This is a genomic window from Allobosea sp. P1_B10 (genome assembly GCF_056406735.1).
In genome coordinates, this window is sequence record NZ_JBFTZP010000002.1 from 386,765 (window position 1) to 443,784 (window position 57,020).

The following is a 57,020-nucleotide window of genomic DNA, read 5'->3' on the forward strand; positions in this document are numbered from 1 at the left end:
ACCTCGACGTCGATACGCTCCGCGCGCTGGAAGAGGCGCTCGAGGATTACGCTGGCTGCGCCGTTATCATCAGCCATGATCGCTGGTTCCTCGACCGTATCGCGACCCACATCCTCGCCTTCGAGGGCGAGAGCCATGTCGAGTGGTTCGAGGGCAATTTCGCCGATTACGAGGAAGACAAGAAGCGTCGCCTGGGCATCGACTCCACGATCCCCAAGCGCATCCAGTACAAGAAGTTCTCGCGCTGAGACGCTAAGAGCGGCTTGCTGAAGCCCCGCGGCACAATCGGTGCCGCGGGGCTTTTTCGTTTGCGGGGCGTTGGCGATGTCAGACCGATGGTCCGCGTTCCGCCCACCAGCCAGCGCGGCTCACGTGAGATCGTCGAGTTAGCAAAATAAATCGCACGCAATCTAATTGTGCGATTGACAGGTGAGGTTCGCCTCCGCATTGATTGTGCGCGATCTAATCGCTTACGATTTAGATCGCGCGGCGGGAAGCGCCGAGCCAATTTGAGAGGGACCAAGCCATGTCGAACGCCCAGCAGATCCCCGGTCAGTCGCAGGACGCCTCGCGTAGCGGCGCCAAGCCCGTCGTCAACGGCAGCTATGTCACCACCCGCGACGGCGTCAGCCTCTACTTCAAGGATTGGGGCCCCAAGGACGGTCCGGTCGTGACGCTCAGCCATGGCTGGCCGCTGTCCTCCGACAGCTGGGAGAGCCAAGCCGCGTTCCTCGCCGACCAGGCTTCCGCGTCGTGAGCCATGATCGTCGCGGCCACGGCCGCTCGAGCCAGCCCTGGGACGGCAACGACATGGATCATTACGCCGACGACCTCGCCGACGTGATCGGGGCGCTGGGCCTGAAGAATGTCTCCATGTTCGGCTTCTCGACCGGGGGCGGCGAGGTGGCGCGCTATGTCGGCCGCCACGGCACAGGCAATGTCGCCAAGCTCGGCTTCATTTCGGCGGTGACACCGGTCATGGTGCGCAAGCCCAGCAATCCGAACGGGGTTCCGATCGAGGTCTTCGACGGCATCCGCGCCGGCCTCGTCGCCGACCGCTCGCAGCTGTTCCGCGACATCGCCTCGGGCCCGTTCTTCGGCTTCAACCGGCCGGGCGCCAAGCCCAGCCAAGGCGCGATCGACTCCTGGTGGGCGCAGGGCATGCAGGGCGGCTACAAGAACACTCTGGACTCGATCAAGGCGTTCTCGGAGACCGATTTCGTCGAGGACCTCAAGAAGGTCGACCGGCCGACGCTGATCGTCCATGGCGATGACGACCAGATCGTCCCGATCGAGACCGCCGGCCGCGCCGTGAAGCGTCTGCTGCCTAACGCCGAGCTCAAGGTCTATGAGGGCGCGCCGCACGGCCTGACGGACACCCACAAGCAGCAGCTGAACCAGGACATGCTCGCCTTCCTGAAGGCGTGATGCTGGCCAGTTGATCGCGGAACTCGGAGGGCGCTTGTGCTCTCCGCGTTTTCGTCTCCGACGCTGCAACGCGGGGCATGGGCACTGGCTGGAGAGGTCTGTGAAGTGTCGGGCGGGCCTGATCGGGAGCGCCGTGGAACCCTAGGCGCGCCGGTACACCGAGCGTCCCTCCTTAAAGGTCTCGATCACCTTCAATCCAGACAGCGCGTCGGGTGCGACGTCGAGCGGGCTCTTCTCGAGAACGACGAAATCGGCGAGCTTGCCGACCTCGATGGACCCCTTGGTGTCTTCCTCGAAATGCTGGTGGGCCGCCCAGAGCGTCATCGCCTTCAGGGCCGTCATCACGTCGACCCGCTCGCTTGGACCCAGGATATCGCCGCTTCGGGTCCGGCGCGTCACCGTAGCCGACAGCACGCGCATCGAGTCCGGATTGGCGACGGGGGCGTCGTGGTGCGAGGTGAAGGTCATGCCGAGCTTGCGCGCCGAGCTGCATGGCGAAATGCGCTCTGCCCGCTCGGGACCGAAGACGGAATCGCGGTGCCAATCGCCCCAGTAATAGGTGTGCATCGGGAAGAAGGACGGCAGGATATTCAGCCGCTTGAGCTTGGGCAATTGGTCCAGCCGGGTGGCCTGGCCATGGATCAGGACCGATCTGCGGTCCTTGCTGCCATGCTTGCGCGCGGCTTTGCCGACCGCGTCTATCAACCAGTCGACGGCCGCATCGCCATTGGCGTGGGTCAGGATCTGCCAGTTGCGGGAATAGGCGAGGTCGAACGCGGCATCGAGCTGCTTCCTGGTGATAGCGGCATAGCCGACATAGCTGGCGTCGCGGCCGGCGGGTGGCACGAAATAGGGCTTCGACAGATATGCAGTCTTGCCCTGAGGCGATCCGTCGATCGTGAGCTTCGCGCCGCCGATGCGATAGCGGTTCCGGTAGATCTTGGAAGGCTTGATCGCCTCGGCTGAGTCGAGGATGTCGGGATAGACCAGAACGTCGACCGGAAGCAGGCCCATATCCGCAGCCTTCGCAACCATCGCGGTCGTCGGGCCCATGGCGCGCGCTTCCTGGACGGTGGTGTAGCCGAAGCTCGCGCAGAAATTCGCGCCGGCCTTGATCATGGCCAGGTAGGCGTCCTCGTCGAACCGGGCGAAGAGCTTGCCGACAACCTGGAAGAAGGCCGCCTCCTCGCAGACGCCGTTGGGCTCGGAGCCGCCTTCCTTGCGTCGGAACGAGCCTCCCTCCGGGTCCTTGGTGGCCGCGTTGACGCCCACGATCTCCAGCGCCTTGCTGTTCAGCGCGCCGAGATGGCTGGACTGGTGGATCAGCATGACGGGGAGTTCGGTCGAGACGGCGTCGAGGTCCTCGCGGGTCGGATGCCGGCGCTCCGCAAGTTGTGAATCGTCGTAGCCGAAGCCGACGATGATCTTGTAGCGGCTGATGACGGCCGCGTTTCGGGCGACCCACTCCTTCAGCAGGCGCTGCAGGGCTGGAATGTCGTTGCCCTCTCCGTCGGGAGCGGGAAGCATGTTGGCCGACAGCGACTGCAGGCCGATCATGACGACGTGGCCGTGGGGATCGAAAAAGCCCGGCAGGAGCGCCTTCCCAGCAAGATCGATCGTCGAGACCGGAGCTTTTGCCTGTTTTTCCACGTCGGCGCGCGGGCCCACCGCAACGATGCGTCCAGCGCGGACAAGCACGGCTTCAGCGCTGGGAGCGGCGTCTACCATCGTCAGGATGGGGCCGCCGACATAGAGAGTGTCTGTAGCCTCAGACTGAGCCATGACTTCGGTGCACGCAAAGCGCGAGACTGTCCCGACCGCCAGAGCAGCGGCTCCACCCCTGATGAATGAGCGGCGAGATGGGCTGGCCATCGTGCCACGGATCGCTTCCATCAGCGGACCACATGCGATGCACATTCAGGATGTCCTCTCGAATAGCCTTGTGGGCATAGCCAGGGTCTTACCTGATCGACGCGGTATTGGTGCGAAGTCGAATTTTGCGGAAATTGCTCGCCGGTTTAACCTGACAATCCAGGAAATTGCAGCCGCCGCGGCGGACACTCAGCCCATCAAACGCGCGATCGTCCCTTCGCGTCCGCCGACCAGGATGCGCTCGTCGACATCTGCGATGTCCCGGAGTCCGCACAGCGCCATGGTGACGTCGAGCTCCTTGCGGATGATGTTGAGCGCCAGGGTCACGCCGGGCTCGCCCATGGCGCCCAGCCCATAGAGGAAGGCGCGGCCGATGAAGGTGCCGTGTGCCCCGAGCGCCAGCGCCTTGATCACGTCCTGGCCCGAGCGGATGCCGCCGTCGAACAGCACTTCCATGCGGTCGCCGACCCGGGCGACGATCTCCGGCAGGGCCGCGATCGAGGACAGCGCGCCGTCGAGCTGGCGGCCGCCATGGTTGGAGACGATGATCGCATCTGCGCCGCTCTGCGCGGCCATCTCGGCGTCCTCGGCGTCGAGGATGCCCTTGAGGATCAGCTTGCCGCCCCATTGCTCCTTGATGCGCTTGACGTCGTCCCAGTTCAGCTGCGGATCGAACTGTGACGCGGTCCAGTCGGACAGCGAGCTCATATCGGCAACGCCGGTGACATGGCCGACGATATTGCCGAAGCTGCGGCGCGGCGTGTCCAGCATCTTCAGGCACCAGCGCGGCTTGAAGGCCAGGTTGATCAGGTTGGCGAGCGTCGGCTTGGGCGGAGCCGAGAGGCCGTTGCGGATGTCCTTGTGGCGCTGGCCGAGGATCTGGAGGTCGAGCGTCAGCACGAGCGCGGTGACGCCCGCGGCCTTCGCGCGCTGGATCAGGCGGGCAATGAAGTCGCGATCCTTCATCACATAGAGCTGGAACCAGAAGGGCTTGCCGACATGCTTGGCGATGTCTTCCAGCGAGCAGATGCTCATGGTCGAGAGCGTGAAGGGCACGCCGGCCTTGTCGGCGGCACGGGCGGCCAGGATCTCGCCGTCGGCGTGCTGCATGCCGGTCATGCCCGTCGGGGCGATCGCGACCGGCATCGCGACGGGCTGGCCGACCATGGTCGATGCCAGCGTGCGGTTGGTCATGTCTACGGCGACGCGCTGCCGCAGCTTGACCTTGGCGAAATCGGTCTCGTTGGCGCGATAGGTGCCTTCGGTCCAGGCTCCGGAATCCGCGTAGTCGTAGAACATGCGCGGCACGCGGCGCTTGGCCATGACCCGAAGGTCTTCGATGGTCAGGGGCTGGGCCATGGTTCTTTTGCCTCCGCAGGAACAGTCGACATCTGCTCGGTCGCACGGAATTTTACGGGAGGCAACCGCCTGCTACGAGACCCCCATATACCGCCCGGGCTTGTGGTTGATCGCCAGGATGAGGTTCAGCACGGCAGCCCCCAGGAGCGAGACCAGGACCTTGTCCCAGGGCAGCAGGAAGAGGGCGCCGAGCAGGATCAGCGCATCGATGCCGAGCTGGAACCAGCCGGCCCGGATGCCGTGCGTCTCCTGCAGGTAGAGCGCCAGGATATTGACGCCGCCGAGCCCGGTGCGATGGCGAAACAGCGCGAGCAGGCCCAGCCCCATCAGGCTCCCGCCCGCCAGCGCGGCGTAGATGGGATCGACCGCTTCGATGCGCAGCCAGCCCGGTGTCGCCCAGGTGAAGATCGAGACGAGGCCGACCGCGACGAAGGTGCGCAGGGCAAAGCGCCAGCCCATGCGCCGGATCGCCAGCCAGTAGAAGGGCAGGTTGAGGGCGAAGAACAGGATGCCGAAATTGATGCCCGTGGTGAATTGCATCAGCAGCGCCAGCCCGGCCGCGCCGCTCGTGAGCAGGGTGGCCTTGGTGTAGAACACGATGCCGATGCTCACCAGCAGGGTGCCCAGCAGCATCGCGAAGACGTCTTCCCACAGGCGGTGGCGTTCGCCCTTGTCCGCGAGATCAGCAATATCCGCCATCGTGATGCCCTGTTTCTGCGTCCCGGTCGAGCCGTGCTGCGGCGATGCAACCGTCGAGCCACGCCGGACGTTGCTGTAGGGCCGCCCGGCCCCGATTGCCAATCACGAGAGACCCGCTGCCATGCTTCTGCGGCTCGTCGCTGCGCTCCTGATCTGTTGCTCTGTCCCCGCGGCGTTCGCCCGGGAGGGCGTCGGCTGGAAGACCGGCCCGGACGCTGCGGCGATCGAGCGTCGCGTCGATGCGCTTTTGTCCCGGATGACGCTGGAGGAAAAAGTAGGGCAGTTGCACCTGTCGGGGCGGGGTGACGGCTTCGACCTCGACCAGGTCCGGAGCGGCCGGATGGGCGGGGTGATGAACTTCGTCGTTCCGCGCGAGATCCGCGAGGTGCAGGAGGCCGCCCGCCAGTCTCGGCTGAAGATACCGCTGATGATCGGGCTCGACGCGGTGCACGGCTTCTCGACCTATTTCCCGCTGCCACTAGGGCAGGCCGCGAGCTGGAATCCGGCTCTGATCGAGGAGGCGGCCTACTGGACCGGGCGTGAGGCGGCCGCGGCGGGCGTCAACTGGACCTTCGCGCCGATGGTCGACATGTCGCGCGATCCGCGTTGGGGGCGCCTTCTGGAGGGCGCTGGCGAGGATCCCCATCTCGCCTCTGTCGTCGCGGCGGCACGCACCCGCGGTTACCAGCGCGGCGGGGTCGCGGCCACGGTGAAGCATCTCGTCGGCTATGGCGCGGTCGAGGCCGGGCGCGACTACAATTCGACGTGGATTCCGACCAGCCTCCTGCATGAGCTGCATTTGCCGCCGTTCAAGGCGGCATTCGAGGCGGGCGCGATGACGGCGATGGCCGCGTTCACCGCCCTGAACGGTGTGCCCGCGACAGCGAGCCGGCCGATGCTGACCGAGCTCCTGCGCGGCACCTGGCGCTTCAAGGGGTTCGTGACCTCGGATTTCGGCTCGATCACGGAACTGCGCCAGCACGGAATCGCGAGGGACGATGCGGAGGCCGCGCGCAAGGCCCTGCTTGCCGGCATCGACATGGACATGATGGGCGATGTCTACCTCAAGCATCTCGGGAATGAGGTGACCGCCGGACGCGTGCCGATGGCCGCGCTTAATGAGGCTGTGCGGCGGGTACTGCGCGTGAAATTCCACCTAGGCCTGTTCGAAAAGCCCGATGTCGATCCAACTGCTGCGCCGGCCCTGATGCAGACGCAGGCCGCGCGTGATGTCGCGCTGCGGGCCGCGCAGGAAGGCGTGATCCTGCTGAAGAACGAGCGGCAGACCCTGCCGATCGCAAGCGACGTCAGGTCGATCGCCGTGGTCGGCGCGATGGCACGGCCGGAGGATGAGCGCGTCTGGACCGATCCGGCCGGGCTCGGCCGCCGGGCGATCCAGGCGCTGCCCGAGGCGCTGCGGGAGCGACTGCCGGCCGAGGTCTCGATCCGCTACGAGCCGGCGTTCAGCAAGGCCTGCGGCACGGCCTTCGCCGACAAGGAGGCGGCGCTGCGGCTGGCTGCAGCCAGTGACCTGATCGTCGCCATGTTGGGGGAGGATTGCGAATTCATGGGAGAGGCGGCCTCGCGCACCGATCTCGGCCTGCCCGGCGTGCAGCAGGAGCTTCTGGAGGCGCTGGTGGCGACGGGAAAGCCGGTCGTGCTCGTACTGGCCACGGCCCGGCCGCTGGTGCTGAGCTGGGCCGACCGGCATGTGGCGGCGATCGTTCAGACCTTCCATGGCGGCACGGAAGGGCGCACGGGCATCGCCGATGTCCTTACGGGAAAGATTAATCCGTCGGGGCGCACGCCGATCAGCTTTCCGCGTTCGGTCGGGCAGATCCCCGTCTATTATGGGCAGTTGCCGACCGGCCGTCCGCAGCGGCCCGGCGAGCGCTACTCGTCCATCTTCATGGACGAGCAGAACGAGGCGCTCTACCCGTTCGGCCATGGACTGTCCTACACGGCGTTCCGCTATGGCCAGCCGCGCCTGCCTTCGACGCGCGTCGCCCTGAACGGAACGGTCGAGCTTGCCGTCGATGTCACCAATACCGGCTCGCGCGACGGGCAGGAGGTCGTGCAACTCTACATCCGCCGCCCGGTCGCCAGCCGGTCACGCCCAGTGCGCGAATTGAAGGCATTCGAGAAGGTCGCGATCAGGGCGGGCGAGACCCGCAGCGTCCGGTTCAGGCTGAATGTCGCGCAGTTCGGCTTCCACGATGACCGAGGGCATTACGTAATGGAGCCGGGAGAGGTCGAGCTCTATCTTGGTGGTTCGTCGCGCGCCGAAGCAAAAGAGGTACTTCGACTGGAGAAACCATGATCGAATTGCGCAAAAACCTGCCTGCCGTTTGGTCTCGACAAGAATGCAAATCCGGTCAATTCTTAGTTGCTGCGGCAAAAGGGCACTGCGCCCGATGCCGACAAGACGCGTGGCTTCGAAGGGTGTGGCGATGGCGACCGGAACCGTAAAATGGTTCAATACTGAAAAGGGCTTTGGTTTCATTCAGCCTGCCGACGGTGGTAAGGATGTGTTCGTGCACATCACTGCCGTTAAGGAAGCGGGATTGATGACGCTCACGGAAGGACAGAAGGTCTCGTTCGAGTTGAAGACCGAACGTGGCAAGACAGCTGCAGGCGGATTGCAGCTCATCTGATTTCTTCGGGCTCGGTGGGAGCAAAGTGGCGGCCTGCGGGTTGCTGCTGCGATGAGCGTGCGCCTCCACGGCCGAGTTGTCGGCACCTATTCAGCCCATGAGGCGTCCCGCGGGGCGCTTGGCTTCGTCACGCGCGCGGTCGATGGCCTCGCTCTGGAACTCACGGGAATTCCGGGCGGCCGCCATGGCGGTCTTACGCGTCGATCGGGTCCGCGCGAGCCGTGGCTCCCGCGCGGGTCGTTGATGCGCAATGACCGGCAGGTCTCGGCGTTGTGCGTGGCCGAGTTGCGGGAGATCGCCGCCCGGCTGGGGATTGGCGCGCTACCGCCCGAATGGATCGGCGGCAACCTCTTGATCGAGGGCATGCCTCGCTTTTCGGCGCTTGCGCCCGGCAGCCATCTCGCCTTTGGGGGCACGTGGGCCGGCAAGGGCCGCTTCGACGGCGGCGCCGTGCTGCGCGTCGAGGGCTATAATTCGCCATGCCGTCTCGCCGGGCGCGGGATTGCCGCCGCCACCGGTGATCCCGGGCACGAGTTCGCCTTCGTCAAGGCCGCGGCCAGCCTGCGTGGGCTCGTGCTGTCGGTTGCGCTGGCGGGGCCGATTTCACCGGGCGATCCGGTTGTGGTCATTGCGCCATCTGTCCCGAAGGGACCCGCCTGAGCGGCTGGCCGCTAGCGGGCGAAGCGCTTGGCGCCGGCGACGCAGCCGATGACGGCGGCCGAGGTCAGCAACATGGTGGCGCTGACGGTTTCGCCCAGCAGGAGAGCCGCCAGCGCCAGCCCGCAGAACGGCTGAAGCAGTTGCAGCTGCCCGACCGAGGCGATGCCGCCCTGCGCGAGCCCGCGATACCAGAACACGAAGCCGATGAGCATGCTGAAGAGCGAGACATAGCCGAGCCCGAGCCAGGCCGGCATGTCGATGCTGACCCATGATCCCGGCCGAAGCCAGAGCGCCAGCGCCAGCATGACGGGCAGGGCCAAGACAAGCGCCCATGAAATGACCTGCCAGCCGCCGAGCCGGCGCGACAAAACAGCTCCTTCGGCATAGCCGAGTCCGCAGACGACGACCGCGGCCAGCATCAAGAGGTCGCCGATGGAGGCGGCGCCGCTGCTCTGCGTCAGCGCGAAGCCTGCGACGAGCGAACTGCCTATCGCGGAAAACAGCCAGAATGCCGGCCGGGGCCGCTCACCGCCGCGCAACACGGCGAAGATGGCCGTCGCGAGCGGCAGCAAGCCGATGAAGACGATCGAATGGGCGGAGGTGACATGCTTCAGAGCCAGCGCCGTCAGCAGCGGAAAGCCGACGACGACACAGAGCCCAACAACGCAGAGCGACACGATATCGCTGCGGGCAGGGCGCTTTTCACGGAACACCAGCAGCAGTGCGAGCGCCAGCAGCCCCGCTATCGCTGCCCGCGCCACCGTCAGGAAGACAGGATCGAAGCCCGCCACGGCCACGCGGGTTGCAGGCAGCGAGCCGCTGAAGATCAGCACGCCTATACCGCCATTGATCCAGCCAGCTGTCGTCTTGTCCATCGCCGAGATCCGCCTTTGCGCCTGAATGAGCCGCAGTCGCGCGATTTCACAGAGACAGTTCGGTACAGTTGCGGCAAACTGTATCGGCACAGGAGCGGTACGGATGAACGATGGCGTCGCCTTTGGCAGTGACGAGTCCGGCACGCGGGTCGAGCGCGTGATGGCTGCGATCAACCGAAAGATCGCCGGCCGCGTGCTGGCACCGGGCGCTAAACTGCCCTCGATCCGTGGCTTTGCCACCGCCATGGGCGTGTCCAAATCCACGGTCGTCGAGGCCTATGACCGGCTGGCCGCCGAGGGACTGGTCCAGGCGCGGCGCGGTTCGGGGTTCTATGTCGCTGGCCACGCGCCGCCGTTCGCGCTTGCCGATCTCGGGCCCAGGCTCGAGCGCGCAGTCGATCCGTTCTGGATCTCGCGCCAGTCGCTGGAGGCGGGCGAGAGCGTGCTCAAGCCCGGCTGCGGCTGGCTGCCGCCCGAATGGATGCCAGAGGAGAGCCTGCGGAGAGCGTTGCGCGCCGCCTCGCGCGCGCCTGCAGAGACGCTGGCGGACTATGGTACGCCGCTGGGTCTCGCGCCATTGCGGCAGGTTCTGGCCCGCCGCCTGGCGCTTCACGGCGTCGAGGTCGGGCCCGACCGGATACTGCTCACGGAATCGGGAACGCAGGCCCTCGATCTGGTCTGCCGCTTCCTCGTCGAGCCCGGCGACACGGTGCTCGTCGACGACCCCTGCTATTTCAACTTCCACGCGCTGCTGCGGGCGCATCGGGTGCGCATCGTCAGCGTGCCGTATACGGCGAACGGACCGGATATCGTCGCGTTCGAGCAGGTGCTCGCGGAGCAGCGGCCGCGCCTCTACATCACGAACTCGGCGCTTCACAATCCAACCGGCGCGACCCTCTCGCCGGTCGTTGCGCATCGCGTGCTCAAGCTTGCCGAGCAGTACGGGCTTACGATCGTCGAGGATGACATCTTCGCCGATTTCGAGCCCGAGCCGGCGCCGCGGCTGGCGGCGTTCGACGGACTCGAGCGTGTCGTGCAGATCGGCAGCTTCTCAAAATCCCTCTCGGCATCGGTGCGCTGCGGTTACATCGCCGCGCGCCGCGACTGGATCGAGGGGTTGATCGACCTCAAGATCGCAGCCTCGTTCGGGACGGGGCGTCTCGCCGCCGAACTCGTCCTGACGATCCTCAGGGATGGCGGCTACCGCAAGCATATGGAGGCTCTGCGAGCGCGGCTGGCGCGGGCGATGGGCGAGACATCGGCACGGTTGCGAGACATCGGCATCGTGCCCTGGATCGAGCCGCGCGGCGGCATGTTCCTGTGGTGCACCTTGCCGGATGGGCTGGATGCGGCCGTGATCGCGCGGCAATTGCTGGCCGAGGACATCGTTCTGGCGCCTGGCAATGTCTATAGCCTGTCGCAGTCGGCCAGCCGCTTCATGCGTTTCAACGTGGCGCAATCGAGCGATCCGCGCCTGTTCAGCGCGCTTCGGCGGGCGATGGGGAATGCCTAGTCGCGGGTGTCAGTGATGCAGCGAGTGATTTCTGTCGGCATGACTCGCGTCGAAACGCGCTGTCATCCCGGGCGACCGTAGGGAGACCCGGGATCCATCCCGGGGCGGAAAGCGCGATGGAATGGATTCCGCATCTCCGCTTCGCTGCGTCGGGGCGGGGCGCGCGTCCACGGCCTGCGCAGTTCGTGCTTGCCTCTCGTGCGCTTTCGACATAAACATATCTTTATATCTTTTTCGCTCGTTTGGAGGTTGAGCGCTTGCGACAGCCGACCATGCTTTCATCCGACGTCCTGCTGGCTGGCCTGCGTGCAGCCGGCGAGGAGACGCGGCTGCGCATTTTGGCCTTGCTGTCGCAGGGCGAATTGTCGGTGTCGGATCTCACTGAAATCCTGGGCCAGTCGCAGCCGCGCATCTCGCGCCATCTCAAGCTTTTGACCGAGGCCGGTCTCCTGCGGCGTTCGCGCGAAGGGGCGTGGGCGTTCTTCCGGCTCGACGAGACCGGGCCCGGCGGCGCCTTTGCGGCGTCGATGGCCGCATGGCTCGATCCGTCCGACCGTGTTCTGGCGGCAGATCGCGAGCGGCTTGCCGGCGTGCGGGCCTCGCGAGCCGAGGTCGCACAAAGCTATTTCGCCAATGTCGCGCCTGACTGGGACCGCCTACGCTCGCTTCATGTGCCTGACGATGCCGTCGAGGCTGCCGTCGAGGCAGCGGTCGGCGAGGGCAAGCGCGGCGCACTGCTGGATCTCGGCACCGGAACGGGCCGCATGCTCGAGAAGATTGCTCCGGGCTTCTCGCGTGCCGTCGGCGTCGATGCCAACCATGCGATGCTTGCCGTCGCGCGCGCCAATCTCGAGAAGGTCGGGCTCTCTCGCGTCGAATTGCGCCAGGGCGACATCTATTCGCTGCCCTTCGAGCGCGGCGCCTTCGACCTCGTGGTGATCCACCAGGTCCTGCATTTCCTCGAGGACCCCGGCCGGGCCATTCGCGAGGCGACCGCCATGCTTGCGCCCGGTGGGCGCATGGTCGTGGTCGATTTCGCACCCCACGAGCTGGAATTCCTGCGGGCCGAGCAGGCGCATCGTCGCCTCGGTTTCAGTCGCGAGCAGATCGCCGGCTGGTTTACCGATGCGGGGCTGGCCTGCGACCTGGCCGAAGAGATCAAGGGCTCGGGCGGTGCGTCCGGCGAGCTCACCGTGATGCTGTGGCGCGGTCGAGACCGGCGCCAGGCTGCCGAACCGGCCCAGCGTCAACCCAGATTGGAGGTTGCCTGATGAACGCGTTTCGCCCCAGCCGGCACGGCTCGCGCCGTCCCCGCGTGTCGTTCGAGTTCTTTCCGCCCAAGACCGAGGAGATGGAGACCGCGCTCTGGGAGTGCGTGCGCCGGCTGGAGCCGCTCGCGCCGAACTTCGTCTCGGTGACCTATGGCGCCGGCGGATCGACACGCGAGCGCACCCACGCCACCGTCAAGCGCATGGTCGAGGAGACCGCGCTGAAGCCAGCTGCGCATCTGACCTGCGTATCCGCCTCGCGGGCCGAGGTCGACGAGGTCATCCGCGCCTATTGGGATGCCGGCGTGCGCCATGTCGTTGCCCTGCGCGGCGATCCCGCTGGCGGACTTGGCACGCCCTACGAGCCCCACCCCGATGGCTATCACCAGACCAGCGACCTGGTCGCGGGCCTCAGGCGGATCGGCGATTTCGAGGTGACGGTCTCGGCCTATCCGGAAAAGCACCCGGAGGCTGCGTCGCTCGATGCCGACATCGATGCGCTCAAGAAGAAGGTCGATGCCGGCGCGACGCGCGCCATCACCCAATTCTTCTTCGATAATGACGTCTATTTCCGCTATCTCGACAAGGTGCGCGCACGCGGCATCGACATCCCGATCCTGCCCGGCATCGTGCCCGTCCAGAACTTCAAGCAGACGGCCAATTTCGCTCGCAAGACCGGGGCGAGCGTACCGCAGTGGCTGGTCGACCGCTTCGAGGGGCTGGAGGACGATCCCGCGACCCGTCGGCTCGTGGCGGCGGCCGTCTGCGCCGAGCAGGCGCTGGACCTGATCGATCGCGGCGCTGGCGACCTGCATTTCTACACGATGAACAAGGCCGACCTCGTCTATGCGATCTGCCATCTCGTCGGGTTGAAGCCGGACCGGACGCAGGCGCAGGCCGTGGCTGCGGAGTAATTCGTCATTGCGAGCGAAGCGAAGCAATCCAGTTTTGCAGGGCGCCACGTCCCTGGATTGCTTCGTCGCTTCGCTCCTCGCAATGACGGTGAAGGCGCCCGGCGCCAGAAGATCTGAGACGAAAGCGTAACAATGTCAGAGTACAAGCCCACTCCCGTCGACGGCGCCGAGATCGAGCGCGCGCTGCGTCAGTCCGCTTCCGAGCGCATTCTCGTGCTCGACGGTGCGATGGGGACGCAGATCCAGAACCTGAAGCTCTCCGAGGCCGAGTTCCGGGGCGAGCGCTTCAAGGGCTGGAACCATGATCTCAAGGGCAATAACGACCTGCTGGTGCTGACCCAGCCGGAGGCTATCCGCGACATCCATCTCGCCTATTTCAATGCGGGCGCGGATATCGTCGAGACGAACACCTTCTCCTCGACCCAGATCGCCCAGGCCGATTACGGGATGGAGGCGCTGGCCTACGAGCTCAACGTCGCCTCGGCGAAGCTGGCCCGCGAGGCGGCCGAGATCGCGCGCAAGGGCGATGGCCGCCGCCGCTATGTCGCCGGCGCGATCGGTCCGACCAACCGCACGCTGTCGATCTCGCCCGACGTCAACAACCCCGGCTTCCGCGCCGTGTCCTTCGACCAGGTCCGCGAGTCCTACGCCGAGCAGGTGAGGGGTCTGATCGATGGCGGCTCGGAGCTGATCCTGGTCGAGACGATCTTCGACACGCTCAATGCCAAGGCCGCGATCGTCGCGATCGAGGACGTCTATCGCGAAAAGGGTTTGCGCCTGCCGGTGATGATCTCCGGCACGATCACGGACCTGTCGGGCCGCACGCTGTCAGGCCAGACCACCGAAGCCTTCTGGAACGCGATCCGGCATTCCAGCCCGATGACGGTCGGCCTCAATTGCGCGCTCGGCGCGCGCGAGATGCGCGCCCACATCAAGGACCTGTCGCGCGTCGCCGACACGCTGATCTGCGCCTATCCCAATGCCGGCCTGCCCAATGAATTCGGCATGTATGACGAGCGGCCTGAAGCGACTGCTGCGATGCTGGCCGAATTCGCTGATGCGGGGCTGGTGAACGTCGTCGGCGGCTGCTGCGGCACCACGCCCGACCATATCCGCGCCATAGCGCAGGCGGTTGCCGGCAAGGCGCCGCGGCAGGTGCCCGAGATCAAGCGCTATCTCAGGCTGGCCGGCCTCGAGCCCTTCACGCTCGACGAGACCATTCCCTTCGTCAATGTCGGTGAGCGCACCAACGTCACCGGCTCGGCCCGCTTCCGCAAGCTGGTGAAGGAGGGCGATTTCGCCGCGGCGCTCGACGTGGCGCGAGACCAGGTCGCCAATGGCGCGCAGGTCATCGACATCAACATGGACGAAGGCCTGCTGGATTCGCAGGCGGCGATGACCGAGTTCTGCAACCTGATCGCCTCTGAGCCCGATATTTCGCGGGTGCCGATCATGGTCGATTCCTCGAAGTTCAACGTCATCGAGGCTGGCCTGAAGACCATCCAGGGCAAGCCGATCGTCAACTCGATCTCGATGAAGGAGGGCGAGGCGGCCTTCCTTGAACATGCCCGCATCTGCCGTAATTACGGCGCGGCGGTTGTCGTCATGGCCTTCGACGAGACCGGACAGGCCGATACCTATGCGCGCAAGGTCGAGATCTGCACGCGCGCCTACAAGCTTCTGACGGAGGAGATCGGCTTCCCGCCCGAGGACATCATCTTCGATCCCAACATCTTCGCGGTCGCGACCGGCATCGAAGAACACGACAATTACGGCAACGATTTCATCGAGGCCACCAAGACCATCCGCGAGACCCTGCCGCACGCCCATATCTCGGGCGGCGTCTCGAACCTGTCGTTCTCGTTTCGCGGCAATGAAAAAGTCCGCGAGGCCATGCATTCGGTGTTTCTCTACCACTGCATCAAGGTCGGGATGGATATGGGAATCGTCAATGCGGGCCAGCTCGGCTCCTATGACGATCTCGACCCCGAGCTGCGCGAGCTCTGCGAGGATGTCGTTCTCAACCGGCGCAAGGATTCCACCGAGCGCCTGCTCGACGCCGCTCCGCGCTTCAAGGGCGACGGCTCGGTAGCGGTCTCGGCCAAGGATCTCGTCTGGCGCGACAACCCGGTCGAGAAGCGCCTCGAATACGCGCTGGTCAACGGCATCACTGCGTTTATCGACATCGATGTCGAGGAGGCCCGCGCCAAGGCCGACAAACCGCTGCACGTCATCGAGGGCCCGCTGATGGCCGGCATGAACGTGGTCGGCGACCTCTTCGGCGCCGGCAAGATGTTCCTGCCGCAGGTGGTGAAGTCGGCCCGCGTGATGAAGCAGGCGGTCGCCTACCTCATGCCCTTCATGGACGAGGAAAAGCGCCTGAACGGCGGTGGGGAGCGCTCGGCCGCCGGCAAGGTGCTGATGGCGACGGTGAAGGGCGATGTCCACGACATCGGCAAGAACATCGTCGGCGTCGTGCTCCAGTGCAACAACTACGAGGTCATCGACCTCGGCGTGATGGTGCCGACGCAGAAGATCCTGGACGTCGCCCGCAAGGAGAAGGTCGACATCATCGGGTTGTCCGGCCTGATCACGCCCTCGCTCGACGAGATGGTGACGGTCGCCTCCGAGATGGAGCGCGAGGGCTTTGCCATACCCCTGCTGATCGGCGGGGCGACGACCAGCCGCGTGCATACGGCGGTGAAGATCCACCCCGCCTACAGCCAGGGCCAGACCGTCTATGTCACCGACGCCTCGCGCGCGGTTGGCGTGGTGTCGAGCCTGCTCTCGCAGGACCAGAAGCCGGCCTATGTCGAGGGCATCCAGGCGGAGTACGCCAAGGTGTCGGCCGCGCATCGCCGCTCGGAGGCCGACAAGCAGCGGCTGCCGCTCGTCAAGGCCCGCGCCAACGCCTTCAAGCCGGATTGGTCGGATTACACGCCGCCCAAGCCGAGCTTCCTCGGCACGCGCGTGTTCCGCACCTATGACATCGCCGATCTCGTGCCGGTCATCGACTGGACGCCGTTCTTCCAGACCTGGGAGATGAAGGGGCGTTATCCCGCCATCCTGCAGGACGAGAAGCAGGGCGAGGCGGCGCGCGCTCTCTGGGACGATGCGCAGGCGATGCTGAAGCGCATCGTCGACGAGCGCTGGTTCAACCCCAAGGCTGTGATCGGCTTCTGGCCGGCCAATGCGGTGGGCGACGACATCCGCCTCTATACCGGCGAGAGCCGGCAGGAGAAACTCGCCACCTTCCATGGCCTGCGCCAGCAATTGTCCAAGCGCGACGGCAAGCCGAACATGTGCATCTCGGATTTCGTGGCGCCCGAAGGTATCGAGCGGCCCGATTATGTCGGCGCCTTCGTGGTCACGGCCGGTGCGGAAGAAGAGCGCATCTCGGAAAAGTTCGCGCGCGACAATGACGATTACCGCTCGATCATGGTCAAGGCCCTCGCCGACCGTTTCGCCGAGGCGATGGCCGAGCGCATGCACCAGCTCGTGCGCAAGGAGTTCTGGGGCTATGCGCCCGAGGAGGACCTGGCAAACGAAGATCTGATCCGCGAGGAATACCAGGGCATCCGGCCGGCTCCGGGCTATCCGGCCCAGCCCGACCATACGGAGAAGGACACCCTGTTCGAGCTGCTGCAGGCCGAGCGCCGTGTCGGCGTGAAGCTCACCGAGAGTTTTGCGATGTGGCCGGGCTCGTCGGTGTCGGGGCTCTACCTCTCGCACCCGGACGCCTACTATTTCGGCGTGGCCAAGGTCGAGCGCGATCAGGTCGAGGATTATGCGGCCCGCAAGGGCATGGCGATCCATGAGGTCGAGCGCTGGCTTGCGCCGATCCTGAACTACGATACGGCGGCCTATCGGCTCGAGGCGGCCGAGTAAGGCAGCCCGGCTTTCGCGTTTTTGCAGATACCACGGCCGGCCAACGCCCGGCCGTCATGCTTTGCAGTGTCACTGCCGACGTTGCTAAGCAGGCCGTCCGTTTCCTATAGGGATTGGGCCGCGCGCATTCGCACCTGCGGCTGATAAAGGTGACTGCAATGGCCGACGACGATTACGTTTATGACGAGGCGACCGGCGAGTGGATGCCCGCCTCGCAGGCGAAGGCTGCCGCCGACGCCGCCGCGCGTGTCGTCGTGCTCGATGCCGCCGGCAATGAGCTCGCCGATGGCGACTCCGTCGTGCTGGTCAAGGATCTCAAGGTGAAGGGCGCGGGCCAGACCCTGAAGCAGGGCACGGTGATCCGCACCATTCGCCTCACCGACAATCCCGAAGAGATCGATTGCCGGCATGAGACGATCAGGGGGCTCGTCCTGCGTACCGAATTCGTGCGCAAACGCTGAGCACCTCCGATGTCGCAGCCATTCACGATCCGGGCCGCCGAGCCCGGGGATATTGCGAGGGTCTCGGCCATCCGCATGGCTGTGACCGAGAATGTCCTGTCGGACCCGTCGAAGGTCTCGGCGGATGAGGTGGAATGGTATCGCTCGCAGGCGATCTTCCTCGTCGCCGAGGTGGCGGGTGAGGTCGTCGGCTTCACCTGCGCGAACCATCAGACGGGGCTGATCTGGGCGCTGTTCATGGACGCCGCCCATGAGGCACGCGGAATCGGTAGGGCGTTGCTCGACGAAGCGCTCATCGGGCTGAAGGCTGCGGGCCTGGTTCAGGCGCATCTCAGCACCGGTGCCGACACGCGCGCCGCGCGCTTCTATCGCGCGCATGGCTGGCGCGACATGGGGCTTGCCTTGGACGGGCAGCGGATGTTCGTCAAAGCGTTATCGTAAGCGCTGCAGGGAAGTTGCCGCGCCCCCAGGTTCTCCCAATGCCCAGACGGGCATGGATTGTCTGGCGCCAGCTTCAGGCAGTGCGAGCCGAGGCGGACTGCAACTGCGGCCTGACCCCCACGATACGATCGCCGATGGCCCCATCGAAGATCCTGACACGGCCGCGGCCTGCCGTTTTGGCGAGGAGGAGCGCAGCATCAGCTTCGGCGAAGAGCTTCGCCGGGTCGTCCCGATGCAGCGAGGTCATGACCGTCGCGCCGATCGAGACCGGCGCCTCGATCGAGGTGTTGTTCCAGTGCAAGGGACGTGACAGCAGTTGCCGAGCCGCGTTCAGGATCGATGTGAGCTGCGAGTGCCGGGACGGCAGGCTGAGCAGCACCGCGAATTCGTCGCCGCCGATACGGGCGACCAGTGTGGCATCGCCGAAAATGCGCCCGATGCGGGTCGATATCTGACGCAGGCACTCGTCGCCGGTGGTGCGGCCGAAGCGCTGGTTGATCACCTCAAGCCGGTCGAGATCGATCACGAGGAGCGCGGTCATACGGTCGCCGTCGATGATGGCATCACGGAAGGCGGCTTCGAAACCGAGCCGGTTGGCGAGACCGGTGAGCGGGTCGCGATGGGCGATGCCGGCGAGCGTATCCCACATCTGCTTTTCGGATGTGATGTCCTGCTTGCTGCCGAAAATGCGGATCGGGCGGCCGCAATCATAGGCGACGTTGGCAATCAGCCGCATCCATCGCAGTTCGCCGCCGGGCCTGTTGATGCGGGCTTTCAGACTGAAGCCGTGGCCCTGGCTGATTGCTGTGCCGCGCAGTTGCTGCATCAGGATGCGCGAGTCCTCCTGATATTGCTCGACAGTCGATTGTCGATGGAGGGTCGAGCCACGCGCCAGGCCAAACAGGTCGTAGACACCGTCCGTCCAGCTCAGGTCGTCAGTTGCAAAAGCGTATTCCCAGCCGCCGATATTGGCGATCTGCGCGGCCTGCTGATAGAGTCTCGTGGCATCCGCCGCGACCAACGTCCCGCTGCCCACGTTCTCGCAAGCCCCCCAAATTCCGCCGATCCGGTGGCCGGCCCGCGTGTTGGAATACCTAGGCGGGGAATGGTTAAGCGAACCTTGCCGCGCGCCTTTCGCGGGGCTGTTTATTCCCGCCGCAGCGCCTCGATCGGGTCGAGCCTGGCTGCCTGCCTGGCCGGGTAGAAGCCGAAGAAGACGCCGATCATCCCGGAGACGCCGACTGCGACCAGGATGGTCTCGAGCGAGACCACCGATGGCCAACCGGCTATCCGCGCGATGGCCAGGGCGGCCCCGACCCCGAGCGCGATCCCGACCGCGCCGCCGATCGTGGCCAGCGTCGTCGCCTCGATCAGGAACTGGGCCAGCACGTCGCGCTGGCGAGCGCCGACGGCCAGGCGCAACCCGATCTCGCGGGTCCGCTCGGTGACCGAGACCAGCATGATGTTCATGATGCCGATGCCGCCGACCAGCAGCGAGACGGCCGCCACAGCCGCCAGCAGCCAGGACAGCGTATTGGCCGCGGCCGTGGCCGTATTGGCGATCTCGGTGAGGTTGCGCACGACGAAATCGTCGTCCTGGTCCTCGGGCAGGCGGTGGCGCTGGCGCAGCAGGGCCGTGGTCTGGACGATGCCGGGCGCGATCGCGGCCTCGCTGGCGAATTTGACCATGATGGTCTGGACCGAGCGGTCCCTGGCATAGTTGCGGCCCACGATCCGGCGACGGCCGGTGTCGAGCGGCACGAAGATCACATCGTCCTGGTCCTGCCCGAGCGCCGACTGCCCCTTGGGCGCCATCACGCCGATGACCTTGAAGGGCACGTTGCGGATGCGGAAGCGTTGCTCCAGCGGATTGTCCTCACCGAACAGGTTGCGCGCCACCGTCTGGCCGATGATCGCGACGATCTCGCCGCGCCGCAGTTCCTCGGGGTCGAACAGGCGGCCCTCCACAACGTCCCACTCGCGCGCCGCGAAGAAGTCGAGATCGGTGGCCGTGATCGAGGTCGACCAGTTCGTGCCGGCATAGACAGCCTGCGCGCGCGTCGTCAGCACGGGCGCGGCCGCCACGACGTCGTCGACCTCCCGCTTGACTGCGCCGGCGTCCTCGTCGGTCAGGGTCGAGGAGGCGCCGGCTCCCAGCCGGACGCCGCCTTGCGTGACGTTGCCGGACTGGATGATGGCGAGGTTGGCGCCGAGCGACTTGATCTGCGCGTTGACGCGCTCTCGGGCCCCCGAACCGATCGCGACCATGGCGATGACGGCTGCGACGCCGATGATGATGCCGAGCATGGTCAGCGCAGAGCGCAGGGCATTTGCCCCGATGGCCGACAGCGCCGAGCGGATGGCTTCCCATATGCTCATGCGACAGGCTCCTGCTCGTGCTGGGCGGGAGTAGCGTCAAGCGCCAGCAGGGCGGCGCGGGCATTGGCGGGCTGCTGGCGCTGGTCGCTCAGGAGGTGGCCGTCGCGAAAGCGGATCACGCGGCGGGCATGGCGCGCCACTTCGGCGTCGTGCGTCACGAGTACGACCGTGACGCCCTCGCGGTTGAGATCCTGGAACAGGCCGAGGATCTCGAGGGCGGTGCGGCTGTCGAGCGCGCCTGTGGGCTCGTCGGCCAGCAGCAAGCGCGGCTCGTTGACCAGCGCACGCGCGATTGCGACGCGCTGCTGCTGCCCGCCCGAGAGCTGCATGGGGCGATGATGGGCGCGCTCCGCCAGCCCGACGCGGCCGAGCGCGGCAAGCGCGCGCTGGCGGCGGGTCTTGCGGTCCGTACCGGCATAGACCATCGGCAGCTCGACATTCGCACAGGCATCGACGCGCGGCAGCAGGTTGAACTGCTGGAAGACGAAGCCGAGCTTCCGGTTGCGGAGTTCCGCCAGCCCGTCGCCCGACAGCGTCTCCACCGCAACGCCATCGAGCCGGTAGTGCCCGCCTGTCGGCCGGTCGAGGCAGCCGATCAGGTTCATGAAGGTCGATTTTCCGGAGCCGGAGGGGCCCATCACCGCGACGAGTTCGCCGGCTTCGATCTCCAGCGAGACGCGGTCGAGCGCCGTGACGCGGCCGGAATCGAGGTCGTAGACGCGCGACAGGTCCTGGGCTTCGATCAGCGGCATGGTTTGCCCCCGCTACGGTTATTCTTGTCGGCCGATGAGCGTGCCATCGCCGTTAGAACAGCCGCGGCGTGCGCGAGCGCGCGCCGGGGCCGGCCGCGGGCGGGGCCGGGAGCGTGGTGATGCGCGGGCCGCCACCGATGATGACCGAGGCGCCCTCGGCGAGCTCGCCGGACAGGATCTCCGTAAACGCGCCGTCGGTGGGGCCGAGTATGACGGGGACCGCCTTTGGCTGGTTCTCGCCATCGAGCAGATAGACGCGGCCGGGGACGCCGCGCTGGGGTTGCGGCCTGGCTTCGCGCATGATCGCCTCGAATTTCGCGCGGCGCTCGGGATCGAAGACAGCGGCGATCTTCTCGACCATCTCGGCACCTGCCGCTCGGATTGTAGCGCGACGCTCTTCGGCTGGGAGGCTCGCCAACGCCTCGCGGCTGCTGGCCTCGCGACGCTGCCGGAAGAGATCGGCGATCGCCCGCTTCTGGTCTTGGGTGGGTTGCAACTCGGCGTCGATCCTCTCGCGCAGCACGGCGCGGGCGCGGGCGCCGCCTTCGCGATCGGCGGTTGGAGCCTCCGGAACCGGGGCAGCCGGACCAGCCGCCACGGTTGCGCCGACAGGGCGGAAGCGCAGCGCCGCGTTGGCGACACGCAGCACGTCCTGGCGGTCCTCGGTGACGACCTGGAGATTGGCGGTCATGCCGGGCAGCAGTGCCATGTCGCCATTCTGGACTCGGATCACGCCGGTATAGGTCACGACATTCTGGATCGTCTGCGCGCCGAGCCGCACCATCTCGACGCGGCCTTCAAAGGTGCGGCTGGGATAGGCGTTGACGGTGAACGACACGGCCTGCCCGGCCTTCAGCCGTCCGACATCGGCCTCGTCGATATTGGCGTAAATATCGATGACGCGCAGGTCCTGCGCGATCTGGAACAGGGTCGGCGTCGAGAGCGAGGCCGCGACGGTCTGGCCGAGATCGACCTGCCGCAGGACCACGACACCGTCGACGGGCGAGCGGATATCGGTGCGCTCCAGGTCGATCAGGATATCCCGGAGTTTGGCCTCGCGTTGCGAGATCAGCGCCTCGCCGGACTGGACCTGGCCCTGCGCCAGCAGGATGTCGGCATCGAGCCCGTTCAGCTCGGCGTTGGCCGAGGCGATTTGGGCTTCGCTGGAGGCAAGGGTCGCGACCTGCACATCGACCTGGGTGCGCGCGGTATCGAGGTTCTGCTGCGCGCCGGTCTTGCGGTTGAAGAGCTCGTTCTGGCGCTCGAATGTGCGCCTTGCGTCGGCAAGCTGGGCGGCTGTTCGGTCGCGCTGGGCCTCGATGTCCCGGATCGTCGAATTGGCCTTGATGCGGGTCGAGCGGGCGCGGTCGAGCTGGGCGCGCTTGACCATGAGGTCGGCGCGGGCCTGAGCGACGTCGGCCTGCGCCGCGTCGCGACGGGTCTTGATCTGGTCGCTGTTCAGCCGGGCGACGATCTGGCCGGCCTTCACCTTGGAATTGTAGTCGGCGAGGATCTCGACAATCTGGCCCGACAGCTGGGAGCCGACTAGCACGGTGGTCACCGGCGTCAGCGTGCCCGTGGCGCGCACGGCTGCCGTGATCTGACCGCGGTCGAGAACCGCCATGCGGTAGGGTGTCTCGTCGGCGGCGCCGCCGGTTGGACGCAGCGTCCAGTAGCCGGCGCCCAGCGCCAGCATCGCCAAGGCCGAACCGATCAGCAGCTTGCGCAAGGTAGTCCCCCGACAGGCGCAAGGCTGGTCAGCCGCGCGCGAAGCCAATTCATGCCAGAATACGAGCGCGGCGGCGAGTTAACTTAAGGCAATGTTGGCGATGGCCGGATCCACCTCGTTCCGTCATTGCGAGCGAAGCGAAGCAATCCAGGCAGACGTAGAGCTATGCCGTTCCTGGATTGTTTCGCTTCGCTCGCAATGACGGTGGTGGTCAGGCGACGCGGGCGCCCTGCGTCAGCGCCAGCAGGTCGCGCAATGTCGTGATCGTCGAGGCATCTGCGACGCCGTCGACCTTCTCGGGACGCCAATGGCGCTGGAAGGCGGCGACGACCGCTTCCAGCTTCTCGTCATAGATGCCGTCGACCGCGACGCCGTAGCCGAGCATGGCGAACATTGCCTGCAAAGCCTCGACGGGCTGGCCGCTCTCGCCGCGCGCAAAGAACCGCCCGCCACGGATCGGCTGGGCCTTGGTCCACAGGCCGACACCGCCCTCTGCGAAATGGCGCCACGGGAATTTCTCGCCGGGGTCGATCTTGCGGCCGGGCGCGATGTCGGAATGGGCCAGTACGCGCTCGGGGGGAATGCTCCAACGCTCGCAGATGTCGCGACAGAGATTCAGCGTGGCTGCGATCTGCTCTGGCGGGAAATCAGGCAAGCCGCCGGGATGGCCGGGATTGGCGATCTCGATGCCGATCGAGCAGGAGTTGATGTCGGTCTCGCCGGCCCAGTGCGAGGCGCCGGCGTGCCAAGCGCGGCGCTCTTCGGGCACGAGTTGCAGCGTGTGGCCGTTCTCGAAAACGAAGTAGTGCGAGGAGACCTGCGAGACCGGATTGCAGAGCCACTGCAGCGCCTCTCCGGCCACCGGCATGCCGGTGTAGTGAAGGATCAGCATGTCGGGGCGGCGGGGTGTGCCGTCGGCATTCCTGCGCTCGCCGTGGTTGGGCGAGGGGAAGATCTTAGCAGCGTATCGGCTGTCGGGTTCGAGGCGTGCGCTCATGCGGGCTCGCTGACCTGGCTCGTGGACAGGCCGCGCTCGCGCTCGATCTGGTCCCAGGCCGCATTGATCGTCGCCAGCCGCCGGGTGGCGATGGCCACCGCCTCCTCGGGCAGGCCGCGGGCGATCTCGCGGTCGGGATGGTTGTCCGCGACGAGGCGGCGATAGTGCTGCTTCAACGCGATGTCGTCCATTTCGCGCGTCGCGCCCAGCACGAGATAGGGGTCCTCGGGCCTGCGCATGTGGCGGGCTTCGATACGGGCGAAATCGCCCTCCTTGATTGAGAAGATCGAGGCGACCTCGCGCAGATAGGCGTGCTCGTCCTCATGGATCGCGCCATCCGCTGCCGCGATCAGGAAGAGCCCGTCGAGCACGTCCTCGAGCAAGGCGGGTTCATCGCGGAACGCTTCAGCGATCTGGCCCGCATAGGCCTCGAAGCCGGCGCTGGTCTGCTTGGCGAGGTCGAACAGGCTCTCGATATGAGCCTGCTCCTCGGGTGGCACAACGACGATGCGCTTGAAGGCGGCGACCTCGTCACGTGTGACGACTCCATCGGAGCGCGCCATCTTGGCGGCCAGGGCGACGAGGCCCGTGGTGAAGACGAGTTCGCGCGGAGCGGGGCCGAAGGGAGCGCCTTCGCGGTCGATCAGCACATGGCCCGCGACCGCGCCGACCAAAGCGCCGAGGGGGCCGCCGAGCGCCAGGCCGATGCCGCCGCCGCCCAGCGCGCCCCAGAATGACGAAACCATGATTCAGGCGACTCCCAGCTCGATCCAGAGTGCGAGCATAACGCGCCATTGCCGCACCCGACAGGGCGGCGAGACAGAAAGCCGCAGCGAAATGTCGAAATGAGGCTGCAATGGGGCGCAGCGTGAGCCGGTTTCGCAGCAGTCCAACGTCCGAATCATTGTTTCGCCGGCGCGATACCCGCCTGCCGCAACACTGAGCGAATACTTGAGTGAATAATATAGAATATCGAGTGGTGGAGAAGTGAATCCCTGCGTTGTGGTGAGGCTCAGGGTCAGATTCTCAACACATTTTGCCATCAATTCCATGGACCCCTCAGCCACGATCGGAATGAAGGGTCCTGTACACCATGCGATATACCTCCAGCGGCGGTGCTGCCGTGTTCGCGATTTGCCTGGCCGTATTGCAGTCCACCACACTGTCGGCGCAGGCTACTGTGATCAATGACGAGAACGACGCGCGGGCGTTCGCCGTCAGGGAGGCTGAGATCGCCCGCGAAAGAGCGTCAGGCAAAACCGCCACGGAATCCGTCGGCACGGAATCCGCTGCTCCAACCGCCAACGCCGGACCCGAGAAGGCTGCCAGGACGTCGCCCCGCGCTACCCGGGCGCTTGCTGCCCCGGCGGGATCGGACGGCCTGAAAGCCGTCGTCGCGCGCCATGCCGCGGCCAATGGCGTGCCGTTCGCGCTCGCCGATGCGGTGGTGCGGATCGAGAGCCGCTACAATCCCCGCGCCGCGAATGCCGGCAATTACGGCCTCATGCAGATCCGCCACCAGACGGCGAGGGGCATGGGCTATACCGGCGGGGCCGGCGGCCTGCTCGATGCCGAGACCAATGCCCGTTTCGGCATGAAATACCTGGCACAGGCCTATAAGCTCGCCGGCGGCGACACCTGCCGCACCATCATGAAATATCAGAGCGGCCACATGGCCAACCGCATGAGCGGCGCCAACCGGACCTATTGCGCAAAGGTGCGCACGATCTCAGCGCGCAGCTAGCAGTCCGCGCGGCTTGACGCGGCGCGCCCAAACGCGCACTAGCGCCCAGCCAGTCGGCCGGACGGCCGCTCCCGGGAGAACTCAGGTTCTTCTGGGGGAGGAAAGTCCGGGCTCCACGGAAACACGGTGCCGGATAACGTCCGGCGGGGGCGACCCCAGGGAAAGCGCCACAGAGATCTAACCGCCCTTGCAGCCTCGGCTGCGCGGGTAAGGGTGAAAAGGTGCGGTAAGAGCGCACCGCGGACCCGGCAACGGGGACGGCATGGCAAGCCCCACCGGGAGCAAAACCGAATAGGGACGATGCTTCTCGCGCAAGCGAGAGGGGGCCTGTTTCTGGGCCTGGTCGTCCGGGTTGGTTGCTCGAGGCGCGCAGCAATGTGCGTCCCAGAGGAATGGCCGTCGCGTCGGGGGAGCAATCTCCCGGCCATCCAAAACCCGGCTTACAGGCCGACTGGCACCTCTACCGTCGTCAATTCTGCTCCGGCGGACGCCTGACGCGAAGTTCTGCGCTTCCGGTGCTCACGGACCGACCTCCGCTCCGCTCCGGTTCTCGAACTCAACGCCATGCGCCTCGCCAGAGCGAACTTGCCAGCGGCAGAGGCCGTCACATGACGCGACCTGCTCAGGCGACCTTCAGGTCGACCGGGATGTTGCCGCGCGTCGCGTTCGAATACGGGCAGACGATGTGAGCCTTCTGGACGAGGTCCTCGACCACCGACCTCTCGACGCCGGGCACGGAGATCGTCAGCGTCACCGCGAGCCCGAAGCCGCCGCCGTCATCGCGCGGGCCGATGCCGACATCGGCCGAGACTTTCGCGTCCTCGGGGATCTTCACCTTCTCCTTGCCGGCGACGAATTTCAGCGCCCCGAGGAAGCAGGCCGAATAGCCCATGGAGAACAGCTGCTCCGGGTTGGTGCCATCGCCGCCGCTGCCGCCCATTTCCTTCGGGGTGTTCAGGACGACGCTGATGTTACCGGTGTCGGTTGCTGCATTGCCTTCGCGACCACCGGTGGCGGAACCATGCGCAGTATAAAGAATTTTCACGGGGATCTCCTTGCGATCAGTTGTCTCTGGGATCGGTTGTCTCGGGAACCTGCATCCTGCAAATAGATTGCGCACAATTAAATTGTCAATTATAAATTAACGTGTTCACGCGGATTTGACGGCCGGGGCGGCAGGGTGCGCCCGGGCCGTTGCGCGGTCCTGAATGATGGATAGTGAAGCGATGACAGAGACGAAGGTTCCCAAGGGAGCGTTCCCTAGGCTCGAGGAGCAGCTCTGCTTCGCGGTCTACCAGGCAGGTCATGCCTTCAACCGGATGTACCGTTCGGTGCTCGCGGATCTCGGCCTGACCTATCCGCAGTACCTTGTCATGCTTGTGCTGTGGGAGAATGACGGCCTGACCGTGAAGGCGCTGGGCGACCGGCTCATGCTCGATTCCGGGACGCTGACGCCGCTGCTGAAGCGGCTCGAGGGGGCAGGGGTCATCCGGCGCGAGCGCAGCCGCGAGGATGAGCGCCAGGTCATCGTTTCCCTCACCGAGGCCGGCAGTGCGCTGCGCGAGAAGGGACATTGCGTGCCCCAGGCCATGGGCTGCGTGATCGGCGACGAGGGTGGCCGCAATGCGAGGCTGCTCGCTGAGCTCGGAACGGTTCGCGATGCCCTGCTCAAGGGCGCGGACAAGGCCTGACGCCGAAAAGTTTTTTCACGGAATCTGCGGGTCTCACGGGCGTCCCGACGACCGTGAGCGCGGTGCGTGACCGCAAAATTCTGCCTGCTTACGGATACTTAACCTTAACGGGTTGTGATGCCGGCGAGAGCTTGCGCCGGTCGTCCGGCAATGGCGATTCCATTGACGCCCATACAGGCCCATGCTATCCCAAATCATCCCGTCGAAACCGGCAGGCGCTTATCAGATCAAGGTCCGTGTGCCGCGCGGATTTCGGTCTCGTGCCGTGCTTTGCCTGCTTCGGCGGGAGTTCCCGCAGCGCCAGGTTTTGCCGCCGGCTGCGCGTGCGCAGGGCAGGCCGGGAGGCGGCGTTGACGGACCGCTTCGTCTCGAACTTCACAAATCGGCTCGATGCCAAGGGGCGCGTCTCGATTCCGGCGAGCTTTCGCGGTGTCCTGGCAAAGGACGGCTACGAGGGTCTCTATGTGCACCAGGCGCTGGATCTCTCGGCGCTCGATGCCGGGGGCAACGCGCTGCGCCATACGATCGACGACATTCTCGCGCGTTTCTCCCCGTTCTCGGACGAGTGGGAGCTGCTCTCGACGGCCCTGAACGGCACCAGCGAAGTGCTCAAGATCGACCCGGAGGGACGGATCATGCTGAGCGAGGCGCTGAAGACCTACGCCGGGATCGGCGATTCCGTAACCTTCGTGGGCCATGGTCACAAATTCCAGATCTGGGAGCCCCAGCGCTTCCAGGCACATCTCGAGGCGGCGCGTTCGCGCCTGCGCGACGTCAAACGCACGCTGTCGCTCGCCTCGCCAGCAGGGACGGGCATGCCATGAGGGGGCGGCGCAGAGCCGATGATGACGGGGTCGTCGATACAGGCGCCCGCCATGTGCCCGTGCTGCTGGCCGAGGTGCTGCAGGCGCTCGCGCTCCAGCCCGGCGGTCGCTATCTCGACGGAACCTTCGGAGCCGGCGGCTATTCGCGCGCCATGCTCGAGGCGGCGCCCGAGACGACGCTGCTCGCCCTCGATCGCGACCCCTCCGCAATCACCGGGGGCGCCGCTCTCGTCGCGGAGATGGGCGGGCGGCTGACGCTGTCGCAGGCCTGCTTCGGCGAGCTCGGCGAGGAGGCCGAGCGCTTCAAGATGACGCCGCTCGACGGCGTGGTGCTGGATATCGGCGTCTCCTCGATGCAGATCGACGAGGCCGAGCGCGGCTTCTCCTTCCGCTTCGACGGGCCGCTCGACATGCGCATGGGCCGCGAGGGCCGCAGCGCCGCCGACCTCGTCAACGAGGCCGAGGAGGGCGTGCTCGCCAACATCATCTATCACTATGGCGAGGAGCGCCGCTCGCGCGCGGTTGCTCGGGCCATCATCGAGGCTCGCCGCAAGGCGCCGCTGACCACGACGAAGCAGCTGGCCGATCTCGTCGCCGGCATCGTGCGCGGCGAGCCGGGCGGCGCGCATCCGGCGACGCGGACGTTCCAGGCCCTGCGCATTGCCGTCAATGACGAACTCGGCGAACTCGTACGCGCGCTGCACAGCGCCGAGGCGGCGCTGAAGCCCGGCGGGCGGCTCGTGGTCGTGACCTTCCATTCGCTGGAAGACCGCATCGTCAAGCAGTTCATGGCCGGGCGTTCGGGCCGGGCGCCGACCGGCTCGCGCCATGCGCCCGCCATCAGCGTCGACGAGCCGACCTTCACGCTGGTGACCAAGGGCACGGTCAAGCCGTCAGAATCCGAGATGCGTGCCAATCCGCGCGCCCGCTCGGCGAAGCTGCGCGCTGTGTCGCGCACGCATGCGCCGGCCAGGCCCGTCGAGCCCGAGCTCGGCCTGCTTGCGAGCGTGCCTGATCCGCAGCCGAAACGGAGGCCCTGAGCATGATCAAGCTGCTCCATGTCATCGCGATCGGCGCGCTGGTCTCCTCGGCGGTCTATGCGTACTCGATCAAGTACGAGACGACGCTCGAGGCCGAGGCCCTGCAGAAGGTCAAGGCCAAGGCGCAGCGCGAGCGCGACGCCATCGCGGTGCTCAAGGCCGAGTACCAGTATCTCAACCGCCCCGATCGCGTGCAGTTTCTGACCGACCGCCATCTCGACCTGCAGCCCTTCTCGGTGACGCAGGTCGTGCGGGTCTCGGACATTCCCAAGCGTGGTCCCAAGGTCGACGCGATCGGTCGCAAGCTCGAGGATCTCGGGCTTGGTCTGCCGACGGAAACCCCGACAGACCGCAAGGCAAGCGGCGCCACGACGCCCGGAGGCCGGCCATGAGCGAGCAGTCCCACGCCGACGCCGTCGAGGGCGCGCAAGAGACAACACGCCGCGTGAGCCGGCTCGCCTGGCTGCGCGACGTCTTCCGGATGAGCGGCGAGAAGAGCCAGCCGCGCGTAGGCCTGGTTATTCTCGGCTTCTCGGCCCTGTTCATCGCGATCACCGGCCGGCTGGTGATGCTGGCGACGCTGCCCAACGAGCAGGTAGGCCTGCGCCGCGCGACCGCGACCGCAACCTCGGCGGCCCGTCCCGACATCGTCGACCGTAACGGCGAGGTCATGGCCACCGACATCCGCACGGTCTCGGTCTTTGCCGAGCCGCGCAAGATCCTGGACAAGGATGAGGCGACCGAGCTCCTGACCGCCGTCCTGCCCGATCTCGACGCGAAGGATCTGCGCGATCGGCTGGGGACCAAGAAGGGCTTCACCTGGGTCAAGCGCGAGATCACGCCGAAGCAGCAGGCCGAGGTACACCGGCTTGGCATTCCCGGCGTCGGATTCGTGCCCGAGAACAAGCGCGTCTACCCCAATGGCACGGCCGCCGCCCATGTGCTGGGCTTCGCCAATATCGACAATGTCGGCATCGCCGGCATCGAGAAGTACATCGACACGCAGGGTCTCCAGGACCTGAACGGAGCCGGTTTCGCGACGCAGGCCTCTGACCTCAAGCCGATGCAGCTCTCGATCGACCTGCGCGCCCAGCATGCGCTGCGTGACGAACTCGCCAAGGGCCTGGAGCGTTTCAAGGCGATTGCGGCGGCTGGCGCCATCATGGACGTCAACACCGGCGAGCTGCTGGCGCTGGTCTCGTTGCCCGACTTCGATCCCGGCAATCCCGTCGATGCGCTGGAGAAGGACCGGATCAACCGGATGAGCGTCGGCGTCTACGAGATGGGCTCGACCTTCAAGGCGCTGACCATCGCGATGGCGCTCGATTCCGGCAAGGTCAACATCAATTCCAGCTTTTCGACCGCCGGCGGCATGATGCGGTTCGGCCGTCAGGTCATCAAGGAATACCACGGCACCGGTCGCAACCTGACCGTGCCGGAGGTCTTCCTGCATTCGTCGAACATGGGCTCGATCAAGATGGCGCTGGCCGTCGGCGTCGAGGGCCACAAGGCCTTCCTCAGGAAGATGATGCAGCTCGACCGGATGACAACCGAGCTGCCCGAAAGCGCAGCCCCGATCGTTCCCGGTCGCTGGGGCGAGATCAACACCGCGACCATCGCTTTCGGTCACGGGCTTGCGGTCGCACCGTTGCAGGCGATGGCGGCGGTGGCGGCGCTGGTGAATGGCGGCACTCTGATCACGCCGACCTTCCTCAAGCGATCCGAGGCCGACGCCAAGAAGAACGGCATCCGCGTGATCAAGCCGGAGACCTCGGAGGCGATGCGCTTCATCATGCGCCTCAACGGCGAGAAGGGCTCTGCCCGCAAGGCCGATGTCGCGGGCTATTTCGTCGGCGGCAAGACCGGCACGGCCGAGAAGGTCATCAACGGCCGCTACGCCAAGAACCGCAACTTCACGACTTTCACGGCGATCGCCCCCTCCGACAAGCCGAAATACCTGTTCCTGGCGATCTATGACGAGCCGAAGGGCTATGCCGAAAGCGGCGGCTACTCGACGGCGGCCTGGAATGCGGGCATCACGACCGGCAAGGTGATCGAGCGCGTCGCTCCGATCCTGGGCCTTCCGCCGCGCTTCGAACCGCCGGTGGCGCCGTTCCCGCTGATGGCGCGGCTCGGCGCCTGGGGCACGCGCTGAGGGCGGCCATGGACGGCGCGGGCTCCCTTCCGACGCCTGTCCGGCAATGGCTCAGGCGCGATGCCCGGACCCCGACCTCACTCGGCGGGATCAAAGTGCAGTCGCCCGAATCAGCTAAGCTCACGATCGAGCCCCAGGATGCGGGCCCAGGCGACGCTGAAACATAAGGTCTGACGTAACGATGGCGTCCTTCTCCCTCGGCCAACTCTTCCCCGGGGCCTTTCTCGAGCCGGCGCCGCCCGACGTCACTGGCGTCGCTTTCGACAGCCGCAAGGTCTCCCCGGGCGAGGTCTTCGTAGCGCTCGCCGGCGCAAAGGCAGATGGCGGGCGCTTTATCGCCGATGCCGTGGCGCGCGGGGCGGTTGCGATCGTCTCCGGCCTGCCGCGTCCCGCCGATCTGGACTCGGGCATCGCCTTCGCCGAGGTCGGCGATCCGCGCCTCGCGCTGGCGCAGGCGGCCGCGACCGTTCATCCGCGCCAGCCCCGCACGATCGTCGCGGTGACCGGAACCAGCGGCAAATCATCGGTCGCGGATTTCACGCGCCAGATCTTCCAGAGGCTCGGCCACGAGTCGGCGAGCCTCGGCACCATCGGCGTGGTGACGGCCAAGGGGGCCGACTACGGATCGCTGACGACGCCGGACCCGCTCTCGCTGCACGCCTCGCTCGACCGCCTTGCCGGCGACGGGATCACGCATCTGGCGATGGAAGCCTCGTCCCATGGGCTCGACCAACGCCGTCTCGACGGAGTGCGACTGAGCGCAGGCGCCTTTCTCAACCTCGGCCACGACCACATGGACTACCATCCGACAGTCCAGGACTACCTGACCGCCAAGCTCAGACTCTGGTCGCTGCTGCCGCAGGGCGCGCCGGTGGTGATCAATCGCGACGAGGCCTTTGCCAGCGAGGCCGCCAACGCTGCCAAGGCCGGCGGCCATCCACTGATCGGGATCGGACGCAAGGGCGAGACCGTCACGCTGCTCGATAGTGTCCGCGAGGGCTTTTCGCAGCGCCTCAAGCTGCGCGTCGACGGGCGTGAACAGGACGTGACACTGCCTCTGGTCGGCGACTTCATGGCCGGCAATGCGCTGGTTGCGGCTGCGTTGGCTGTCGCGACAGGCGAGGATGCGGGTGCGGCGATCGAGGCAATCTCGGGCCTCACCGGCGTCGCCGGCCGGCTGGAGCGCGTCGGCGAGATCAATGGCGGGCTCGTCGTCGTCGACTACGCCCACAAACCAGATGCGCTGGCGGCCGTGCTGTCGACGTTGCGCGGCTATGCCACCGGTCGGCTGATCTGTGTCTTCGGTTGCGGCGGCGATCGCGACAAGGGCAAGCGCCCCCTGATGGGGCGGATCGCGGCCCAGCAGGCGGACATCGCAATCGTCACCGACGACAACCCGCGCAGCGAGGACCCGGCCACGATCCGGGCCGAGATCATGGCGGCTTCCAAGCGGCTCCAGGAGATCGGCGATCGCGAGGCGGCCATCCGGCACGCGGTCAAACTGCTGGCGCCAGGCGATTTGCTGGTCGTCGCCGGAAAAGGCCATGAAACCGGCCAGATCCTGGGCGACCGGACGCTTCCCTTTTCCGATCATGACGTCGTCCGCGCGGCGATAGCGGAGTTTGCCTGATGAGCGCGCCTCTCTGGAGCGGTGAGCAACTGGTTGCGGCGCTGGGCGCGCGCGGGGAGGGTGCGATTCCGGCAGCCGTCAGCGGCGCTTCGATCGACACCCGCTCGATCGAGCCGGGAGACGCCTTTTTCGCCATCACGGGCGAGGCCCGCGACGGGCATGATTTCGTCGCAGGCGCCTTCCAGAAGGGCGCGGCGCTGGCGGTCGTCGACGAGGCGCATGCGAGACAGTTCGCCGGGACCGGCCCTCTGGCCGTGGTGCCCGATGTGCTGCGCGCGATGGAGCGCGCGGGCGCGGCACGCCGGGCGGAGCTGAAAGCCGGAATCGTCGCGGTCACCGGTTCCGTCGGCAAGACCGGCACCAAGGAGGCCCTGCGGCTGGTGCTGTCGCGGCAGGGCAAGACCCATGCGCCTGTCGCCTCCTACAACAACCACTGGGGCGTACCCCTGACCTTGTGCCGCACGCCTCGCGACGTGGCATACGGCGTCTACGAGATCGGGATGAGCAACCCCGGAGAGATCCTGCCACTGGCCAAGCTGGTACGGCCGCAGGTCGCCATCATCACCACGATCCAGCCGGTCCATCTCGCAGCGTTCAACTCGCTCGAGGGTATCGCCGAGGAGAAGGCCGGCGTGTTCTGGGAGCTCGAGCCCGGCGGCACCGCCATCATCAACGCCGACATCGCTCAGGCCGACCTGCTGCGCCGCCTGGCCGAAAGCGGACCTGCCGGGCGGGTGATCAGCTTCGGCGAGAGCCTGGGCGCCGATGTCAGATTGTTGTCCTGCGCCCTGAGACCCGATGTCTCGACGGTCGATGCCGTGGTGATGGGGCAGCGCGTGACCTATCGCATCGGCAGCCCCGGCAAGCATATCGTGCTGAATTCGCTCGGCGTTCTCGCCGTGGTGCATGCGCTCGGGGCCGATCTGGCGCTGGCTGCGCTGGCGCTGGGCGACCTCAAGCCGCCTGCCGGTCGAGGTGCCAGCCAGACGCTGCAGGCGCCGGCCGGTCCGTTCACGCTGATCGACGAGAGCTACAACGGCAACCCCGCCTCGATGCGCGCCGCGATCGAGAATCTCGGCCGCATCCCGGTCTCGGGTCGGGGCCGACGCATCGCTGTGCTGGGCGACATGCTGGAGCTCGGACCCACCGGTCCGGACCTGCACAAGGGCCTGGCCGAAGCCGTCGAGCTCAACGGCGTGGACCAGGTCTTCGCCTGCGGGCCGCTGATGCGCGGGCTCTATGACAGCTTGCCATCTGCGGTGAGAGGGGCTTATGCGGGCGAGGCGAGCGGACTGGAGCCGCTCGTGCTCGATGCGATCAGGGCCGGCGACGTTGTCACGGTCAAAGGGTCGCTCGGTTCGCGCATGGGGCCGATCGTCAAGGCGATCATGGCGCGCTTCCCATCCGTGCCGACCGACGACTGAGAACGAAAGACACCTGAACCATGCTCGTCTGGCTGGCCGATTTCTCCGGCACGTTCCCGTTCCTGAACGTGTTCCGCTACATCACCTTTCGTGCGGGCGGCGCCACCGCGACCGCGCTGCTGTTCGTGTTCTTCTTCGGTCCGGCCGCGATCTCGTGGCTGCGGATCAAGCAGGGCAAGGGCCAGCCAATCCGCACCGACGGGCCCGAATCGCACCTCGCCAAGCGCGGTACGCCGACAATGGGCGGGCTGATGATCCTGTCGGGGCTGTTCGCGGCGACGCTCGTCTGGGGCAATCTGCGCAACCCTTACGTCTGGATCGTGCTCGGCGTCGCGGGCAGCTATGCCGCGATCGGCTTCTATGACGACTTCCTCAAGGTCACCAAGCAGTCGCATAAGGGCTTTTCCGGCAAGGCGCGCATCCTGCTCGAGGTCATCATCGCGCTGATCGCCTGCAGCTTCATCATGCGGCTGGGGCCCCCGGCGATCGCATCGGGCTTCGCGATGCCCTTCGTCAAGGAACTGGTGGTGCCGCTGGGCCTGCTGTTCCCGCTGGTGACGGCCTTCGTCGTGGTCGGCGCCGGCAATGCCGTGAACCTGACCGACGGGCTCGATGGTCTAGCCATCGTGCCGGTGATGATCGCGGCTGCGACCTTCGGCTTCATTTCCTACCTCGCTGGTAACGCGATCTTCGCCAACTATCTCCAGATCCACCATGTCCCGGGTGCGGGCGAATTGTCGGTGATCTGCGGCGCGATGATCGGGGCCGGCCTCGGCTTCCTCTGGTTCAACGCACCGCCTGCACAGATCTTCATGGGCGACACCGGCTCGCTTGGCCTGGGTGGCCTGCTCGGCGTCATCGCCGTGGCGACCAAGCATGAGATCGTGCTCGCCATCGTCGGCGGCCTGTTCGTGATCGAGGCGCTCTCGGTCATCATCCAGGTCTTCGTCTTCAAGCGCACCGGCAAGCGCGTCTTCCTGATGGCGCCGATCCATCATCACTTCGAGAAGCTGGGCTGGACCGAGCCGCAGGTGGTGATCCGGTTCTGGATCATCTCCGTGGTGCTGGCGCTGGTCGGCCTTTCGACCCTGAAGCTGCGCTGACCATGACACCCGTTTCGGTTTTCGAGGGGCGGCGCGTCGCGCTGTTCGGGCTTGGCGGCTCTGGCCTGGTCACGGCGCGTGCGTTGCTGGCCGGCGGGGCCGATGTCGCCGCCTGGGACGACAATCAGGCCAGCCGCGAAAAGGCGGCAGCGCAGGGGATCGGCATCATCGATCTCGCGCAATCCGACTGGAGCGGCTTTGCGGCCTTCGTGCTGTCTCCCGGCGTGCCCCTGACGCACCCGCAGCCGCACTGGACGGTCGAGAAGGCCAAGGCAGCCGGCGTCGAGATCATCGGCGACATCGAGCTGTTCTTCCGCGAGCGCGCCCGTATCGCGCCGGGGGCTCCGGTCGTCTGCATCACGGGCACAAACGGCAAGTCCACGACAACGGCGCTGATCGCGCATGTGCTGCGCTCGGCCGGGCGCGACGTCCAGATGGGTGGCAATATCGGCACCGCTGCGCTGGCGCTCGCACCGCCGGCGTCGGGCCTCATCCACGTCATCGAATGCTCAAGCTACCAGATCGACCTCGCGCCCTCGATCGCGCCGACGGTCGGCATCCAGATGAACCTGACGCCGGACCATCTCGACCGGCACGGCAGCTTCGAGCTCTACGGTGCGATCAAGGAACGTCTTGTGGCGAACGCCGACGTCGCTGTCGTCGGCGTGGACGACGACGCCTCCAAGCAGATGGCGCGGCGGCGCGCGGCGAGCGGAAAGCCGCTCGTCAAGATCAGCGGCGAACAGCCCCTCGATGAGGGCGTCTTCGCCGGAATCACCGCCAATGGCGGCAAGCTCGACACGCGGATCGTTCAGGTCCGGGGCGGCAAGCCGAAGGTGGTGGCCAATCTCGCCGGGATCGGCAGCTTGCGTGGTTCGCACAATGCGCAGAACGCGGCAGCAGCCTTCGCCGCCTGCGATGCGTTGGGTCTGAGCGCCGAGGAGATCGCGGCAGGGTTCAGGAGCTATCCGGGGCTAGCGCATCGGATGGAGGAACTGGGCCGCATCGGCCGCGTGGTCTTCATCAACGATTCCAAGGCGACCAATGCCGATTCGACCGAGAAGGCCCTGACCTCCTTCCGCGACATCTTCTGGATCCTCGGCGGCAAGGCAAAGGATGGCGGCATCGAATCGCTGCGCCGCTACTTCCCGAACATCGCGAAAGCCTACCTGATCGGCGCGGCGTCCGACGCATTTGCGGCCACCTTCGACGATGACGGGCGCGTGAGCTATGAGCGCGCCGGTACGCTCGACGTTGCCGTGGCCGATGCGACACGGGATGCGCTGGCGAAATCGGGCAAGGGCGAGATCGCAGTGCTGCTCTCGCCAGCCTGCGCCTCCTTCGACCAGTTCCCGAATTTCGAGGTACGCGGCGAAGCGTTTCGGACGCTGGTCCAGGCGCTGCCGGGATTCGTCGCGTTCGGCGCAGCCTGAGCTGCAATCCTCAGCAGGCGGTGCCGGGCTCGGGCACCGTCAGCGCAACTGGATGCTGGCGACGTCGCGAACGCTGCGGGCTCCACGCTGGTCTCCCGGCACGACCAGCCGGAGCCCGTCACGCGGCGGCAGTGGCTGCCCGTCAGCCCGCTCGGCGAGCATGATCGCCTTGTTGCCGAAGAGGGGACTGATCTCCCCCATCGAGAAGGCGATGCTGTAGCCATCGCGACCCGTCACGACAAAGATCTTGCGCAGTTCGGGATGGTCGCCCGCTTCCCTGAAAGCACCTGCGCTCTTCAGCACGTCCCACAACAGAACACCCTCGAAGCTGGATTCCACCGTTCCTCTCGAGGTCTGGAACGCCACCTTCTGCTCGAAGCGCGGGAGCGATGCCAGCGTGGCCGCCGTCACCCGCCACGTACCGCTCTCGCTGGACAGCTCGATGGTCGGGACAGTCGATGACGCGTCCTGGGCGAGGGCCGTCGCGGCCCCGACGAAGAGCAGCCACAGGACGGTGATCGTACGGGCAACGAAAGACGGCATGATGCACTCCGGTATATCCGGTTGGATATCACGCTCGCGGCGTGCGGGACAACGCATCGCCAGCTGCGGATGTTTCGCTGGCAATAACCGCAATGCTTCCGAGCCTCGGAATCAAACGGTTAACCATTCATTGACAGTATGATTCGGATATGCGGCGCATCTTTCGCGCCGTTTCCGGTCTTGGAGTCTTCGCATGGTTTCGCGCGCCGAACCCTCTCTCAGCGGACGCTGGTGGTGGTCGATCGATCGCGTCATCCTCGGCGCGCTTGTCGCGTTGATGGTGTCGGGCGTCGTGCTGCTGATGGCCGGCGGGCCGCCGGTCGCCGAGCGGCTGGGCCTCTCGACCTTCCATTTCGTCAACCGGCAGGCGGTCTACCTGGTGGTCGCGATGAGCCTCTTCCTCGGCGTCTCCCTGATGACGCCACGCCAGGTCCGGCGCTCTGCGCTGCTGCTGTTCACCGTCTCGCTGGCGATGGTGGTGGCGACGCTCTATTTCGGCGTCGAGGTCAAGGGCGCGCGGCGTTGGCTGACCATGGGGCCGCTCGGCTCGGTGCAGCCCTCCGAGTTCATCAAGCCGGCCTTCGTGGTTCTCGCCGCATGGGCCTTTGCCGAGGGCACGCGCCGCCCCGATCTCCCGGGCACGATCATGGCATTCGTGTTGCTGCCGATGACGATCGTACCTCTCGTGCTGCAGCCGGATTTCGGCCAGACGATGTTGATCACGCTGGTCTGGGCCGGGTTGTTCTTCGTCGCGGGGCTGCACTGGTTCTGGGTGCTGGGACTGGGCGGGGCAGGGGCCATCGGCATCCTGATCGCATATCAGCTCGTGCCTCACGTGCGCGCTCGCATCGAGCGCTTCATGGACAAGGGCTCGGGAGACACCTTCCAGGTCGATACCGCGCTTGAAAGCTTTGCGCAGGGCGGTTGGCTCGGCAAGGGACCGGGCGAGGGCACCGTCAAGCGCATCCTGCCCGACGCGCATACCGACTTCATCTTCGCCGTCACGGCGGAAGAGTTTGGCATCGTTGTCTGCATCGGGCTGGTGATGCTGTTCGCGTTGATCGTGCTGCGGGCGCTGGTCGTGGCGCAGAAGGCCGAGGACCCGTTCATCCGCCTTGCGGTCACGGGGCTCGCCCTGCTGTTTGGCATCCAGGCTGCGATCAACATGATGGTGAACCTGCACATGATGCCGGCCAAGGGCATGACGCTGCCCTTCATCTCCTATGGTGGGTCGTCGCTGATCTCTCTGGCGATCGGGACCGGATTCCTGCTGGCGCTGACGCGCAAGCGGCCCCGCGCCGTCGATCTCGGCGCATTCAGGCGCTGACCTATGGCTGCGAACCCGCTCGTTGTCCTGGCCGCCGGTGGCACCGGAGGCCATCTCTTTCCCGCCGAGGCGCTCAGCCACGCGCTGCACGCCAGGGGCGTGCGCGTCGTGCTGATGACCGATACGCGCGCCGCCGAGTTCGCCGGAAACTTTCCGGCCGAGGCAGTCCATGCGGTGCCGGCGGCGACCCCGTCCGGCCGCTCGCCGCTGAAGATGGCCAGCGCCATGCTGACGCTGGCGAAGGGTGTGTTTTCGGCGCGCAGCATCCTGAAGCAACTGCAGCCGGCGATCGTTGTCGGCTTCGGCGGTTATCCCACCGTGCCCCCCGTGCTGGGCGCTTCGCTGGCCGGCGTGAAGACGCTGATCCATGAGCAGAACGCCGTGGCCGGCCGGGCCAACCGATTCCTCGCGGGGCGTGCCGACATCATCGCCACCGGCTTTGCCGAGGTCGGCGGGCTGTCAGCCGCAGCCCGGTCGAAGTGCCGGCATGTCGGCAATCCCGTGCGACCTGCCGTCATCGCGGCCGAGGCGCCCTATGCCTGGCCGGGCGAGGGGCTCCTCGATTTGCTTGTCTTCGGCGGGAGCCAGGGCGCGCGGATCATGGCCGACATCGTGCCGCCGGCAATCCAGCTGCTCACGCCTGAGGAGCGGGCGCGGTTGAAGATCACGCAGCAGGCGCGCACGGAAGACCATGATCGGGTCTCGGGCATCTACGCACAGCTCGGCGTCAAATGCGAGATCGCGCCCTTCTTCAAGGATCTGCCGGCGCGGATGGCGCGGGCGCATCTCGTTATCGGGCGCTCTGGCGCTTCGACGGTGGCAGAGCTGACCGTGATCGGCCGGCCGTCCATACTCGTGCCGCTGCCGGGCTCGCTCGACCAGGACCAGGCTGCCAATGCGGCCTTCCTGGAACAGGCCGGCGGAGCCATCCGGGTCATGCAAACCGAGTTCACGCCCCGGCGCCTCGCCAGCGAGCTCTCGACGCTCCTCTCCCAACCGGCACACTTGACGACCATGGCGGCAAACGCGAAGAGCGCGGGAATCCCCGACGCAGCCGAGCGACTGGCCTCACTCGTCATCGAAACCGCCGGATTCTAAGATCTCACCAAGGATGTTCGCATCATGAAGCTGCCGACCGAACTCGGCTCCATCCATTTCGTCGGCATCGGCGGCATCGGCATGTCCGGCATCGCCGAGGTGCTGCATAATCTCGGCTATCAGGTGCAAGGCTCCGACGCCTCGGACGGCGCCAACGTCAAGCGCCTGGCCGAGAAAGGCATCAAGACCTTTGTCGGGCATGCGGCCGAGAATATCGGCGACGCAGAGGTCGTGGTGGTCTCCACCGCGATCAAGCGCGACAATCCCGAACTGATCGCGGCGCGCGAAATGCGGCTGCCCGTCGTGCGCCGCGCCGAGATGCTGGCCGAGCTGATGCGGCTCAAGACCTGTGTCGCCATCGCCGGGACTCACGGCAAGACGACCACGACTTCGCTGGTCGCGACGCTGCTCGAGAAGGGCGGGCTCGACCCGACCGTGATCAATGGCGGCATCATCAACGCCTATGGCACCAATGCCCGCATGGGCGAGAGCGACTGGATGGTCGTCGAGGCTGACGAATCGGACGGCACATTCCTCAAGCTGCCGGCCGATGTCGCGATCGTCACCAATATCGATCCCGAGCACCTCGACCATTTCGGCACCTTCGACGCGATCAAGTCGGCGTTCCGCACCTTCGTCGAGAACCTGCCCTTCTACGGCTTTGCCGTGATGTGCATCGACCACCCCACCGTTCAGGGGTTGGTCGGGCAGATCGAGGATCGCCGCGTCGTCACCTATGGCGAGAACCCGCAGGCCGATTTCCGGCTGATCGACATCGACCTCACCGGCGGGGAGGCCAAGTTCACGCTGCTGATCCGCGACCGCAAGCGCGGCCGCGACGAGGTCATCCGCGACCTCATCATGCCCATGCCGGGCCATCACAACGCGCTCAACGCGACGGCCGCGATTGCGGTCGCCTATGACCTCGGCATTCCTGTCGAGAGCATCCGTGCGGCGCTAGCTGGTTTTGGCGGCGTCAAGCGGCGCTTCACCAAGACCGGCGAGTGGAACGGCGCACTGATCTTCGACGATTACGGCCACCATCCGGTCGAGATCGCGGCCGTGCTGAAGGCGGCGCGCGCATCGACCAAGAGCAAGGTCATCGCGATCGTTCAGCCGCACCGCTATACGCGACTGGCGAGCCTGTTCGACGATTTTGCCGCCTGCTTCAACGATGCCGACACGGTGATCGTCGCTGACACCTACGCGGCGGGTGAAGCGCCGATAGCGGGTGCCGATCGTGATTCACTCGTCTCGGGGATCAAGGCGCGCGGGCATCGCCATGCGCTGGCGCTGGAGAGCCCGGACAAGCTGGCGGGCATGGTCGCCGAACTGGCGGGGCCCGGCGACTATGTGGTCTTCCTGGGCGCCGGCAACATCACGCAATGGGCCTATGCGCTCCCGGGAGAACTCGAGGCGCTCGGTTGATCCTTCTCCCCTCGTGGGAGACGCGCTAAAGGCACGTCATGACATTCCCCGACATCACATCCGACATCCGCGCGGCCGCGCCCGATCTGCGCGGCCGGCTTCTCGCCAACCAGGAGATGGCGGCGCTGACCTGGTTTCGGGTCGGTGGGCCCGCGCAGGCGCTGTTCACGCCGACTGACGAAGCCGACCTCGCCTATCTCCTGTCGACGTTGCCGGCGGGGATCCCTGTGACCGTCGTCGGGCTCGGCTCGAACCTGATCGTGCGCGACGGCGGAATTCCCGGCGTGACGATCCGGCTCGGCGGCAAGGCATTCGGCGAGATCGCGATCGAGGCCGGCGACCGTCTGCGGGCCGGCACCGCCGTGCCCGACGTCAAGGTGGCGCGGGCCGCCGTCGATGCCTCGCTGGACGGCCTAGCCTTCTATCGCGGTATTCCCGGCTGCATCGGCGGTGCCTTGCGGATGAATGCCGGTGCCCACGGCGGCGAGACAACCGATGTGCTGATCGAGGCGCGTGGCGTCACGCGGCAGGGCGAGGTCGTCACCTTCAGCCATGCCCAGATGGGTTTCACCTACCGCAATAGCGCGGCGGCGACACATGAGATCATCTTCACCTCGGCGCTGTTCCAGGGGCGGCCGGGCGAGAGGGCTGCGATCCAGGCCGAGATGGACCGGGTCACCTCCGCGCGCGAGGCCGCGCAGCCGATCAAGGAGCGCACCGGCGGCTCGACCTTCAAGAACCCCGAAGGCGGCAAGGCCTGGCAACTCATCGACGCGGCGGGCTGCCGCGGCCTGCGCGTCGGTGGCGCGCAGGTCTCCGAGATGCACTGCAACTTCCTGATCAACACCGGCGGCGCCAGCGCGGCCGATGTGGAGGGCCTGGGCGAGGAGGTCAGGCGGCGCGTCAAGGACAATTCCGGCTACGAGCTGCACTGGGAGATCAAGCGCATCGGCATCGCCGCCTGAGGGCTTCCCACGGGCTTGCTTGAAGTGGCGACAGGGCTGGCGGCCCTGTGGACAGCCGGCTGATTTTGTCGGCTCCGGTAACCTTTCATTAACCATGGCGGCAGAGGGTCGGCGCATCTTGCGCTATCGGGGACCGCCATGACCAAACACGTTGCAGTGCTGATGGGAGGCTGGTCCGTCGAACGGGAAGTCAGCCTCAATACCGGTGCGGGCTGTGCCGCCGCGCTCGAGAGCGTCGGCTTCCGTGTCACCCGTGTCGACGTCCAGCGCGACATCGCCCAGGTCCTGGCCAAGCTCCAGCCCGACGTCGTGTTCAACGCCCTGCATGGCAGGTACGGCGAGGACGGAACCGTCCAGGGCATGCTGGAAATCCTCGGCATTCCCTACACTCATTCCGGCGTGCTCGCCTCGGCGCTGGCGATCCGCAAGGACCGCGCCAAGACGGTGGTCGCAGCCGCCGGCGTGCCCGTGGCGCACGGCATTAACGTTTCGCGCTTCGAAGCTGCCAAGCGGCATGTCCTGCCGCCGCCCTATGTGCTGAAGCCGATCGACGAAGGCTCCTCCGTCGGGGTCGTGATCGTGAAGAAGGGCAGGGAGCATCCGCCGCAGGAGATAGCCCGTGCGGACTGGCCGTGCGGCGACACCCTGATGGCCGAATCCTTCATCTCCGGACGCGAGCTGACCTGCGCCGTGATGGGGCAGAGATCCCTGGGTGTGACCGAAATACAAGCCGCCTCGGGAGGCTTCTACGACTACGACGCGAAATACACGAAAGGTGGGTCGGTCCACATCTGCCCAGCTCAAATTTTACCAAAAATTTACCAGCACATCGAAGAGTGTGCGTTAACGGCGCATCAAGCAATCGGGTGCCGAGGCGTTAGCAGGTCGGACTTCAGATATGACGACGAGAGCGACACTCTCGTCTGGCTGGAGGTCAACACGCAGCCCGGCATGACCGAGACCAGCCTGGTGCCCGAATTGGCTGCCCACGCGGGCCTGAACTTCGGTGAGCTCGTCAAATGGATGGTGGAGGACGCCTCCCTCGATCGGTGAATGCGGTGACGGCGCGAGCTGCAAACCGCCTGCCGGTTCCGGTTGCCGGACCGCAACTCCTGGTCGGAGAGCGGTCCAACCGCTGGCTGCGCCGTTCGCGGCGCAGTGCGGCTGCGGTGCCGATGGCCCAGCGCCTGCCGCGCCGCATCGGAACGTTCCTGGCCCTGAGCTTCCTGACCGCGAGCATCGGTCTGGGCAGCGTTCTCGGCGGTCATGTTGAAACCCTGCGGGCGACCTATGGCGAGGTTCATCACGTCGCCGCCCGCCTGATGGGCTTCGGGATCGACCGAGTCACGATTTCTGGGATTGCCGAATTGTCGGAGCAGGAAGTTTTGGTCGCGGCCGGAATCGACCCCAAGATCTCGCTGGTCTTCTTCGACGCCGAGGAAGCCCGCAAGCGTCTCGAGGCGACGCCGCTGATTCGCGAGGCGACCGTCCGCAAGCTCTATCCGGGCGAGGTCTCGATCACGCTGTCCGAGCGTGAGCCCTATGCCCTGTGGCAGGTCAAGGGCGACCTGTTCGTCATCGCCGCCGATGGAACTGTGATCGATAAGATGGATGATGGCCGCTTCGCCTATCTGCCGCTGGTCGTCGGTCCCGGGGCCAATCTGCGTGCCCGCGAATACATCGCGCTGCTGGTCGAGGCCAAGACGATGGCCGCCCATGTGCGGGCCGGGACCCTGGTCGCTGGCCGCCGCTGGACCCTCAAGCTCGACAACGGCATGGACGTCGCGCTGCCGGAGACCCAGCCCGAGGAGGCGGTCAAGCGCCTCGTCAGCTTCGAGAGCGATTCCCGCATTCTGGAGAAGGACTTGCTTGCCATCGACATGCGCCAGCCCGACCGCATCGTGATGCGGCTGACCGAGGAGGGCGCCAGCGCCCGCAACGAGTTGCTCAAGGGCAAGGGCAAGAAGAAGGGCGGCGAGGCATGAACCTGACATCCCAGGGACTGACGCCGCGCCTGCGTCCCTTGTCGTCGCGCAAGAGCGCGACCTTGTCGATTCTGGATATCGGCACGAGCAAGGTCGTCTGCCTGATCGCCGAGCTCAATCCGGCCGAGGCGAATGAACGATTGCGCGGCCGTACCCATGTCGCCCGCATCATCGGCATCGGCCACCAGCGCTCGCTGGGCGTGAAGGGTGGCGCGATCATCGATCTGGAAAGCGCCGAGCGTGCGATCCGCGCTGCCGTCGACGCAGCCGAGCGCATGGCCAAAGTTGAGGTCCAGTCGGTCATCGTCAACCTGACCGGCGGCCGCCTCGGCTCGCAGCATTATGCGGCGGGCGTCGATCTTCGCGCCGGGGCTGTCGGCGACAGCGACGTCAAGCGCGTGCTGGCTGCTGCCGCTATGCATGCGATCAAGCCCGGCAAGGCCGTGCTCCACGCGCTGCCGACCGGCTATGCCATTGACGGTTCGCCGGGCGTGCTCGATCCTCGCGGCCTCATCGGCGGCAAGCTGTCGGTCGACATGCATGTCGTGGCCAGCGAGGCTGCCGCCGCCCGCAATGTCATGCTCGCCGTCGAGCGCTGCCATCTCGAGGTCGAGGCCGTGGTGGCGACGCCTTACGCCGCTGGCCTGTCCGTGCTGGTCGATGACGAGGCCGAGATGGGCGTCGTCGTGGTCGACATGGGCGGCGGCACCACCAGCCTCGGCGTCTTCGCCGGCGGCCACCTGATGCACGCCGACGCGATCGCCGTTGGTGGCAACCACATCACCATGGACGTGGCGCGCGGGCTCTCGACCCGGGTTTCCGCCGCCGAGCGTCTCAAGACGCTGCACGGCTCGGCGATCTCCTCGACCTCCGACGAGCGCGACATGATCTCCGTCCCGCAGGTCGACGACGACGAGCGCGACATGCCCAACCACCTCGCCAAGTCCCACCTCGTGCGGATCATCAGGCCGCGCGTCGAGGAGATCCTGGAACTGGTGCGCGACCGCCTTGCCAATGCCGGGTTCTCGGCTCAGGCGGGCCGCCGCGTCGTGCTGACGGGCGGTGCCTGCCAGCTCACAGGTCTGCCGGAGGCGGCGCGCCGCATCCTCGGCGGCCAGATCCGGACCGGCCGGCCCCTTGGCATCAAGGGACTGCCGGAAGCCGGCAAGGGCCCGGCCTTTGCGGCTGCTGTCGGCCTGCTGGTCTATCCGCAGGTCGCGCATGTCGAGCATTTCGAACCGCGCAGCAGCGGCGCCTATTTCGCCACCGGAACCGACGGGTACTTCTCGCGCGTCGGCCGCTGGTTGAAGGAAAGTTTCTAGTGAGTACCGGTTCGCTGCCTTCGGGCAGGCGGGCCAATGCGTAAAAATGTAGCAATCGGGACGGCCCCGCCAGGCGCCGGACAAGCATCAAAAGAGGCAACCATGGCGATGAATCTGCAAGCCCCGGACATCCGGGAACTGAAGCCCCGGATCACTGTTTTCGGCGTCGGCGGAGCCGGCGGTAACGCCGTCAACAACATGATCGAGGCCGGTCTCGACGGCGTCGACTTCGTGGTCGCCAACACCGATGCCCAGGCCCTGGCACTGAGCCGCGCCTCGCGCATCATCCAGATGGGCCTCCAGGTCACCGAGGGCCTCGGCGCGGGTTCGCAGCCGGAAGTCGGCCGCGCTGCGGCTGAGGAAGTGATCGACGAGATCCGCGATCACCTGGCGGGCGCTCACATGGTCTTCATCACCGCCGGCATGGGCGGCGGTACCGGCACCGGCGCTGCCCCTGCGATCGCTCGCGTCGCCCGCGACATGGGCATCCTGACGGTCGGCGTCGTGACCAAGCCGTTCCAGTTTGAAGGCCATCGCCGCATGCGCATGGCTGAAGCCGGCATCGGCGAGCTGAACGAGGCCGTCGACACCCTGATCGTCATCCCGAACCAGAACCTGTTCCGGGTCGCCAACGAGACCACCGGCTTCGCCGATGCGTTCGGCATGGCCGACCAGGTCCTGTATTCGGGCGTTGCCTGCATCACCGACCTGATGGTCCGCCCCGGCCTGATCAACCTCGACTTCGCCGACGTGCGCGCCGTGATGCGCGGCATGGGCAAGGCGATGATGGGCACCGGCGAGGCCGAGGGCGAGAAGCGCGCTCTGGCCGCAGCCCAGGCTGCAATCAACAACCCGCTGCTCGACGACGTCTCGATGAAGGGCGCCCGTGGCCTGCTGATCTCGATCACCGGCGGCCGCGACATGAAGCTCTATGAGGTCGACGAGGCCGCCACCCGCATCCGCGAGGAGGTCGATTCCGAGGCCAACATCATCGTCGGCGCAACCTTCGACGAATCGCTCGAAGGCATCGTGCGCGTTTCGGTCGTCGCGACCGGCATCGACAAGCCGCAGACCACGCAGGCCGAGATGGACGAGACCGAGGCCCGCATCGCCCAGGTCGCAGAGCGCCTGAAGGCCGAAGCGCGCTTGCGCAACTCCGCCCCGGCCCCGCGTGCCTACGCCCCGGTGCAGACCGAGATGTCGATGCCGCCGGTGATCGATACGCAGCGCCCGGCGCCTGTCGCGCCGCAGCAGGTCGCGATGCCCGAGGACATCCGCATCGAGGTTGCCCAGCCGCGTCCGGTGATGACGGCTGCCGCTCCCGAGCCGGTCATGATGATGCCTGTCGAGCCTGCTCCCATGATGGAAAGCAGCTTCATCCCGCCGGCCCCCGAGCGGGCCCTCGTGCGCCCGACCCGCATGCCGCGCATCGAGGATCTTCCGGTCCCCGCGCAGAACCAGATCGCCGCCAGCCGCGTCGCGCAGCCCGCGCCGCAGCCCAACGTCGTCGATCAGAAGCGCATGTCCCTGATGCAGCGCCTCGCCTCGGTCGGCTTCGGCCGCAAGGAAGAGGAGGCTCATGAGCCTGCTCCGGCGCGCCAGATGCCGCAGGTGCCGATGGCGCCGGTCGCTCCGCAGGCGCACGGCCAGTCCCAGCCCAGCGCTGCCCATGCCGAGTACATGCGCCGTCCGGCCCCGCCGGCTGCGCGTCCGGCCCAGGGCCAGCTCGACCAACTCGGCCGGGTCTCGCCGAATCGCAACAGCGAGGAAGACCACCTCGAAATCCCGGCCTTCCTGCGCCGCCAGTCCAACTGATCTGGCGCTAGGCCCGAGGCCTGTGTAACAAGGCCCGCCGCGCTGCAGCGCGGCGGGCCATTTTCATGTCTGGGAAACTATATTTCTCAATGGGATGCTTAACATTCTGTGGCTTTTTTCGTCTGTAACAGAGCGTAAGAAAGCGTGATTTTGTGAGCGAGTCCGCAGCGCTTATGTTGCACATGCACTGACGGGGATAACGGCGCGGCAATCGGCCAGCGCCCGACTTCCCAGGCATCGCAAACGGCAGCGGGCTGGACGGCTTCCTTAAGGCCTCACCGCATCGATCGCGATCAAGATTGGATACCGGAATGACCTTTGATCGGCAGACGACACTGCGCGCGCCCGTGACTCTCACTGGCATCGGCGTCCACTCCGGGGCCCCTGCCAGCATCTGCCTGAAGCCTTCCAGCCCGAACTCCGGCGTCGTCTTCCTGCGCAAGGGGCTCGAGAATGGCCCGGCGCAACTGATCCACGCCAAGCACACCAAGGTCAGCGCCACAGAGCTCTGCACGGTCATCGGCGACAAGGCCTCGGCTTCGGTGGCGACCATCGAGCACCTGATGTCGGCTTGCGCCGGACTGTCCCTCGACAACGTGCTGATCGAGATCGACGGCCCCGAAATGCCGATCATGGACGGCAGCGCTGCCGAGTTCGTCAGCGCCATCGAGGGTGTCGGCATCGTCGGCCTGGCCGCGCCGCGCCGCTATCTCAAGATCCTGCGCCCGGTGCGTGTCGAGAACGGCCGCGCCTTCGCGGAGCTGGTTCCGTCAAAGAACGACGGCTTCCGCCTGGATGTCGAGATTGACTTCGACACCACGGTGATCGGCCGCCAGCGCAAGGTCTTCGATCTCGAGCCGGTGGCGTACGCCCGCGAGATCTCGCGCGCCCGCACCTTCGGCTTCATGCGTGATGTCGAGCAGCTCTGGAAGGCCGGCTTTGCGCTCGGCGCCTCGCTCGACAACACCGTAGCCATCGGCGAGGACAAGGTGATCAACCCCGAGGGTCTGCGCTACGGTGACGAGTTCGTGCGCCACAAGGTTCTCGACGCCATCGGCGATCTGGCGCTGGCCGGCTACCCGATCCAGGGCGAGTTCCGCTCCTATTGCGGCGGTCACCGCTTGAACGTCCGCATCCTGGAAGCCCTCTTCGCCGACCGCGCCAACTATGCGATCGTCGAGGCGCAGCCCGTCTACGCCGCGCCGCGCGCCGTCCAGATGGCTGCCGCCGCACCGGCCGCATTTGCGCCGGACGTGCACTGAGGGTCTGTCGGAAGGCGCTCGCGCCTTCCATTCGCCCGTTTTCTGTCGAATGTATGAAGCTGGAATCGGCGCGCCTGCGCCGTCGCCGCTCGAACGGTTTGCCTGAAGCCGCCATGTTGGGGTATCGCCGACAAAGCGGTTGTGAGGCATTTGCTTTCGGCGGTGGCGCACGGGTAGCGTCTGAGGTAAGGCATGCGTCCCGGCAAGTGGGGACCATCGAATGAGGACGGACGACGTGAGCGTCATGGGACTTAACATTCCGACATCCGGTCGCGCCGGCTCGCTGCGCCGCAGTGCAGTGCTGGCTCTTGGCACCGCACTGCTGCTGGGCGGCTGCGATACGATGTCGTCCCTCAATCCCTTCGACAGGCCTGAGGTCTACAAGCCGGAGGTCGTTGCCGACGTTCCCGCGGACAAGCTCTACAATGAGGGCCTGGCGCGCATCCAGAACGGCGACAGCGAAGGCGCGACCAAGAAGTTCGATGAGATCGACAAGCAGGCACCGTTCTCGCCCTACGCCAAGAAGGGCCTGATCCTGAGCGCCTACACGAACTACCAGGCGAGCAAGTGGGAAGAGGCGATTACCGCCTCGAAGCGCTTCATCGCGCAGAACCCTGCGAGCCCGGACGCGGCATACGCGCACTACATCCTGGCGATGTCCTATTACAACCAGATCCCGGATGCGACCCGCGACCAGGAGCGCACCGAGCTGGCCATCACGGCTCTGCAGCAGCTGGTCGACAAGTATCCGAAGTCGGAATACGTGCTCGACGCCAAGGAAAAGCTCCTGGTGGCGCGCGATCAGCTCGCCGGCAAGGAAATGAACGTTGGTCGCTTCTACCTCGAGAAGCGAAACTACACCGGCGCAGTGAACCGCTTCCGCGACGTCATCACCAAGTACCAGACCACCCGCCATGTCGAGGAGGCGCTGATGCGCCTGACCGAGGCCTATATGGCTCTGGGAATTACCAATGAGGCGCAGACCGCAGCGGCGGTGCTCGGGCACAACTTCCCCGACAGTCCCTGGTACAAGGACGCCTATGTGCTGCTGCAGAGCGGCGGCCTGGAGCCACGCGAGGATCGCGGTTCCTATATCAGCCGCACCTTCCAGGGCTTTTCGCGCGTCGTGACCGGCATTGTCGGGTTCGGCAACCTCTAGATCCAATCTATGAAGGTCGCTTGCGCATGCCCCCTCGCTTGAGCCTGCGCTGAGCGCCATGCTGGCTCAGCTGTCGATAAGAGACATCGTCCTGATCGACCGGCTCGACCTGAGCTTCGGCGAAGGGCTCAGCGTGATGACCGGCGAAACCGGAGCGGGCAAGTCGATCGTGCTCGACGCCTTCGCCCTGGCGCTTGGCGGGCGCGGCGACGGCGGGCTCGTGCGTCATGGCGAGAGCCAAGGGCAGATCAGCGCCGTCTTCGATCTGCCGATGGCCCATCCCGCGCGGTTGCTGGCGCAGGCGCAGGAAATCGACACCGACGGCGATCTGATCCTGCGGCGCGTGCAGTATGCCGACGGGCGCACGCGCGCCTTCGTCAACGACCAGCCCGTCAGCGTCCAGATCCTGCGGATGATCGGCGCCGCGATCGTCGAGATCCACGGCCAGCATGACGACCGTGCCTTGACCGATCCCGGTCAGCATCGCGTCATCCTCGACGGCTTCGGCGGGATCGAGGCCGACGCGGCCGAGGTGGCCGCCGCCAGCGATGTGCTCAAGCGCGCGCGTCAGGCCCTCCAGGCACAGCGAATCCGGGTCGAGTTGGCTCGCAAGGAGGCGGATTTCCTGCGCCATGCGGTTGCCGAACTCGGAAAGCTCGCGCCCCAGCCTGGCGAAGAGGACAGCCTCGCCGAGGCGCGTCAGGGGATGATGCAGGCCGAGAAGGTCGCGCGCGATCTGATCGATGCCTATGAGGCGGTCGGCGGGCAGGCCTCGCCGATCCCGGCGCTATCGGCTGTGCAGCGGCGGCTGGAACGGCGCTCGTCGCAGGCGCCTACCCTGGTCGATCCGTCCACGGCGGCGCTGAATACCGCAATCGTGGCGCTGGAAGAGGCGGGCGAGGCGCTTGCTGCCGCGATGCGGGCTGCCGAATACGATCCGCGCGAGCAAGAGCGCGTCGAGGAGCGGCTCTTCGCGCTGCGCGGCGCGGCCCGGAAATACGATGTCCCGGTCGACGGCCTGCCGGTCCTGGCCGAGAGCATGGCCGCCGACCTGACCGCGCTCGACGAGAGTGAAACCTCGCTGGGGCGGCTCGAAGCCGAACTCCACGAGGCCGAGACGCTTTATGTGGCAAAGGCGAAGGCGCTGTCAGCGGCACGACGCCAGGCTGCGGCGCGGCTCGATGCTGCGGTCAAGGCCGAGCTGCCGCCGCTGAAGCTCGAACGCGCCCGCTTCATCACCCAGATGGACAGCGACGAGACCGCGCGAGGCCCGGAAGGATTTGACCGCGTCGAGTTCTGGGTCGAAACGAATCCCGGCACCCGTCCGGGGCCGATGATGAAGGTGGCCTCCGGCGGCGAGCTTTCGCGATTCATGCTGGCGCTGAAGGTCGTTCTGTCGGAGAGGGGCTCGGCGCCGACGCTCGTCTTCGACGAGATCGACACCGGCGTCGGTGGCGCCGTGGCGGATGCCATCGGCGAGCGGCTGGCGCGGCTGGCGCAACGCGTGCAGGTGATCTCGGTCACCCATGCGCCGCAGGTCGCCGCCAAGGCAGGCCAGCATTTCCTGATCGCGAAGTCGGCGCTTGAGGGCGATGCGGCCTCGCGGACCGTCACACGCGTCACCGCACTTGCCGACCAGACCCGCCGCGAGGAAATCGCCCGGATGCTGGCGGGCGCCAGCATCACCGAGGAGGCGAGGGCGGCGGCCGGCAGGCTTCTCGAAGCGGCCGGGATTCGCGGCTAGATAACGGCCTGGTTGGGGGCGCGGTAATGCGAGCGCTTGCAGCGCATGGCTCGCTCTCTCTTGTTGCAGTGCAGCATCCATTCCCTTTTGCCGCGATATGCTCTATGAGCCCCCTTCAATCGATGGCTGCGATATGGCCGCGTCTTCGCGCCGCGCCCACCATCGTCCGACTTCCTGCGCCGACCCTGTTCCAAGCGCCGCAACCCTAGGCTCGACACTTCATGTCCTTTATGACCACGAGCGCGCCGCTCGCGCGTGCGCTCGCCGAGCGCAACTACTCCGATCCGACCCCGGTCCAGACTGCTGTTCTGGAAGAGGGCGCCGTTGGCCGCGACCTGCTGGTCTCGTCCCAGACCGGCTCCGGCAAGACGGTCGCCTATGGCATCGCCATCGGAGCGACCCTGCTCGGCGAGGCTGAAACCTTTCCGCGCGCCGGCCAGCCGCTCGCGCTGATCATCGCGCCGACGCGCGAACTGGCGCTTCAGGTCCAGCGTGAGCTCGCCTGGCTCTACAAGCACGCCAATGCCCGCGTCATCGCCTGCGTCGGCGGCATGGATCCGCGCCGCGAGGCCGCACTTCTCGATGAGGGCGCCCATATCGTCGTCGGCACGCCCGGCCGTCTGCGCGACCATATCGAGCGCCATCGCCTCGATGTCTCGGCCCTGCGTGCCGTGGTGCTCGACGAGGCCGACGAGATGCTCGATCTCGGCTTCCGCGACGATCTCGAATTCATCCTGAAGACGACGCCGGAAGGCCGCCGCAGCCTGCTGTTCTCGGCGACGCTGCCCAAGGCGATCATCGCGCTCGCCAAGAATTTCCAGAACGATGCCCTGCGCATCGAGGTGACCGGCGGCTCGCGTGGCCATGCCGACATCGAATATCGTGCCATCCGGGTTTATCCGAAGGAGGCCGAGCTCGCCGTCGTCAACCTGCTGCGCTTCCATGATTCGCCGACTGCGCTGGTGTTCTGCAACACCCGCAATTCGGTGCGCCACCTCGAGGCGATCCTGCTAGAGCGCGGCTTTTCAGCCGTGGCGCTCTCGGGTGAACTCTCGCAGAGCGAGCGCAACTCGGCGCTGCAGGCGCTGCGCGACGGTCGTGCCCGTGTCTGCGTCGCGACCGACGTCGCCGCGCGCGGCATCGACCTTCCCGGCCTGACGCTGGTCGTCCATGCCGAACTGCCCAACGATCCCGAAGTGATGCAGCATCGCTCGGGCCGCACGGGCCGCGCCGGCAACAAGGGCACCAGCGTGCTGCTGGTTCCCGTCTCGCGCCGCCGCAAGGCCGAGATGCTGCTCTCCGAGGCGAAGGTCGAGGCCGTCTGGGCCGGCCCGCCGACGCAGGATGAGATTCGCGCGCTCGATCAGGAGCGCCTGCTCAACGATCCGATTCTTGCCGGCGACCCCGGTGAGGACGACACCGGGATGATCGAGGCGCTCGTCGCCGGCCGTTCGCCGCAGGAAATCGCGGCAGCGCTTGTGCGGATCTACCGTTCGCGCCTGCCATCGACCGAAGAGGTCGGAGATCCCAACTTCCAGCGCGATTCGCGTCCGATCCGTTCGCGCGAAGAGTATGCGCCGCGTGAGGGTAGCCGCTTCGGCGAAGGCCGCGAGGACAGCCCACGAGGAGAGGGCCCGCGCAAGGCCGGTCCGCGTGGCAACACCGTCTGGTTCAAGCTGAGCGTCGGGCGCAAGGATGGCGCCGATCCGCGCCAGCTCCTGCCTATGCTATGCCGCCGCGGCAAGATCACCCGTGACGAAGTCGGCGCTATCCGCATCTTCGACAAGGAGACCAAGGTCGAGATCGATGCCGATGTCGCCGAGCGCTTCTATGAGCTCGCCAAGGCCGTCGATCGCGACAAGATCGTGATCGAGCCGGTGAGCGGTGAGGAGGAGCGTCGCCCCGCCAAGCCCTTCGCCGAGAAGGCTAGCCATGCGCCCGCGCCTTATGCTCGGCCCGAGCGCGATGCCGAGCGTGCGCCAGCCAGGGCTTATGAGAAGAAGCCCTACGAGAAGAAGCCGTATGAGCGGAAGCCGGCCTATGAGGGCGGCGAGAAGAAGCCGTTCGAGGGCAAGAAAAAGGCTTATGAGGGCAAGGGTAAGCCGTTCGGCGCGGCCAAGCCTCACGACGCCGGGCGGTCCTACGATCCCGTGCGCAGCGATCGCGACCTGTCGGACCCGAATGTTTCGTTCCGCAGCGGACCAAAGCCTTATGCCGGCAAGCCCGCCGGAGCCGGCAAGCCTTTCGCAGCGGGCAAGCCTGCCTTCGGCGGCAAGCCCTATGCTGGCCGCGACGGTGCCGCCAAGCCCGCCGGCAAGCCGTTCAAGGGCAAGAAGCCCGGCCGCGACGATCGCGGCTGAGGCCTTCGCCGGCCGTCAACTTCGCCTCCTGTCCTCGGCTCAGCGCAAGCCGAGGAAGGACAGGATTGCGAGGACGACGACGATGAGGCCGACGATGTAAATGATATTGTTCATGAATGCCCCCAGGGTATGAAGCAGGCTATCGCGGTCTGCTCGCGAGTTGCGCCACGTTATGCGTGACCGTTTGTGAACCGCGCGCCAGCGCAAAAGTTCCGGCGACGCCATGCGCCGGCCCTCATAGCCTACGTTTGCAGGCACTGGATCAGTTCAGTGAGAAGAGCCGGATTGCTCCGGCTCCTCTGCTTGCGCTCCCCCAGCGCAATTGCCCCGCAAGATTGAGGCCACGCCTTCAGCGGCAGCGCGTGACCGGGCGCTCGATGACACCATAGCCAGGCACGAAGCGCGGGCGCAGCACGGTGTAGCAGCCGCCGCCGTAGAAGGCGGGCCGATAGCCCCAGCCGCGATGTCCGTAGCCATGGCGGCCACCCCAGTGCCGGCGGCCATGGCCGAAGCCGTGCCCGACATGGCCGTGATGTCCACCCGAGCCATGCCAGCCGGGAGCAGCCTCGGCCGTTGTGGAGGTGGCGAGCGAGCCGCCGATGAGAGCGCCGGCGCCCAGGACGAACGCGGTGGCGAGGCCGGCGAAGGTGGTGCGGAAGGACATGATCGATCTCCCTTGGGCTTTGTGAGAGGCCACACCTTGCGGCCTCATGCCCATTGGTCGCGGGAGCACCCGATCAGGTTCAAAGACACGACAGAATATTTTCCACGCGTGCCGTCAGAACTCCACGAGCTTGCGGTAGAGGTGCCACGTCGCGTGGCCGAGAACCGGCATCACGATGACGAGGCCGACCAGCACCGGCAGCGAGCCGAGCACCAGAAGCCCCGTGATCATCAGGCCCCAGATCATCATCACGCGGGGATTGGCTTCCACAGCGGCCACCGAGGTCTTGATAGCGGTGGGGGCGTCGACATGCTTGTCGACCATCATCGGGAATGACACCACCGAGATCGAGAATGCGACGATCGCGAACAGCAGTCCCAGCGAGTTGCCGACGATCATCATGACCCAGCCATCGAAGGTGGTCAGCGTCGCGTGGAAGAACTCGGCCGCGGTGAAGTTCGGCCCGAGATCGAGGAAGCTGCGATAGATGTACCAGGCAGCCCCCATCCAGACGACGAACAGTCCGGTCAGCATCGCGCCGAGTTCGGTGATCTGGCCGATGGAGGGCGAGCGCAGCAGCGCGAAGGCGTGCATCCAGCTCGTGGAGATGCCGCGTTCGCGGCGGCGGCTGATCTCGTAAAGCCCGACCGCTGCGAAGGGGCCGAGCAGCGCGAAACCCGCCACGAGCGGGAAGAGCAGGGGGATGACATTGTAGCTGACGGTCAGTTGCGCCAGCAGGGCGCCGCAGATCGGATAGATGATGGCGATGAAGACCAGATGGCTCGGCTTGGCCTTGAAGTCCTCCCAGCCTGCCTTGAGCGCATCGACGAGATCATGCGTGGTGATGGTACGGATTCGCGGCTGCGCGGTCGCCTCGCGCAGGTCTCCAGTCGTCATCAAGTCCAGATTGGCCATGGCGTCTTACTCCCGGTTTTCGGCCCGGTTCGCCTTAGGCGCTTGACGCGATGCGTGGTCTTTACCGGTCAAGCCGCCTTCAGAAGGCGTCGAGCGTCCAATTCCAAGCCCTTGCAGTATACGCCGCGGCGCTCCGCTTGTCGCACATCAATCGACGCGAAGGCCGCGTGGGTCCGGTTCGTGCCTGGCTGGTTCGCTACTGCCCTTCCTCGACAGTGGTATCTCGCTTAAATCAGGCGGCATGAGCGAGATCGAATCCACCCCCATCGCGGCGCTGACGCAGCGCCAGGCCCGCGCCCACCACAAGGCGCTCGCGACCGAGATCGCGGCTGCCGATCTCGCCTATTACCAGGACGACGCGCCCGTACTCGACGATGCGACCTATGACGCCAGGCGTCGCCGGCTTGTTGCGATCGAGGAGGCGTTCCCGGCGCTGAAGCCGTCGGACGCGGTCACTGAGAAGGTCGGGGCGAAGCCGTCCTCGAAATTTGCAAAAATCCGGCATCGCGTGCCGATGCTCTCGCTGGGCAATGCCTTTGCCGACGAGGACGTCGCCGATTTCGTGCAGCGGGTGAAAAGCTTCCTGGGCCGCAAGCCCGGCGACGAGATCGCTTTCACGGCCGAGCCGAAGATCGACGGCCTCTCGCTGTCGCTTCGCTACGAGAAGGGCGCGCTCGTCCATGCCGCGACGCGCGGCGATGGCGAGGAAGGCGAGGACGTCACGCTGAATGCGCGCACGATCTCCGAGATTCCGCATGATCTGGCCGGCTCCGACGTACCTGACGTCGCCGAGGTCCGCGGCGAGGTTTATCTCGGCCACGCCGATTTCGCGGGGATCAACGAGCGGCAGCGCGAAAAAAGGCTCCCCGAATTCGCCAATCCGCGCAATGCGGCGGCGGGCTCGCTGCGCCAGCTCGACGTCTCGATCACCGCCGAGCGGCCGCTGCGCTTCTTCGCCTATGCGTGGGGCGACATGCCGGTCCTGCCGGCTCAGACGCAGTTCGGCGTCGTCGAGGCGTTTAAGCGCTGGGGCTTTCGCACCAACCCGCTGATGGTCCGCTGCGAGAGCGTCGAGGCGCTGCTGGCGCATTACCGGCTGATCGAGAGCCAGCGCGCGTCGCTCGGCTACGATATCGACGGCGTCGTCTACAAGGTCGACGACCTCGCCTTGCAAGCGCGGCTGGGCTTCGTCTCGCGGGCGCCGCGCTGGGCGATCGCGCACAAGTTCCCCGCCGAACTCGCGACGACAGTTCTCGAGGCCATCGAGATCCAGGTCGGGCGGACCGGCGCGCTCAGCCCGGTGGCCAAGCTGCGGCCGGTGACGGTCGGCGGCGTCGTCGTCTCGAACGCGACGCTGCACAACGAGGATTACATCCGCGGCTTCGACTCGAAGGGGCAGGCGATCCGCGACGGCTCGGATATCCGTGTGGGGGACACCGTCACGGTCAAGCGGGCGGGCGACGTGATCCCGCGCGTCGAGGCGGTCGATCTCGCCAAGCG

Annotated in this window: 49 protein-coding genes, 1 other RNA gene and 1 pseudogene (2 of these 51 running past the window's edge); 35 read left to right on the forward strand and 16 right to left on the reverse strand. The window is 66.4% G+C overall.

Going from position 1 to position 57,020, the window contains the following annotated elements:
• Both ettA and AC1D2L_RS06595 read left to right on the forward strand, forming a co-directional pair.
• A protein-coding gene (gene ettA / locus AC1D2L_RS06590; protein ID WP_476845033.1) for an energy-dependent translational throttle protein EttA crosses the window boundary here: on the forward strand, positions 1-248 show its 3' end. 1,405 nt of this gene lie to the left of the window's left edge; 248 of the gene's 1,653 nt are visible here — the last part of the coding sequence; the start codon falls outside the window, past its left edge; its stop codon occupies positions 246-248.
• Positions 249-526: 278 nt separating this feature from the next.
• Positions 527-1,428, forward strand: a pseudogene (locus tag AC1D2L_RS06595) (alpha/beta fold hydrolase).
• Between the two features lie 141 nt (positions 1,429-1,569).
• Here the strand turns inward: AC1D2L_RS06595 and AC1D2L_RS06600 are convergent.
• The 3 genes from AC1D2L_RS06600 to AC1D2L_RS06610 form a co-directional block, all read right to left on the reverse strand.
• Positions 1,570-3,210, reverse strand: a complete 1,641-nt coding sequence (locus AC1D2L_RS06600) for an amidohydrolase (protein WP_476845034.1) — start codon at positions 3,208-3,210, stop codon at positions 1,570-1,572.
• Between the two features lie 279 nt (positions 3,211-3,489).
• Positions 3,490-4,659 (reverse strand): alpha-hydroxy acid oxidase, encoded by a 1,170-nt coding sequence (locus AC1D2L_RS06605; protein ID WP_476845035.1) that lies wholly within the window; start codon positions 4,657-4,659, stop codon positions 3,490-3,492.
• 72 nt (positions 4,660-4,731) lie between these two features.
• A complete protein-coding gene (locus tag AC1D2L_RS06610; RefSeq protein ID WP_476845036.1) occupies positions 4,732-5,358 on the reverse strand; it encodes a DUF6198 family protein in 627 nt (208 codons plus the stop codon).
• A gap of 121 nt (positions 5,359-5,479) precedes the next feature.
• On the opposite strand from AC1D2L_RS06610, the gene AC1D2L_RS06615 reads away from it, so the two are divergent.
• From AC1D2L_RS06615 to AC1D2L_RS06625, 3 genes are all read left to right on the forward strand, one after another.
• On the forward strand, positions 5,480-7,678 hold the full coding sequence (locus AC1D2L_RS06615) for a glycoside hydrolase family 3 N-terminal domain-containing protein (RefSeq protein WP_476845037.1): 2,199 nt from the start codon (positions 5,480-5,482) through the stop codon (positions 7,676-7,678).
• Between the two features lie 130 nt (positions 7,679-7,808).
• Positions 7,809-8,012 (forward strand): cold-shock protein, encoded by a 204-nt coding sequence (locus AC1D2L_RS06620; protein ID WP_476845038.1) that lies wholly within the window; start codon positions 7,809-7,811, stop codon positions 8,010-8,012.
• Positions 8,013-8,063: 51 nt separating this feature from the next.
• Positions 8,064-8,672 carry an MOSC domain-containing protein gene (locus tag AC1D2L_RS06625; RefSeq protein WP_476845039.1) on the forward strand — a complete coding sequence of 203 codons (609 nt, stop codon included), beginning with the start codon at positions 8,064-8,066 and terminating at the stop codon, positions 8,670-8,672.
• A gap of 11 nt (positions 8,673-8,683) precedes the next feature.
• Here the strand turns inward: AC1D2L_RS06625 and AC1D2L_RS06630 are convergent, their stop codons facing one another.
• Positions 8,684-9,547, reverse strand: coding sequence for a DMT family transporter (locus AC1D2L_RS06630; RefSeq protein ID WP_476845040.1), 864 nt, complete (start codon positions 9,545-9,547; stop codon positions 8,684-8,686).
• Positions 9,548-9,650: 103 nt separating this feature from the next.
• Here AC1D2L_RS06630 and AC1D2L_RS06635 point away from each other — a divergent pair, with 103 nt between their 5' ends.
• The 6 genes from AC1D2L_RS06635 (at position 9,651) to AC1D2L_RS06660 (ending at position 18,032) form a co-directional block, all read left to right on the forward strand.
• The gene (locus tag AC1D2L_RS06635) at positions 9,651-11,060 is read left to right on the forward strand and encodes an aminotransferase-like domain-containing protein (protein WP_476845041.1); all 1,410 of its coding nucleotides are present in this window, start codon (positions 9,651-9,653) and stop codon (positions 11,058-11,060) included.
• Between the two features lie 272 nt (positions 11,061-11,332).
• On the forward strand, positions 11,333-12,331 hold the full coding sequence (locus AC1D2L_RS06640) for an ArsR/SmtB family transcription factor (RefSeq protein WP_476845042.1): 999 nt from the start codon (positions 11,333-11,335) through the stop codon (positions 12,329-12,331).
• Positions 12,331-13,242, forward strand: a complete 912-nt coding sequence (metF, locus tag AC1D2L_RS06645; protein ID WP_476845043.1) for a methylenetetrahydrofolate reductase [NAD(P)H] — start codon at positions 12,331-12,333, stop codon at positions 13,240-13,242. The genes AC1D2L_RS06640 and metF overlap by 1 nt, the downstream gene beginning before the upstream one ends.
• A 132-nt stretch (positions 13,243-13,374) precedes the next feature.
• Positions 13,375-17,130 (forward strand): methionine synthase, encoded by a 3,756-nt coding sequence (gene metH / locus AC1D2L_RS06650; protein ID WP_476845044.1) that lies wholly within the window; start codon positions 13,375-13,377, stop codon positions 17,128-17,130.
• A 158-nt stretch (positions 17,131-17,288) separates the two neighbouring features.
• Positions 17,289-17,591, forward strand: coding sequence for an alkylphosphonate utilization protein (locus AC1D2L_RS06655; protein WP_476845045.1), 303 nt, complete (start codon positions 17,289-17,291; stop codon positions 17,589-17,591).
• 9 nt (positions 17,592-17,600) lie between these two features.
• The gene (locus AC1D2L_RS06660; protein ID WP_476845046.1) at positions 17,601-18,032 is read left to right on the forward strand and encodes an N-acetyltransferase family protein; all 432 of its coding nucleotides are present in this window, start codon (positions 17,601-17,603) and stop codon (positions 18,030-18,032) included.
• A gap of 73 nt (positions 18,033-18,105) precedes the next feature.
• Here the strand turns inward: AC1D2L_RS06660 and AC1D2L_RS06665 are convergent, their stop codons facing one another.
• The 7 genes from AC1D2L_RS06665 to AC1D2L_RS06695 form a co-directional block, all read right to left on the reverse strand.
• On the reverse strand, positions 18,106-19,068 hold the full coding sequence (locus AC1D2L_RS06665) for a diguanylate cyclase domain-containing protein (RefSeq protein WP_476845047.1): 963 nt from the start codon (positions 19,066-19,068) through the stop codon (positions 18,106-18,108).
• A gap of 110 nt (positions 19,069-19,178) precedes the next feature.
• Entirely contained in the window at positions 19,179-20,411 is a 1,233-nt protein-coding gene (locus AC1D2L_RS06670) for an ABC transporter permease (protein ID WP_476845048.1), read from the reverse strand.
• Positions 20,408-21,163: an ABC transporter ATP-binding protein gene (locus AC1D2L_RS06675; RefSeq protein WP_476845049.1), complete on the reverse strand. Its 756-nt coding sequence runs from the start codon at positions 21,161-21,163 to the stop codon at positions 20,408-20,410. The genes AC1D2L_RS06670 and AC1D2L_RS06675 overlap by 4 nt, the downstream gene beginning before the upstream one ends.
• 52 nt (positions 21,164-21,215) lie before the next feature.
• Positions 21,216-22,892, reverse strand: a complete 1,677-nt coding sequence (locus AC1D2L_RS06680; RefSeq protein WP_476845050.1) for an efflux RND transporter periplasmic adaptor subunit — start codon at positions 22,890-22,892, stop codon at positions 21,216-21,218.
• A 211-nt stretch (positions 22,893-23,103) separates the two neighbouring features.
• Positions 23,104-23,889 (reverse strand): N-acetylmuramoyl-L-alanine amidase, encoded by a 786-nt coding sequence (locus tag AC1D2L_RS06685; RefSeq protein WP_476845051.1) that lies wholly within the window; start codon positions 23,887-23,889, stop codon positions 23,104-23,106.
• Complete coding sequence (locus AC1D2L_RS06690; RefSeq protein WP_476845052.1) at positions 23,886-24,635, reverse strand: TerB family tellurite resistance protein; 750 nt, start codon at positions 24,633-24,635, stop codon at positions 23,886-23,888. The genes AC1D2L_RS06685 and AC1D2L_RS06690 overlap by 4 nt, the downstream gene beginning before the upstream one ends.
• Positions 24,636-24,638: 3 nt before the next feature.
• Positions 24,639-24,941 (reverse strand): hypothetical protein, encoded by a 303-nt coding sequence (locus tag AC1D2L_RS06695; RefSeq protein WP_476845053.1) that lies wholly within the window; start codon positions 24,939-24,941, stop codon positions 24,639-24,641.
• A gap of 41 nt (positions 24,942-24,982) precedes the next feature.
• Here AC1D2L_RS06695 and AC1D2L_RS06700 point away from each other — a divergent pair, with 41 nt between their 5' ends.
• On the forward strand, positions 24,983-25,633 hold the full coding sequence (locus AC1D2L_RS06700; RefSeq protein ID WP_476845054.1) for a transglycosylase SLT domain-containing protein: 651 nt from the start codon (positions 24,983-24,985) through the stop codon (positions 25,631-25,633).
• Between the two features lie 49 nt (positions 25,634-25,682).
• Positions 25,683-26,092: RNase P RNA component class A (gene rnpB / locus AC1D2L_RS06705), an RNA gene on the forward strand.
• Between the two features lie 163 nt (positions 26,093-26,255).
• On the opposite strand, the gene AC1D2L_RS06710 is transcribed toward rnpB, so the two are convergent.
• Complete coding sequence (locus AC1D2L_RS06710; protein WP_476845055.1) at positions 26,256-26,678, reverse strand: organic hydroperoxide resistance protein; 423 nt, start codon at positions 26,676-26,678, stop codon at positions 26,256-26,258.
• 181 nt (positions 26,679-26,859) lie between these two features.
• Between AC1D2L_RS06710 and AC1D2L_RS06715 the strand changes: the two genes are divergently transcribed.
• The 9 genes from AC1D2L_RS06715 (at position 26,860) to murD (ending at position 36,933) form a co-directional block, all read left to right on the forward strand.
• Positions 26,860-27,324 (forward strand): MarR family winged helix-turn-helix transcriptional regulator, encoded by a 465-nt coding sequence (locus AC1D2L_RS06715; protein ID WP_476845056.1) that lies wholly within the window; start codon positions 26,860-26,862, stop codon positions 27,322-27,324.
• Positions 27,325-27,674: 350 nt separating this feature from the next.
• Positions 27,675-28,148 carry a division/cell wall cluster transcriptional repressor MraZ gene (locus AC1D2L_RS06720; protein WP_476845057.1) on the forward strand — a complete coding sequence of 158 codons (474 nt, stop codon included), beginning with the start codon at positions 27,675-27,677 and terminating at the stop codon, positions 28,146-28,148.
• Positions 28,145-29,188 (forward strand): 16S rRNA (cytosine(1402)-N(4))-methyltransferase RsmH, encoded by a 1,044-nt coding sequence (gene rsmH / locus AC1D2L_RS06725; protein WP_476845058.1) that lies wholly within the window; start codon positions 28,145-28,147, stop codon positions 29,186-29,188. Before AC1D2L_RS06720 ends, rsmH begins: the two co-directional genes overlap by 4 nt.
• Before the next feature lie 2 nt (positions 29,189-29,190).
• A complete protein-coding gene (gene ftsL, locus AC1D2L_RS06730) occupies positions 29,191-29,580 on the forward strand; it encodes a cell division protein FtsL (protein WP_476845059.1) in 390 nt (129 codons plus the stop codon).
• Positions 29,577-31,343, forward strand: a complete 1,767-nt coding sequence (locus AC1D2L_RS06735; RefSeq protein WP_476845060.1) for a peptidoglycan D,D-transpeptidase FtsI family protein — start codon at positions 29,577-29,579, stop codon at positions 31,341-31,343. The genes ftsL and AC1D2L_RS06735 overlap by 4 nt, the downstream gene beginning before the upstream one ends.
• Before the next feature lie 181 nt (positions 31,344-31,524).
• Entirely contained in the window at positions 31,525-32,973 is a 1,449-nt protein-coding gene (locus AC1D2L_RS06740) for a UDP-N-acetylmuramoyl-L-alanyl-D-glutamate--2,6-diaminopimelate ligase (RefSeq protein ID WP_476845061.1), read from the forward strand.
• Positions 32,970-34,397 (forward strand): UDP-N-acetylmuramoylalanyl-D-glutamyl-2,6-diaminopimelate--D-alanyl-D-alanine ligase, encoded by a 1,428-nt coding sequence (locus AC1D2L_RS06745; protein WP_476845225.1) that lies wholly within the window; start codon positions 32,970-32,972, stop codon positions 34,395-34,397. The genes AC1D2L_RS06740 and AC1D2L_RS06745 overlap by 4 nt, the downstream gene beginning before the upstream one ends.
• 20 nt (positions 34,398-34,417) lie before the next feature.
• On the forward strand, positions 34,418-35,500 hold the full coding sequence (gene mraY, locus AC1D2L_RS06750; protein WP_476845062.1) for a phospho-N-acetylmuramoyl-pentapeptide-transferase: 1,083 nt from the start codon (positions 34,418-34,420) through the stop codon (positions 35,498-35,500).
• A gap of 2 nt (positions 35,501-35,502) precedes the next feature.
• Positions 35,503-36,933: a UDP-N-acetylmuramoyl-L-alanine--D-glutamate ligase gene (murD, locus tag AC1D2L_RS06755; protein ID WP_476845063.1), complete on the forward strand. Its 1,431-nt coding sequence runs from the start codon at positions 35,503-35,505 to the stop codon at positions 36,931-36,933.
• 39 nt (positions 36,934-36,972) lie between these two features.
• On the opposite strand, the gene AC1D2L_RS06760 is transcribed toward murD, so the two are convergent.
• The gene (locus tag AC1D2L_RS06760; RefSeq protein WP_476845064.1) at positions 36,973-37,476 is read right to left on the reverse strand and encodes a molybdopterin-dependent oxidoreductase; all 504 of its coding nucleotides are present in this window, start codon (positions 37,474-37,476) and stop codon (positions 36,973-36,975) included.
• A gap of 193 nt (positions 37,477-37,669) precedes the next feature.
• On the opposite strand from AC1D2L_RS06760, the gene AC1D2L_RS06765 reads away from it, so the two are divergent.
• The 12 genes from AC1D2L_RS06765 (at position 37,670) to AC1D2L_RS06820 (ending at position 53,941) form a co-directional block, all read left to right on the forward strand.
• On the forward strand, positions 37,670-38,803 hold the full coding sequence (locus AC1D2L_RS06765; protein WP_476845065.1) for an FtsW/RodA/SpoVE family cell cycle protein: 1,134 nt from the start codon (positions 37,670-37,672) through the stop codon (positions 38,801-38,803).
• Positions 38,804-38,806: 3 nt separating this feature from the next.
• Positions 38,807-39,901: an undecaprenyldiphospho-muramoylpentapeptide beta-N-acetylglucosaminyltransferase gene (gene murG / locus AC1D2L_RS06770; protein ID WP_476845066.1), complete on the forward strand. Its 1,095-nt coding sequence runs from the start codon at positions 38,807-38,809 to the stop codon at positions 39,899-39,901.
• A 24-nt stretch (positions 39,902-39,925) separates the two neighbouring features.
• Complete coding sequence (gene murC / locus AC1D2L_RS06775; protein ID WP_476845067.1) at positions 39,926-41,329, forward strand: UDP-N-acetylmuramate--L-alanine ligase; 1,404 nt, start codon at positions 39,926-39,928, stop codon at positions 41,327-41,329.
• A 38-nt stretch (positions 41,330-41,367) separates the two neighbouring features.
• Entirely contained in the window at positions 41,368-42,294 is a 927-nt protein-coding gene (murB, locus tag AC1D2L_RS06780) for a UDP-N-acetylmuramate dehydrogenase (RefSeq protein WP_476845068.1), read from the forward strand.
• 138 nt (positions 42,295-42,432) lie between these two features.
• The gene (locus AC1D2L_RS06785; protein WP_476845069.1) at positions 42,433-43,347 is read left to right on the forward strand and encodes a D-alanine--D-alanine ligase; all 915 of its coding nucleotides are present in this window, start codon (positions 42,433-42,435) and stop codon (positions 43,345-43,347) included.
• A gap of 5 nt (positions 43,348-43,352) precedes the next feature.
• Complete coding sequence (locus tag AC1D2L_RS06790) at positions 43,353-44,279, forward strand: cell division protein FtsQ/DivIB (protein WP_476845070.1); 927 nt, start codon at positions 43,353-43,355, stop codon at positions 44,277-44,279.
• Complete coding sequence (gene ftsA / locus AC1D2L_RS06795) at positions 44,276-45,601, forward strand: cell division protein FtsA (RefSeq protein WP_476845071.1); 1,326 nt, start codon at positions 44,276-44,278, stop codon at positions 45,599-45,601. The genes AC1D2L_RS06790 and ftsA overlap by 4 nt, the downstream gene beginning before the upstream one ends.
• Before the next feature lie 102 nt (positions 45,602-45,703).
• Entirely contained in the window at positions 45,704-47,416 is a 1,713-nt protein-coding gene (gene ftsZ / locus AC1D2L_RS06800) for a cell division protein FtsZ (protein WP_476845072.1), read from the forward strand.
• A 311-nt stretch (positions 47,417-47,727) separates the two neighbouring features.
• Complete coding sequence (lpxC, locus tag AC1D2L_RS06805) at positions 47,728-48,678, forward strand: UDP-3-O-acyl-N-acetylglucosamine deacetylase (protein WP_476845073.1); 951 nt, start codon at positions 47,728-47,730, stop codon at positions 48,676-48,678.
• 244 nt (positions 48,679-48,922) lie between these two features.
• Complete coding sequence (locus tag AC1D2L_RS06810) at positions 48,923-49,837, forward strand: outer membrane protein assembly factor BamD (protein WP_476845226.1); 915 nt, start codon at positions 48,923-48,925, stop codon at positions 49,835-49,837.
• Between the two features lie 58 nt (positions 49,838-49,895).
• Positions 49,896-51,581: a DNA repair protein RecN gene (recN, locus tag AC1D2L_RS06815; protein WP_476845074.1), complete on the forward strand. Its 1,686-nt coding sequence runs from the start codon at positions 49,896-49,898 to the stop codon at positions 51,579-51,581.
• A 221-nt stretch (positions 51,582-51,802) separates the two neighbouring features.
• Positions 51,803-53,941, forward strand: coding sequence for a DEAD/DEAH box helicase (locus tag AC1D2L_RS06820; RefSeq protein ID WP_476845075.1), 2,139 nt, complete (start codon positions 51,803-51,805; stop codon positions 53,939-53,941).
• 39 nt (positions 53,942-53,980) lie between these two features.
• On the opposite strand, the gene AC1D2L_RS06825 is transcribed toward AC1D2L_RS06820, so the two are convergent.
• The 3 genes from AC1D2L_RS06825 to AC1D2L_RS06835 form a co-directional block, all read right to left on the reverse strand.
• Complete coding sequence (locus AC1D2L_RS06825) at positions 53,981-54,166, reverse strand: hypothetical protein (RefSeq protein WP_476845076.1); 186 nt, start codon at positions 54,164-54,166, stop codon at positions 53,981-53,983.
• 124 nt (positions 54,167-54,290) lie between these two features.
• On the reverse strand, positions 54,291-54,605 hold the full coding sequence (locus AC1D2L_RS06830) for a hypothetical protein (RefSeq protein ID WP_476845077.1): 315 nt from the start codon (positions 54,603-54,605) through the stop codon (positions 54,291-54,293).
• A 114-nt stretch (positions 54,606-54,719) separates the two neighbouring features.
• Positions 54,720-55,520: a DUF2189 domain-containing protein gene (locus AC1D2L_RS06835; protein WP_476845078.1), complete on the reverse strand. Its 801-nt coding sequence runs from the start codon at positions 55,518-55,520 to the stop codon at positions 54,720-54,722.
• 241 nt (positions 55,521-55,761) lie between these two features.
• On the opposite strand from AC1D2L_RS06835, the gene ligA reads away from it, so the two are divergent.
• Positions 55,762-57,020: the 5' portion of an NAD-dependent DNA ligase LigA gene (gene ligA / locus AC1D2L_RS06840; RefSeq protein ID WP_476845079.1), read on the forward strand. It continues 892 nt past the right edge of the window; only the first 1,259 of its 2,151 coding nucleotides appear in the window; it begins with the start codon at positions 55,762-55,764; its stop codon lies beyond the right edge, outside the window.

What these genes read in the sequence shown, in the direction of transcription:
- AC1D2L_RS06600 (WP_476845034.1), bottom strand. Translation starts at nt 3,210, where the DNA reads ATGGCTCAGTCTGAGGCTACAGACACTCTCTATGTCGGCGGCCCCATC.
- AC1D2L_RS06605 (WP_476845035.1), bottom strand. Translation starts at nt 4,659, where the DNA reads ATGGCCCAGCCCCTGACCATCGAAGACCTTCGGGTCATGGCCAAGCGC.
- AC1D2L_RS06610 (WP_476845036.1), bottom strand. Translation starts at nt 5,358, where the DNA reads ATGGCGGATATTGCTGATCTCGCGGACAAGGGCGAACGCCACCGCCTG.
- AC1D2L_RS06615 (WP_476845037.1), top strand. Translation starts at nt 5,480, where the DNA reads ATGCTTCTGCGGCTCGTCGCTGCGCTCCTGATCTGTTGCTCTGTCCCC.
- AC1D2L_RS06620 (WP_476845038.1), top strand. Translation starts at nt 7,809, where the DNA reads ATGGCGACCGGAACCGTAAAATGGTTCAATACTGAAAAGGGCTTTGGT.
- AC1D2L_RS06625 (WP_476845039.1), top strand. Translation starts at nt 8,064, where the DNA reads ATGAGCGTGCGCCTCCACGGCCGAGTTGTCGGCACCTATTCAGCCCAT.
- AC1D2L_RS06630 (WP_476845040.1), bottom strand. Translation starts at nt 9,547, where the DNA reads ATGGACAAGACGACAGCTGGCTGGATCAATGGCGGTATAGGCGTGCTG.
- AC1D2L_RS06635 (WP_476845041.1), top strand. Translation starts at nt 9,651, where the DNA reads ATGAACGATGGCGTCGCCTTTGGCAGTGACGAGTCCGGCACGCGGGTC.
- AC1D2L_RS06640 (WP_476845042.1), top strand. Translation starts at nt 11,333, where the DNA reads ATGCTTTCATCCGACGTCCTGCTGGCTGGCCTGCGTGCAGCCGGCGAG.
- metF (WP_476845043.1), top strand. Translation starts at nt 12,331, where the DNA reads ATGAACGCGTTTCGCCCCAGCCGGCACGGCTCGCGCCGTCCCCGCGTG.
- metH (WP_476845044.1), top strand. Translation starts at nt 13,375, where the DNA reads ATGTCAGAGTACAAGCCCACTCCCGTCGACGGCGCCGAGATCGAGCGC.
- AC1D2L_RS06655 (WP_476845045.1), top strand. Translation starts at nt 17,289, where the DNA reads ATGGCCGACGACGATTACGTTTATGACGAGGCGACCGGCGAGTGGATG.
- AC1D2L_RS06660 (WP_476845046.1), top strand. Translation starts at nt 17,601, where the DNA reads ATGTCGCAGCCATTCACGATCCGGGCCGCCGAGCCCGGGGATATTGCG.
- AC1D2L_RS06670 (WP_476845048.1), bottom strand. Translation starts at nt 20,411, where the DNA reads ATGAGCATATGGGAAGCCATCCGCTCGGCGCTGTCGGCCATCGGGGCA.
- AC1D2L_RS06675 (WP_476845049.1), bottom strand. Translation starts at nt 21,163, where the DNA reads ATGCCGCTGATCGAAGCCCAGGACCTGTCGCGCGTCTACGACCTCGAT.
- AC1D2L_RS06685 (WP_476845051.1), bottom strand. Translation starts at nt 23,889, where the DNA reads ATGAGCGCACGCCTCGAACCCGACAGCCGATACGCTGCTAAGATCTTC.
- AC1D2L_RS06690 (WP_476845052.1), bottom strand. Translation starts at nt 24,635, where the DNA reads ATGGTTTCGTCATTCTGGGGCGCGCTGGGCGGCGGCGGCATCGGCCTG.
- AC1D2L_RS06695 (WP_476845053.1), bottom strand. Translation starts at nt 24,941, where the DNA reads ATGGAATTGATGGCAAAATGTGTTGAGAATCTGACCCTGAGCCTCACC.
- AC1D2L_RS06700 (WP_476845054.1), top strand. Translation starts at nt 24,983, where the DNA reads ATGCGATATACCTCCAGCGGCGGTGCTGCCGTGTTCGCGATTTGCCTG.
- AC1D2L_RS06715 (WP_476845056.1), top strand. Translation starts at nt 26,860, where the DNA reads ATGACAGAGACGAAGGTTCCCAAGGGAGCGTTCCCTAGGCTCGAGGAG.
- rsmH (WP_476845058.1), top strand. Translation starts at nt 28,145, where the DNA reads ATGAGGGGGCGGCGCAGAGCCGATGATGACGGGGTCGTCGATACAGGC.
- ftsL (WP_476845059.1), top strand. Translation starts at nt 29,191, where the DNA reads ATGATCAAGCTGCTCCATGTCATCGCGATCGGCGCGCTGGTCTCCTCG.
- AC1D2L_RS06735 (WP_476845060.1), top strand. Translation starts at nt 29,577, where the DNA reads ATGAGCGAGCAGTCCCACGCCGACGCCGTCGAGGGCGCGCAAGAGACA.
- AC1D2L_RS06740 (WP_476845061.1), top strand. Translation starts at nt 31,525, where the DNA reads ATGGCGTCCTTCTCCCTCGGCCAACTCTTCCCCGGGGCCTTTCTCGAG.
- mraY (WP_476845062.1), top strand. Translation starts at nt 34,418, where the DNA reads ATGCTCGTCTGGCTGGCCGATTTCTCCGGCACGTTCCCGTTCCTGAAC.
- murD (WP_476845063.1), top strand. Translation starts at nt 35,503, where the DNA reads ATGACACCCGTTTCGGTTTTCGAGGGGCGGCGCGTCGCGCTGTTCGGG.
- AC1D2L_RS06760 (WP_476845064.1), bottom strand. Translation starts at nt 37,476, where the DNA reads ATGCCGTCTTTCGTTGCCCGTACGATCACCGTCCTGTGGCTGCTCTTC.
- AC1D2L_RS06765 (WP_476845065.1), top strand. Translation starts at nt 37,670, where the DNA reads ATGGTTTCGCGCGCCGAACCCTCTCTCAGCGGACGCTGGTGGTGGTCG.
- murG (WP_476845066.1), top strand. Translation starts at nt 38,807, where the DNA reads ATGGCTGCGAACCCGCTCGTTGTCCTGGCCGCCGGTGGCACCGGAGGC.
- murC (WP_476845067.1), top strand. Translation starts at nt 39,926, where the DNA reads ATGAAGCTGCCGACCGAACTCGGCTCCATCCATTTCGTCGGCATCGGC.
- murB (WP_476845068.1), top strand. Translation starts at nt 41,368, where the DNA reads ATGACATTCCCCGACATCACATCCGACATCCGCGCGGCCGCGCCCGAT.
- AC1D2L_RS06785 (WP_476845069.1), top strand. Translation starts at nt 42,433, where the DNA reads ATGACCAAACACGTTGCAGTGCTGATGGGAGGCTGGTCCGTCGAACGG.
- ftsA (WP_476845071.1), top strand. Translation starts at nt 44,276, where the DNA reads ATGAACCTGACATCCCAGGGACTGACGCCGCGCCTGCGTCCCTTGTCG.
- ftsZ (WP_476845072.1), top strand. Translation starts at nt 45,704, where the DNA reads ATGGCGATGAATCTGCAAGCCCCGGACATCCGGGAACTGAAGCCCCGG.
- lpxC (WP_476845073.1), top strand. Translation starts at nt 47,728, where the DNA reads ATGACCTTTGATCGGCAGACGACACTGCGCGCGCCCGTGACTCTCACT.
- AC1D2L_RS06810 (WP_476845226.1), top strand. Translation starts at nt 48,923, where the DNA reads ATGGGACTTAACATTCCGACATCCGGTCGCGCCGGCTCGCTGCGCCGC.
- recN (WP_476845074.1), top strand. Translation starts at nt 49,896, where the DNA reads ATGCTGGCTCAGCTGTCGATAAGAGACATCGTCCTGATCGACCGGCTC.
- AC1D2L_RS06820 (WP_476845075.1), top strand. Translation starts at nt 51,803, where the DNA reads ATGTCCTTTATGACCACGAGCGCGCCGCTCGCGCGTGCGCTCGCCGAG.
- AC1D2L_RS06825 (WP_476845076.1), bottom strand. Translation starts at nt 54,166, where the DNA reads ATGGCGTCGCCGGAACTTTTGCGCTGGCGCGCGGTTCACAAACGGTCA.
- AC1D2L_RS06830 (WP_476845077.1), bottom strand. Translation starts at nt 54,605, where the DNA reads ATGTCCTTCCGCACCACCTTCGCCGGCCTCGCCACCGCGTTCGTCCTG.
- AC1D2L_RS06835 (WP_476845078.1), bottom strand. Translation starts at nt 55,520, where the DNA reads ATGGCCAATCTGGACTTGATGACGACTGGAGACCTGCGCGAGGCGACC.